The 54,524-nt window shown below is 67.7% G+C and carries 60 protein-coding genes and 2 tRNA genes (2 of these 62 cut by a window edge); 41 read left to right on the top strand and 21 right to left on the bottom strand.

The annotated features are described in order from the left end of the window. The 4 genes from TSH20_RS10005 to TSH20_RS09990 form a co-directional block, all read right to left on the bottom strand. On the bottom strand, positions 1-352 hold the 5' portion of the coding sequence (locus tag TSH20_RS10005; RefSeq protein ID WP_109074573.1) for a GNAT family N-acetyltransferase. 125 nt of this gene lie to the left of the window's left edge; 352 of the gene's 477 nt are visible here — the first part of the coding sequence; its start codon is at positions 350-352; the stop codon falls past the left edge of the window. Positions 353-365: 13 nt separating this feature from the next. Then, a complete protein-coding gene (locus TSH20_RS10000) occupies positions 366-776 on the bottom strand; it encodes a hypothetical protein (RefSeq protein ID WP_109074572.1) in 411 nt (136 codons plus the stop codon). Positions 777-815: 39 nt separating this feature from the next. Further along, complete coding sequence (locus TSH20_RS09995; protein ID WP_109074571.1) at positions 816-1,235, bottom strand: hypothetical protein; 420 nt, start codon at positions 1,233-1,235, stop codon at positions 816-818. 114 nt (positions 1,236-1,349) lie between these two features. Continuing rightward, the gene (locus tag TSH20_RS09990; RefSeq protein WP_109074570.1) at positions 1,350-1,862 is read right to left on the bottom strand and encodes a ferritin-like domain-containing protein; all 513 of its coding nucleotides are present in this window, start codon (positions 1,860-1,862) and stop codon (positions 1,350-1,352) included. A 139-nt stretch (positions 1,863-2,001) separates the two neighbouring features. Between TSH20_RS09990 and TSH20_RS09985 the strand changes: the two genes are divergently transcribed. Further along, positions 2,002-2,256: a hypothetical protein gene (locus TSH20_RS09985; protein ID WP_109074569.1), complete on the top strand. Its 255-nt coding sequence runs from the start codon at positions 2,002-2,004 to the stop codon at positions 2,254-2,256. Positions 2,257-2,660: 404 nt separating this feature from the next. Further along, complete coding sequence (locus tag TSH20_RS09980; protein WP_247871282.1) at positions 2,661-3,143, top strand: hypothetical protein; 483 nt, start codon at positions 2,661-2,663, stop codon at positions 3,141-3,143. A 209-nt stretch (positions 3,144-3,352) separates the two neighbouring features. Here the strand turns inward: TSH20_RS09980 and TSH20_RS09975 are convergent, their stop codons facing one another. Next, positions 3,353-3,796, bottom strand: a complete 444-nt coding sequence (locus TSH20_RS09975; protein WP_042701716.1) for a MucR family transcriptional regulator — start codon at positions 3,794-3,796, stop codon at positions 3,353-3,355. Between the two features lie 569 nt (positions 3,797-4,365). On the opposite strand from TSH20_RS09975, the gene rpiB reads away from it, so the two are divergent. The 3 genes from rpiB to nrdR all read left to right on the top strand — a co-directional run bounded on the left by rpiB (position 4,366) and on the right by nrdR (position 6,742). Next, on the top strand, positions 4,366-4,803 hold the full coding sequence (gene rpiB / locus TSH20_RS09970) for a ribose 5-phosphate isomerase B (RefSeq protein ID WP_109074567.1): 438 nt from the start codon (positions 4,366-4,368) through the stop codon (positions 4,801-4,803). A gap of 149 nt (positions 4,804-4,952) precedes the next feature. After that, the gene (gene glyA / locus TSH20_RS09965) at positions 4,953-6,254 is read left to right on the top strand and encodes a serine hydroxymethyltransferase (RefSeq protein ID WP_109074566.1); all 1,302 of its coding nucleotides are present in this window, start codon (positions 4,953-4,955) and stop codon (positions 6,252-6,254) included. A gap of 20 nt (positions 6,255-6,274) precedes the next feature. After that, a complete protein-coding gene (nrdR, locus tag TSH20_RS09960) occupies positions 6,275-6,742 on the top strand; it encodes a transcriptional regulator NrdR (RefSeq protein WP_014247245.1) in 468 nt (155 codons plus the stop codon). Between the two features lie 46 nt (positions 6,743-6,788). Here nrdR and TSH20_RS09955 read toward each other — a convergent pair whose 3' ends face one another. The 9 genes from TSH20_RS09955 to bamE form a co-directional block, all read right to left on the bottom strand. Beyond that, positions 6,789-8,891 (bottom strand): sodium-translocating pyrophosphatase, encoded by a 2,103-nt coding sequence (locus TSH20_RS09955; protein WP_109074565.1) that lies wholly within the window; start codon positions 8,889-8,891, stop codon positions 6,789-6,791. Between the two features lie 244 nt (positions 8,892-9,135). After that, positions 9,136-9,591 carry a hypothetical protein gene (locus tag TSH20_RS09950; protein ID WP_109074564.1) on the bottom strand — a complete coding sequence of 152 codons (456 nt, stop codon included), beginning with the start codon at positions 9,589-9,591 and terminating at the stop codon, positions 9,136-9,138. A gap of 91 nt (positions 9,592-9,682) precedes the next feature. Beyond that, complete coding sequence (gene thiL / locus TSH20_RS09945; protein WP_109074563.1) at positions 9,683-10,675, bottom strand: thiamine-phosphate kinase; 993 nt, start codon at positions 10,673-10,675, stop codon at positions 9,683-9,685. A 239-nt stretch (positions 10,676-10,914) separates the two neighbouring features. Continuing rightward, positions 10,915-11,505 carry a transcription antitermination factor NusB gene (gene nusB, locus TSH20_RS09940; protein ID WP_085088878.1) on the bottom strand — a complete coding sequence of 197 codons (591 nt, stop codon included), beginning with the start codon at positions 11,503-11,505 and terminating at the stop codon, positions 10,915-10,917. Between the two features lie 35 nt (positions 11,506-11,540). Next, on the bottom strand, positions 11,541-12,005 hold the full coding sequence (ribH, locus tag TSH20_RS09935; protein WP_109074562.1) for a 6,7-dimethyl-8-ribityllumazine synthase: 465 nt from the start codon (positions 12,003-12,005) through the stop codon (positions 11,541-11,543). A gap of 22 nt (positions 12,006-12,027) precedes the next feature. After that, positions 12,028-13,197 (bottom strand): 3,4-dihydroxy-2-butanone-4-phosphate synthase, encoded by a 1,170-nt coding sequence (ribB, locus tag TSH20_RS09930; RefSeq protein WP_109074561.1) that lies wholly within the window; start codon positions 13,195-13,197, stop codon positions 12,028-12,030. Next, positions 13,194-13,781: a riboflavin synthase gene (locus TSH20_RS09925; protein WP_109074560.1), complete on the bottom strand. Its 588-nt coding sequence runs from the start codon at positions 13,779-13,781 to the stop codon at positions 13,194-13,196. The genes ribB and TSH20_RS09925 overlap by 4 nt, the downstream gene beginning before the upstream one ends. 78 nt (positions 13,782-13,859) lie before the next feature. After that, the gene (gene ribD, locus TSH20_RS09920; protein ID WP_348770417.1) at positions 13,860-15,014 is read right to left on the bottom strand and encodes a bifunctional diaminohydroxyphosphoribosylaminopyrimidine deaminase/5-amino-6-(5-phosphoribosylamino)uracil reductase RibD; all 1,155 of its coding nucleotides are present in this window, start codon (positions 15,012-15,014) and stop codon (positions 13,860-13,862) included. Between the two features lie 26 nt (positions 15,015-15,040). Then, positions 15,041-15,535 (bottom strand): outer membrane protein assembly factor BamE, encoded by a 495-nt coding sequence (bamE, locus tag TSH20_RS09915; protein WP_109074558.1) that lies wholly within the window; start codon positions 15,533-15,535, stop codon positions 15,041-15,043. Positions 15,536-15,667: 132 nt separating this feature from the next. Here bamE and TSH20_RS09910 point away from each other — a divergent pair, with 132 nt between their 5' ends. The 8 genes from TSH20_RS09910 (at position 15,668) to TSH20_RS09875 (ending at position 20,738) form a co-directional block, all read left to right on the top strand. Further along, positions 15,668-16,249, top strand: a complete 582-nt coding sequence (locus tag TSH20_RS09910; protein ID WP_247874451.1) for a ubiquinol-cytochrome C chaperone family protein — start codon at positions 15,668-15,670, stop codon at positions 16,247-16,249. A gap of 180 nt (positions 16,250-16,429) precedes the next feature. Further along, entirely contained in the window at positions 16,430-17,017 is a 588-nt protein-coding gene (locus TSH20_RS09905; RefSeq protein ID WP_109074556.1) for a DUF177 domain-containing protein, read from the top strand. A gap of 190 nt (positions 17,018-17,207) precedes the next feature. After that, positions 17,208-17,396 carry a 50S ribosomal protein L32 gene (gene rpmF, locus TSH20_RS09900; protein ID WP_012973646.1) on the top strand — a complete coding sequence of 63 codons (189 nt, stop codon included), beginning with the start codon at positions 17,208-17,210 and terminating at the stop codon, positions 17,394-17,396. Between the two features lie 82 nt (positions 17,397-17,478). Next, on the top strand, positions 17,479-18,531 hold the full coding sequence (gene plsX / locus TSH20_RS09895; RefSeq protein WP_109074555.1) for a phosphate acyltransferase PlsX: 1,053 nt from the start codon (positions 17,479-17,481) through the stop codon (positions 18,529-18,531). Positions 18,532-18,534: 3 nt separating this feature from the next. After that, positions 18,535-19,506 carry a beta-ketoacyl-ACP synthase III gene (locus TSH20_RS09890; protein ID WP_109074554.1) on the top strand — a complete coding sequence of 324 codons (972 nt, stop codon included), beginning with the start codon at positions 18,535-18,537 and terminating at the stop codon, positions 19,504-19,506. Positions 19,507-19,663: 157 nt separating this feature from the next. After that, the gene (locus TSH20_RS09885; RefSeq protein ID WP_014247260.1) at positions 19,664-19,996 is read left to right on the top strand and encodes an integration host factor subunit alpha; all 333 of its coding nucleotides are present in this window, start codon (positions 19,664-19,666) and stop codon (positions 19,994-19,996) included. A 106-nt stretch (positions 19,997-20,102) separates the two neighbouring features. Further along, on the top strand, positions 20,103-20,567 hold the full coding sequence (locus TSH20_RS09880; protein WP_109074553.1) for a MerR family transcriptional regulator: 465 nt from the start codon (positions 20,103-20,105) through the stop codon (positions 20,565-20,567). A gap of 94 nt (positions 20,568-20,661) precedes the next feature. Then, a tRNA-Pro gene (locus tag TSH20_RS09875) sits at positions 20,662-20,738 on the top strand. Between the two features lie 368 nt (positions 20,739-21,106). Here the strand turns inward: TSH20_RS09875 and TSH20_RS09870 are convergent. Both TSH20_RS09870 and TSH20_RS09860 read right to left on the bottom strand, forming a co-directional pair. Further along, positions 21,107-22,543 carry a glycosyltransferase family 87 protein gene (locus TSH20_RS09870; protein WP_247871283.1) on the bottom strand — a complete coding sequence of 479 codons (1,437 nt, stop codon included), beginning with the start codon at positions 22,541-22,543 and terminating at the stop codon, positions 21,107-21,109. Between the two features lie 676 nt (positions 22,544-23,219). After that, positions 23,220-24,851, bottom strand: coding sequence for a copper resistance protein CopC (locus tag TSH20_RS09860; protein ID WP_158281978.1), 1,632 nt, complete (start codon positions 24,849-24,851; stop codon positions 23,220-23,222). A 539-nt stretch (positions 24,852-25,390) separates the two neighbouring features. On the opposite strand from TSH20_RS09860, the gene TSH20_RS09855 reads away from it, so the two are divergent. The 10 genes from TSH20_RS09855 (at position 25,391) to TSH20_RS09810 (ending at position 32,949) form a co-directional block, all read left to right on the top strand. Continuing rightward, a complete protein-coding gene (locus TSH20_RS09855) occupies positions 25,391-25,792 on the top strand; it encodes a DUF2946 family protein (protein WP_158281977.1) in 402 nt (133 codons plus the stop codon). A 62-nt stretch (positions 25,793-25,854) separates the two neighbouring features. Continuing rightward, complete coding sequence (locus tag TSH20_RS09850; protein WP_109074550.1) at positions 25,855-26,391, top strand: DUF1775 domain-containing protein; 537 nt, start codon at positions 25,855-25,857, stop codon at positions 26,389-26,391. A gap of 29 nt (positions 26,392-26,420) precedes the next feature. Then, the gene (locus tag TSH20_RS09845; RefSeq protein WP_109074549.1) at positions 26,421-27,086 is read left to right on the top strand and encodes a MotA/TolQ/ExbB proton channel family protein; all 666 of its coding nucleotides are present in this window, start codon (positions 26,421-26,423) and stop codon (positions 27,084-27,086) included. After that, entirely contained in the window at positions 27,086-27,535 is a 450-nt protein-coding gene (gene tolR / locus TSH20_RS09840; RefSeq protein WP_109074548.1) for a protein TolR, read from the top strand. The genes TSH20_RS09845 and tolR overlap by 1 nt, the downstream gene beginning before the upstream one ends. A gap of 2 nt (positions 27,536-27,537) precedes the next feature. Then, positions 27,538-28,392 (top strand): TonB family protein, encoded by an 855-nt coding sequence (locus tag TSH20_RS36130; protein WP_109074547.1) that lies wholly within the window; start codon positions 27,538-27,540, stop codon positions 28,390-28,392. Between the two features lie 19 nt (positions 28,393-28,411). Then, positions 28,412-28,804 carry a DUF2946 family protein gene (locus tag TSH20_RS09830; RefSeq protein ID WP_146207473.1) on the top strand — a complete coding sequence of 131 codons (393 nt, stop codon included), beginning with the start codon at positions 28,412-28,414 and terminating at the stop codon, positions 28,802-28,804. A gap of 49 nt (positions 28,805-28,853) precedes the next feature. Beyond that, positions 28,854-30,950 carry a TonB-dependent receptor gene (locus tag TSH20_RS09825; protein WP_199231944.1) on the top strand — a complete coding sequence of 699 codons (2,097 nt, stop codon included), beginning with the start codon at positions 28,854-28,856 and terminating at the stop codon, positions 30,948-30,950. 290 nt (positions 30,951-31,240) lie between these two features. Continuing rightward, positions 31,241-31,660, top strand: a complete 420-nt coding sequence (locus TSH20_RS09820) for an organic hydroperoxide resistance protein (protein ID WP_012973667.1) — start codon at positions 31,241-31,243, stop codon at positions 31,658-31,660. 128 nt (positions 31,661-31,788) lie between these two features. Continuing rightward, a complete protein-coding gene (locus TSH20_RS09815; RefSeq protein WP_109074545.1) occupies positions 31,789-32,244 on the top strand; it encodes a MarR family transcriptional regulator in 456 nt (151 codons plus the stop codon). A gap of 114 nt (positions 32,245-32,358) precedes the next feature. Next, positions 32,359-32,949: an N-acetyltransferase gene (locus TSH20_RS09810; RefSeq protein WP_247874450.1), complete on the top strand. Its 591-nt coding sequence runs from the start codon at positions 32,359-32,361 to the stop codon at positions 32,947-32,949. Here the strand turns inward: TSH20_RS09810 and TSH20_RS09805 are convergent. Continuing rightward, positions 32,940-33,920 carry an alpha/beta hydrolase gene (locus TSH20_RS09805; protein ID WP_109074605.1) on the bottom strand — a complete coding sequence of 327 codons (981 nt, stop codon included), beginning with the start codon at positions 33,918-33,920 and terminating at the stop codon, positions 32,940-32,942. The genes TSH20_RS09810 and TSH20_RS09805 overlap by 10 nt on opposite strands. Positions 33,921-34,039: 119 nt before the next feature. Next, on the bottom strand, positions 34,040-35,293 hold the full coding sequence (gene serA, locus TSH20_RS09800) for a phosphoglycerate dehydrogenase (protein WP_199231949.1): 1,254 nt from the start codon (positions 35,291-35,293) through the stop codon (positions 34,040-34,042). A gap of 232 nt (positions 35,294-35,525) precedes the next feature. Between serA and arsC the strand changes: the two genes are divergently transcribed. The 3 genes from arsC to TSH20_RS09785 all read left to right on the top strand — a co-directional run bounded on the left by arsC (position 35,526) and on the right by TSH20_RS09785 (position 37,638). Beyond that, entirely contained in the window at positions 35,526-35,867 is a 342-nt protein-coding gene (gene arsC, locus TSH20_RS09795; protein WP_109074543.1) for an arsenate reductase (glutaredoxin), read from the top strand. Positions 35,868-35,901: 34 nt separating this feature from the next. Beyond that, the gene (gene prmB / locus TSH20_RS09790) at positions 35,902-36,846 is read left to right on the top strand and encodes a 50S ribosomal protein L3 N(5)-glutamine methyltransferase (protein ID WP_109074542.1); all 945 of its coding nucleotides are present in this window, start codon (positions 35,902-35,904) and stop codon (positions 36,844-36,846) included. A gap of 69 nt (positions 36,847-36,915) precedes the next feature. Beyond that, positions 36,916-37,638 (top strand): hypothetical protein, encoded by a 723-nt coding sequence (locus TSH20_RS09785; RefSeq protein ID WP_109074541.1) that lies wholly within the window; start codon positions 36,916-36,918, stop codon positions 37,636-37,638. A gap of 6 nt (positions 37,639-37,644) precedes the next feature. Here TSH20_RS09785 and TSH20_RS09780 read toward each other — a convergent pair whose 3' ends face one another. After that, positions 37,645-37,986 (bottom strand): restriction endonuclease, encoded by a 342-nt coding sequence (locus TSH20_RS09780; protein WP_109074540.1) that lies wholly within the window; start codon positions 37,984-37,986, stop codon positions 37,645-37,647. Between the two features lie 59 nt (positions 37,987-38,045). On the opposite strand from TSH20_RS09780, the gene TSH20_RS09775 reads away from it, so the two are divergent. Then, complete coding sequence (locus TSH20_RS09775; protein WP_109074539.1) at positions 38,046-38,300, top strand: hypothetical protein; 255 nt, start codon at positions 38,046-38,048, stop codon at positions 38,298-38,300. 60 nt (positions 38,301-38,360) lie between these two features. On the opposite strand, the gene carA is transcribed toward TSH20_RS09775, so the two are convergent. Then, entirely contained in the window at positions 38,361-39,533 is a 1,173-nt protein-coding gene (gene carA / locus TSH20_RS09770; protein ID WP_109074538.1) for a glutamine-hydrolyzing carbamoyl-phosphate synthase small subunit, read from the bottom strand. A gap of 377 nt (positions 39,534-39,910) precedes the next feature. Here carA and TSH20_RS09765 point away from each other — a divergent pair, with 377 nt between their 5' ends. The 10 genes from TSH20_RS09765 (at position 39,911) to TSH20_RS09720 (ending at position 50,544) form a co-directional block, all read left to right on the top strand. Beyond that, positions 39,911-40,375, top strand: a complete 465-nt coding sequence (locus TSH20_RS09765; protein WP_109074537.1) for a GatB/YqeY domain-containing protein — start codon at positions 39,911-39,913, stop codon at positions 40,373-40,375. 82 nt (positions 40,376-40,457) lie between these two features. Beyond that, positions 40,458-41,054 (top strand): Uma2 family endonuclease, encoded by a 597-nt coding sequence (locus tag TSH20_RS09760; protein ID WP_109074536.1) that lies wholly within the window; start codon positions 40,458-40,460, stop codon positions 41,052-41,054. A gap of 126 nt (positions 41,055-41,180) precedes the next feature. Continuing rightward, positions 41,181-43,091 carry a DNA primase gene (gene dnaG / locus TSH20_RS09755; RefSeq protein ID WP_109074535.1) on the top strand — a complete coding sequence of 637 codons (1,911 nt, stop codon included), beginning with the start codon at positions 41,181-41,183 and terminating at the stop codon, positions 43,089-43,091. A 198-nt stretch (positions 43,092-43,289) separates the two neighbouring features. Then, positions 43,290-45,302: an RNA polymerase sigma factor RpoD gene (gene rpoD, locus TSH20_RS09750; protein WP_109074534.1), complete on the top strand. Its 2,013-nt coding sequence runs from the start codon at positions 43,290-43,292 to the stop codon at positions 45,300-45,302. A gap of 145 nt (positions 45,303-45,447) precedes the next feature. After that, positions 45,448-45,523, top strand: a tRNA-Ile gene (locus tag TSH20_RS09745). A gap of 216 nt (positions 45,524-45,739) precedes the next feature. Then, positions 45,740-46,894: an efflux RND transporter periplasmic adaptor subunit gene (locus tag TSH20_RS09740; RefSeq protein ID WP_199231945.1), complete on the top strand. Its 1,155-nt coding sequence runs from the start codon at positions 45,740-45,742 to the stop codon at positions 46,892-46,894. Then, positions 46,891-48,024, top strand: coding sequence for an ABC transporter permease (locus TSH20_RS09735; RefSeq protein WP_109074533.1), 1,134 nt, complete (start codon positions 46,891-46,893; stop codon positions 48,022-48,024). The genes TSH20_RS09740 and TSH20_RS09735 overlap by 4 nt, the downstream gene beginning before the upstream one ends. A gap of 4 nt (positions 48,025-48,028) precedes the next feature. Continuing rightward, entirely contained in the window at positions 48,029-48,718 is a 690-nt protein-coding gene (locus tag TSH20_RS09730) for an ABC transporter ATP-binding protein (RefSeq protein ID WP_109074532.1), read from the top strand. Between the two features lie 369 nt (positions 48,719-49,087). Continuing rightward, positions 49,088-49,597 carry a sigma-70 family RNA polymerase sigma factor gene (locus tag TSH20_RS09725; protein WP_085089022.1) on the top strand — a complete coding sequence of 170 codons (510 nt, stop codon included), beginning with the start codon at positions 49,088-49,090 and terminating at the stop codon, positions 49,595-49,597. Then, positions 49,597-50,544, top strand: a complete 948-nt coding sequence (locus TSH20_RS09720) for an anti-sigma factor (RefSeq protein ID WP_109074531.1) — start codon at positions 49,597-49,599, stop codon at positions 50,542-50,544. The genes TSH20_RS09725 and TSH20_RS09720 overlap by 1 nt, the downstream gene beginning before the upstream one ends. A gap of 16 nt (positions 50,545-50,560) precedes the next feature. On the opposite strand, the gene TSH20_RS09715 is transcribed toward TSH20_RS09720, so the two are convergent. Further along, on the bottom strand, positions 50,561-51,211 hold the full coding sequence (locus tag TSH20_RS09715; protein WP_247871284.1) for a dienelactone hydrolase family protein: 651 nt from the start codon (positions 51,209-51,211) through the stop codon (positions 50,561-50,563). A gap of 169 nt (positions 51,212-51,380) precedes the next feature. On the opposite strand from TSH20_RS09715, the gene TSH20_RS09710 reads away from it, so the two are divergent. The 4 genes from TSH20_RS09710 to treZ all read left to right on the top strand — a co-directional run. Then, positions 51,381-52,187, top strand: a complete 807-nt coding sequence (locus TSH20_RS09710) for an SRPBCC family protein (RefSeq protein ID WP_109074530.1) — start codon at positions 51,381-51,383, stop codon at positions 52,185-52,187. Further along, positions 52,184-53,365 (top strand): zinc-dependent alcohol dehydrogenase, encoded by a 1,182-nt coding sequence (locus TSH20_RS09705; protein WP_109074529.1) that lies wholly within the window; start codon positions 52,184-52,186, stop codon positions 53,363-53,365. Before TSH20_RS09710 ends, TSH20_RS09705 begins: the two co-directional genes overlap by 4 nt. A gap of 20 nt (positions 53,366-53,385) precedes the next feature. After that, positions 53,386-53,640 carry a hypothetical protein gene (locus tag TSH20_RS09700; protein ID WP_109074528.1) on the top strand — a complete coding sequence of 85 codons (255 nt, stop codon included), beginning with the start codon at positions 53,386-53,388 and terminating at the stop codon, positions 53,638-53,640. 153 nt (positions 53,641-53,793) lie between these two features. Continuing rightward, positions 53,794-54,524, top strand: partial view of a malto-oligosyltrehalose trehalohydrolase gene (gene treZ / locus TSH20_RS09695; protein ID WP_247871293.1) — the 5' portion only. It continues 1,264 nt past the right edge of the window; 731 of the gene's 1,995 nt are visible here — the first part of the coding sequence; the start codon lies at positions 53,794-53,796; its stop codon lies beyond the right edge, outside the window.

Genomic DNA, 54,524 nt, shown 5'->3' with positions numbered 1-54,524 from the left:
GGTCGGGCCAGCGTTCCGCCAGAACCGCCAACGACTCCGCGATCAACGCCCGCCCCAGCCCGGTGGAGCGTTGCGACCGGTCCACCGCCAGCCGGCCGAAGGAGACCGTCGCATCCGGACCTTCCGAACCGGGGACCTTGCGGTCTGGGCCAAGGCAGCGGGCACAGCCGACGATGGCGCCGCTGCCGTCCGCCGCGATCAGGTGAAGCGCCTCGGGGTCGCGGCCGTCGATGTCGGGATAGGGGGACGACTGCTCGACCACGAACACGCGGCTGCGCAGGGCCAGCATGTCGTGCAGGTCGGTCAGCGACAGGGCGTCGAAGGCGACGCGGCGGATCGGCGGAGCGGACATTCCGGCGGGCCGCTCAGGCGATCGCGTTGCGGATCATGTAGTCGGCGATGTCCTTGGGCTTGACCTTGACCTCGGTCAGCGGCTCGTCGGCGGTCATCGCCTTGGCGACCAGCAGGCTGTTCTGCACATTGGTCAGGGTGATGCGGTAGACGCCGGCCGCCCCCTTCAGGCGCGGGTAATAGGTGGGGTCGATCACCTTCTCGCGCCGGCCGAGCCGGGCCAGCGCGCTGTCCTCGTCCAGATCCTCGACCTGTTGGGACTGGACCAGCTTCCAGTCGGTTTCGCCACCCCAGCCGGCGGCGACGGCGGCCTTCACCGCGGCCTCGTCCTCCGCGACGCCCAGCTTGTAGATGTGCTTACCCTGTCCGACGTCGGACGCCCATTTGGTCAGGGCGGCGCTGCGCGCGACATAGACGACGGGCATGACGACTCGATCCTCCCGGCACAGGCTGTTGGAGTTGCGTTATTGCAGCGACGATTGGCGTGCGATGGGCGTGATCAGGATGCGGCTGACCACGTCCTTGCCGAACATGGCGACGACCGATTCGTCGATCCGGCGGCGCAGGGCTGGGACGTTCGCGATGTTGCCGCGGACGATCCATCCCTCGTCCACGCCCCTGTAGATGGCGGTCAGGATGGCGTCGTGCAGGCGGGGGATGCTCAACTGCACCTCGCCCAGCTTCAGCGCGTCGCCGATTTCCAGATTCACTTCGACCTGGGTGTATTTCTCGATCCGGCCGGCATTCACCACCGGGACCATCAGCGGCTTGATCCGCACGGACGGGGGCAGGGCGCCCGCCGCCCCTTCGTTCGCGGCGGCCGGCAGCGCCGACGGCAAGGTCAGGAACAGGGCAAGGCAGAGGGCAGGCAGAAAGCCGCGCATGACAAACACCGCGAAGGACCGGAAGGCTGGATTCTACCGGTCCGACGCGGCGGTTGCAACCGCCGCCCGGGTCTTTTGCCGACCCAGGGGCGATTGGTCACGGTCTGGCTGGAATCAGGCGGCCTTCTTGCCGCTGGCCGCGATCGCCTTCTTGTTGACGTCGCCGATGGCCAGCTTGTTCAGCAGCGAGTCGGTGTCTTTTTCCTCCTGCAGCGTCTCGTCCAGCAGCTTGGCGACCTTGTCGAGGCCGCAGGCGGTGGCATAGGCGTGGAGCGTGCCGTAGCTGGCGATCTCGTAATGCTCCACCTTCTGGGCGGCGGCGATCAGGGCGGCGTCCTGAACCTCCGGCGCCAGACCCATTTCGAGGATTTCCTGCGCCTCGCTGATCAGCCCTTCCATCGCGTCGCAATGCTTGCCGCGGGGGCGGGTGTCCATTTCCTCGAACACCTGCTGCAGCCGTTCGATCTGGCCGTTGGTCTGTTCCAGATGGGTCTCGAAGGCTTTGCGCAGCTGGTCGGAGCTGGCGGCCCTGGCCATCTTGGGCAGGGCCTTCGCGATCTGCTTCTCGGCGTGGTAGATGTCGCGAAGATCCTCGATCAGCAGGTCCTGCATCGTCTTGGCGGCCATTATGATGGTCCTTCCTCGCTGTGGGTATTGGCGGAGCGGGGCTCCTGCGCGCCGAATGGCAGCGGGAACAACAGCGGCGGTCACCGGGCGTTGCGATCTCGAACGGGGATCGGCCTTCGGATAGGGGAGGGGACGGATCATGACGGCAGCGGGCGGCGACGGCGAGGTGCTGTTCGAATTCCAGCGGGTCGGCAGCTATCTGAGGGTCACCGCCATCGACGCGAAGACGGGCGTCGAGGTAACGGTGGCCGGCCCGGCGACCGGCAGCCAGGAGCTGCTGAAACGGACGGCGATCAACAAGCTGCGCTTCGTCCAGAACAAGAATGCGGACAACGGAGGTTCTCCCGGGGGACCGGGAAAGCCGGCGCCGAAGGGGCGTGGCGGCCTTTACTGATCGGCTGTTGTTGGCCGGCTGCTTTTGGCCGAGCGCTTTTGACCGCCTGCGGGGGCCTGCCAAAGAAAACGCGCCGCCGGACGGGGCCGGGCGGCGCGTATCGAAGTCTGGCTTTTGCTGATGGTGAGCGCCGGCATGCCTCCGCCGGCAACCCCGCATGGGACATGGTCCCAATCCGGATCGCCGGTCGTAGAGCGAACCGCTCGACCCAGACAGTAGACCTATGCCTGCCCGTTGGCACTGGCGCAGGGGGTGTAACGCTTGTAGAACCGCGCATCTCTGAACGAATGGCGCATAGAAAGGGCCCTTCTCCCGTGCCGTCGGGGCGGCTAAGCGAAGAATGGGCCCGGCCGTTGTCCGGCCGGCTTTCGCACAGAGGAACGAAACACCAGAGGATCGAGGCAATGGTTGGTGTGAGGGCGGTTCGTGTGACGGCTTTCCTGCGCGTGTCGGTGATGTCGGCGGTCTTGACGGCAACCGCCCTGGCGGCGGCCCTGCCGGTGCTGAGCACGGCGCGGACGGCAAGCGCCGCGACCTCGCAGAAGCCGGGCCATGGGACGCAGGATCATGGCAGCCGGTCTGCCGCGCCCGCTGCGCCGTCACCGGGCACTCAGGCTGGCGGAGCGGCATCGACGGCGCCCCAGCCCACCACCCCGGCGGCGGGCTGTCTGAAGCCGGGCGTGCCGCTGTGCATGGACGACCAGTCCACCTTCCTCAGCGCCGACAAGATGTCGTCCTGTCAGGGCGAGGTGAAGGAATATGTCGACAAGTCGATGGCCTACCTGACCTGCCTGAACGAAGAGAATGTGGCGACCGGGCGGGAACTGAGCCGCAATGTCGACCGGTTCAACTGCCGCCTGTCGGGCCGGAAGGGCTGCGCCAACTGAGATTGGCAAACCGGGAGGCTGGCGGGGTGCGCCGGGGCGGTTGAGATGCCGGCGGCGATTGGTCCGCCGCAGCTGGCGGGGGTGGCTGGCTCGCGTCTTCAACCAATCCGATGGCTTCGCCGTCAATCCGACCGCTTTGCCATCGTTCTGACATGCACACGGGCCGCATCCCATGGGACCGGCCCGGGTTGCATACGGACTTTACACGATCAACCGGCCTTGCGGCGGGTCTGGCGGCCGGAGCTGCGGCCGAGGCCGATGCGCTTGGCGAATTCCGAACGCTGCGCCGCATAGTTCGGCGCGACCATCGGATAGTCGGGCGGAAGTCCCCAACGGGAGCGATACTCGTCCGGCGACATGTTGTAGGTCGAGCGAAGGTGCCGCTTCAGCATCTTCAGCTTCTTCCCGTCTTCCAGGCAGACGATGTATTCGGGCGTCACCGACTTGCGAATCGGAACGGCAGGCTTCAGCGGTTCCGCCGCGACCTCGCGAGGCTGACCATTCAGGCCAGTCAGCGACGAGTAGACCGTATTGATCACATCGGGGATTTGCTGAGCAGGCAACACGTTCTTGCTGACATACGCCGATACGATGTCGGCGGTCATCCGCAGCAGCGCATTGTCCGGTACATCGGCGCGAAGCTGGTCGCTCATTGCACTGTGTCCTGGTTTTTCATTTGTCCGTACGAACCAAGTTGCATACCGTGATTTGGGTGTCAATATAATTTCGGCAAGCTCCAAATTAGTTGCTCTTGGCTGCCAGAACAAAGGAGCGAGGTGCAAATCAGCCTTCGCTGAATATCGTTGCGCGGTTGTGGCTGTGCCGCAGCTTTAGCGGCGGTCTAGTAAGCGCAGGCTTGCGATTTTCCGCCGAGTCCGCAGCGGCAATTGGGCATCTTCCCGCTCCTATAACGAATCGGCTAACTCCCTTGTTTCGGCTTCTCGGCAACGCAGAGGTGAAAACCGTCTCTACACCTTCGCGGTGACGGGGTGCGATGGTTCGGTGTGGACGGGGAGCCGCGAAAAGCGGCCCGCATCCCGGTGTCTCCGGTCGCGGTCGGGGCCGGCCGGGTTTGGCCCCGAGCTTAGCTATGCATCCACGTCATGGTGTGGCAGTGGCGGTCTGCACCGACATCTGGTAGGGTGCGGGCGTCTTTCGCCGCATTGCCGGCGCTGTCGTCGTTTGTGCATCCGCTACCGCACGCACCGGAGTTTTTGCCGTCATGACCGTCCGCACCGTGGCACTCGCTTCCGATCACGCCGGCTATGAGCTGAAGGCCCAGATCGCCCGGCAGCTCGAGGACGCCGGCTTCACCGTCCTCGACCTCGGTACCGACGGGCCGGCCTCGGTCGACTACCCGGATTTCGCCGCGGCGCTCGCCGCCGCCGTCACCGACGGCCGGGCACAGCGCGGCGTGCTGATCTGCGGCAGCGGCATCGGCATCAGCATCGCCGCCAACCGCCATCCCGGCATCCGCGCCGCCCTGGTCCATGACGTGACCACCGCACGCCTGTCGCGCGAACACAACGACGCCAACGTGATCGCGCTCGGCGCCCGCGTCATCGGCCCGGAGATCGCCAAGGATTGCGTCGACGTCTTCCTGAAGACCGCTTTCGAGGGCGGGGAGCGTCACAGCCGCCGCATCGCCAAGATGGGCTGAGCGCGCCTGTCGCGCCGCCTTTTCCTGGCCCGTTATTTGGCCGCCAAGGCCCGCAACCGGGACGCGACAGAACCCGGAAAGACCCAACGGAAGCCGCCGGACCGGGCGTCCGGCCGGCTTCGCGCCCTTCGATCGAGGAACCTTCCGCCATGACCAGCAGCAACACCGCCGAGATCGGCCGCTTCTTCGCCGCCTCGCTCGCCGAGACCGATCCCGAACTGGCCCGCGCGGTGCGCGACGAGCTGGTCCGCCAGCAGGAGCAGATCGAACTGATCGCGTCCGAGAACATCGTCTCGCAGGCGGTGCTGGAGGCGCAGGGTTCGGTCCTGACCAACAAGTATGCCGAAGGCTATCCGGGCAAGCGTTACTACGGCGGCTGCGAGTTCGTCGACATCGCCGAGAACCTGGCGATCGAGCGCGCGTGCAAGCTGTTCGGCTGCGATTTCGCCAACGTGCAGCCGAACTCCGGCTCCCAGGCCAACCAGGCGGTGATGCTGGCCCTGCTGCAGCCGGGCGACTGCGTTCTCGGCATGTCGCTCGCCGCCGGCGGCCACCTGACCCACGGCGCCGCCCCCAACATGTCGGGCAAGTGGTTCAAGGCCGTGCAGTACGGCGTTCGCAAGGACGACCACCTGATCGACTTCGATCAGGTCGAGGCGCTGGCCCGCGAGCACAAGCCGAAGCTGATCATCGCCGGCGGCTCGGCCTATCCGCGCGTCCTCGACTACCAGCGCTTCCGCGCCATCGCGGACGAGGTCGGCGCCTACCTGATGGTGGACATCGCCCACTATGCCGGCCTGATCGCCGGCGGCGTCTATCCGAACCCGTTCCCCTATGCCGACGTGGCCACCACCACCACCCACAAGACCCTGCGCGGCCCGCGCGGCGGCATGGTGATGACCAACAGCGAAGAGATCGCCAAGAAGATCAACTCGGCGGTCTTCCCCGGCCTGCAGGGCGGCCCGCTGATGCATGTCATCGCCGCCAAGGCGGTGGCCTTCGCCGAGGCGCTGCGTCCGGAGTTCAAGACCTACGCCCAGGCGGTGGTCGACAACGCCCAGGTGCTGGCCAAGACGCTGATCGGCGGCGGGCTGGACATCGTGTCGGGCGGCACCGACAGCCACATCGTGCTGGTCGACCTGCGTCCGAAGAACCTGACCGGCAAGGCGGCGGAAGCCAGCCTGGAGCATGCCGGCATGACCTGCAACAAGAACGGCGTGCCGTTCGACCCGCAGAAGCCGATGATCACCTCCGGCGTCCGTCTGGGCAGCCCGGCGGCGACCACCCGCGGCTTCGGCACCGCCGAATTCAAACAGGTCGGCGAGATGATCGTCGAGACGCTGGACGGGCTGGCCGCCAGCAACTCCGGCGACAACACGGCGGTCGAGGCCGCGATGCGCGAGCGGGTGCGCGGCCTGTGCCGTCAGTTCCCGATTTATCCGACCCTCTGATCCGATAAGGTGATCGACAGATGCGCTGCCCGTTCTGCGGAAACGAGGATACCCAGGTCAAGGACTCGCGCCCGACCGAAGACAACTCGGCAATCCGCCGGCGGCGCTTCTGTCCCAGTTGCAGCGCCCGCTTCACCACCTTCGAACGCGTCCAGCTGCGCGAGCTGACGGTGGTGAAGAGCAACGGCCAGCGCGAGCCCTTCGACCGCGAAAAGCTGCTGCGGTCGATGAAGATCGCGCTGCGCAAGCGCCCGATCGACGCCGACCGCATCGACCGGGTGGTGAACAGCATGGTCCGCCAGCTGGAATCCTCCGGTGAGAGCGAAATCCCGTCGAAGCAGATCGGCGAGAAGATCATGGAGGCGCTGCAGACGATGGATCAGGTGGCGTACATCCGCTACGCCTCGGTCTACAAGGACTTCCGCGAAGCGTCCGACTTCAACGAGTTCGTCGAGCAGTTGGCTCCGGAAGCGTCGCCGGGAATGTGAGTGTTCCGGTGCGGGGCAGGTGGTTGTCCTGCCCCGCACCGACCCTTCAGCTGAACTGCGCCAGGATGGCCAGCAGCAGGATCGCCACGATGTTGGTGATCTTGATCATCGGGTTCACCGCCGGGCCGGCGGTGTCCTTGTAGGGGTCGCCGACGGTATCGCCGGTCACCGCCGCCTTGTGGGCGTCGGAGCCTTTGCCGCCGTGGTTGCCCTCCTCGATGTATTTCTTGGCGTTGTCCCAGGCGCCGCCGCCCGACGTCATCGAAATGGCGACGAAGATGCCGGTGACGATGGTGCCAAGCAGCATGGCGCCCAGCGATGCGAAGCCGGCCGCCTGACCGCCGATGGCGGCGATCACCACATAGAGCACAACCGGGGCCAGCACCGGCAGCAGCGAGGGGATCACCATCTCCTTGATCGCCGCGCGGGTCAGCATGTCGACCGCCCGGCCGTAGTCGGGCTTGGCGGTGCCCTCCATGATGCCGGGGATGTCGCGGAACTGGCGCCGCACCTCCACCACCACCGATCCGGCGGCGCGGCCGACGGCGGTCATGCCCATGGCACCGAACAGGTAGGGCAGCAGGCCGCCCACCAGCAGCCCGACGACGACATAGGGGTCGTTCAGCCGGAACTCGACCGGGATGTTCGGGAAGTAATGGCCGAGGTCCTGGACATAGGCGGCGAACAGAACCAGGGCGGCCAGACCGGCGGAGCCGATGGCGTAGCCCTTGGTCACCGCCTTGGTGGTGTTGCCGACGGCGTCCAGCGCGTCGGTGGTGACGCGGATGTTGGCGGGCATGTCCGACATCTCGGCGATGCCGCCGGCATTGTCGGTGACCGGCCCATAGGCGTCGAGCGCCACCACCATGCCGGCCAGCGCCAGCATCGTCGTCGCGGCGATGCCGATGCCGAAGACGCCGGCCTGTCCGTGGGCGATCAGGATGCCGGCGCAAATGACGATCACCGGCAGGGCGGTCGATTCCATCGAGACGGCAAGGCCCTGGATGACGTTGGTGCCGTGCCCGGTCTCAGACGCCTTGGCGACGCTGCGCACCGGGCGGAAAGCGGTCGAGGTGTAGAACTCGGTGATCCAGACCAGCAAGCCGGTGACGCCCAGCCCGACCAGGGCCGAGACGAACAGGTTGAAGCCGGTGATCACCGTGCCGTCCGTCATCGGGATGGCGCGGGTGAAGCCGAACAGGATCGCGGTGACGATCAGGATCAGCACCAGCGACAGGCCCGCCGCAACGGCCAACCCCTTATAGAGCGCCTTCATGATTGCGTTGTCGGCGCCGAGCTTCACCGCGAAGGTGCCGGCGACCGAGGCCAGGATGCACACGGCGCCGATCAGCAGCGGATAGACCAGCATCAGCCGCAACACGCCGCCGGTAAAGAAAATCGCCGCCAACAGCATGGTGGCGACGATGGTGACGGCGTAGGTTTCGAACAGGTCGGCGGCCATACCGGCACAGTCGCCGACATTGTCGCCGACATTGTCCGCGATGACCGCCGGGTTGCGCGGGTCGTCCTCCGGGATGCCGGCCTCCACCTTGCCGACCAGATCGGCGCCGACGTCGGCGCCCTTGGTGAAGATGCCGCCGCCCAGCCGGGCGAAGATGGAGATCAGCGACGCGCCGAAGCTGAGCGCCACCAGCGCCTCCAGCACGGTGCGGACCTCGACCGGGTCGTTGACGTGGTAGACCAGCGTCAGGATGCCGAAATAGCCGCCGACCCCCAGGATCCCCAGCCCGACCACCAGCATGCCGGTGATCGCCCCCGACTTGAAGGCGATGTCGAGCGCGGGAGCCAGCCCGTTGGTTGCTGCCTCCGCCGTACGGACATTGGCGCGGACCGACACGTTCATGCCGATATAGCCGGCGCTGCCCGACAGGACGGCGCCGATCAGAAAGCCCAGGGCCACCGGAAAGCCCAGCGTGACCCACAGGATCAGCAGCAGGACGACGCCGGCGATGGCGATGGTGGTGTATTGGCGGTTCAGGTAGGCGCGCGCCCCTTCCTGCACCGCGGCGGCGATGGCCTGCATCCGGTCGGACCCCGGCGACGCGGCCATGACTTCTTTTCCGGTACGAAAACCGTAGGCCAGCGCGAGCAGGCCGGCGGCGATGATGACGATGAACGCTAGAGCCATCGCATCCCCCGATTGCTTTTAAGGACGCGCCCCGGAAAGGCTGGTCCCACCACGCATTCAAGTGGGGGAGAAGTCGGGCGCAAGTATTATCGGGAAAAGCATGCGCCCGGTCCCGCCGCTTTGCAACCGCCGCACGGGGCGACGCAACGCGGCGAAATGGCCGAGGGTGATCCTGACCTTTATGGGTAGTGCAGGGATTCTGCACCGCAAAATGGGTGCAAATCGCGGGTGTTGTGCAGTGCGGTCAGAGATTGCGTTGCGTAACCGCCTGAACCAGCACGTCATAGACTGCGTCCTTGCCAACCACTTTGATGGCGGCCTCCTTCAATTTCGCCTTTACGGCAGGAATATTGACCAAAGCACCATTCAGGATCGACTTGTCGGCAACGCCGCCGTAGAGCGCGGTCAGGAATGCATCGGTCAGGCGCGGCTGGTTGGCCTGGACCATGGGCTGCTGTTCCAGAATCACCTCAACCGCGACCACGACGGTGACGAACTGCTCGACTCGGGACGGGCCGATCATCGGCACCACCAGGGGGGGCAAGCGGACGAAGGCGGTGGGAGGCTTCGGCGGCGGCTCCACCTTCTTCGGCTCTTCCGGATGCGGTGTGAAGTATTTCTGATAGACGAACCAGCCGCCGAAGCTGGCGCCGCCCAGCAACACGATGCCGAGCACGAGCACGATCAGGGCCTTGACCACGGCAGCACACCTTACGCAGACGAAAGTTCGCCGAACCCTGCGCCGGGGATGCTTTCGATTGTCTTAAATGCAAGAAATCTGATGCGGCGGGTCAGAAATGGTCCCAGCCCCGCCGGGCCAGCGGCAGGGGCGCGCCGGAGGCATCCAGCACGGCGACCTCGCCCGGCGTGCCGGGGCGGAATTCACCGATTTCGGTGATCGCAACGCCACACTCGGCCGCCAGGGCCGCCAAGGCGTCGCGGGCCGAGGGCGGAGCGGTGAACAGAAGCTCGTAATCGTCGCCGCCGGTGATGGCGAGCGCCAGCCGGACCGGATCGCCGTCGATGGCGCCGCGCGCCGCATCCGACAGCGGCACCGCATCGGCCCGCAGCAGAGCGGCGCAGCCGGATTCTTCGCAGAGATGGCCGAGATCGGCGACCAGACCGTCCGACACGTCCATCGCACCGCCGGCCAGCCCGATCAGCCGTGGCCCGACGCTCATGCGCGGGTCCGGCCGGCGCATCCGGCGCAGCAGATGGGCGCGGGTTTCCTCGTCCGGGACGTCGAGGCGGCCATAGGCGATCTCCAGCCCCAGGGCGGCATCGCCGATGCTGCCGGTGACGAAGACGCGGTCGCCCGGCTGTCCGCCCCAGCGCGGCAGGGCGCGGCCGGTGGGGACCAGCCCGAAAGCGGTCACCGACAGGGTGATCGGACCGCTGGTGGACACCGAATCGCCGCCGGCCAGCGCGATGCCGAACTGCCGCTGGTCCTCGCCCAGGCCGGCGGCGAAGGCCTCCAGCCAGGATTCGTCCAGGCCGCGGGGCAGGGCGGTCACCAGCGTGTAGGCCAGCGGCTCCGCCCCCATGGCGGCGAGGTCGGACAGGTTGCTGCGCATCAGCTTGGCCGCGATGTCGGCCGGCGCGTCGTCGGGGAAGAAATGCACCCCGGCCACCATGGCGTCGGTGGTGACGACCAGTTCCCGCCCCTCCGGCACCCCGAACACGGCGGCATCGTCCCGCAGCCCACGGGCGCCGGAAAACCCGGCGGCCAGCGGTTTGAAGAAGCGGGCGATGCGACCGAACTCGCCGAGGTGGGGATTGGTCATTGTCCGAGACGGTCGAAATCCCCTCTCCCCCCCGGGGAGAGGGTCAGGGTGAGGGGGATGCAAAGCGTGGAGTCATCGGGAGACCACAAGTCGGCAAACGCCCGTTCCCTCACCCGGCTGCTGGCGCAGCCACCCTCTCCCGCAAGCGGGCGAGGGTCCGCCCCCCTCACCCGGACGGCTATCGCCGTCCGACCTCTCCCCGGGGGGGAGAGGCGGAAGTGCGGGGGGAAGGGCATTTTTTACTCCTCGCCCGCGCTACGGCCGGGGTCGGGCTTGGCGAGGTCGTCGGCGCGGAGCGCGCGGGCGACGTGGTCGAGCACGCCGTTCACCATCGCCGGCTCGCGGCCGGAGAAGAAGGCGCGGGCGACGTCGACATACTCGCTGATGAGGATACGCGGGTGGGTGTCCATATGGACCGCGATCTCATAGGCGCCGGCGCGCAGGATGGCGCGCAGCAGCAGTTCCAGCCGGTCGAGCGGGAAGCGCGGGTCGAGCGCGGCGCCCAGCACCCCGTCGACCTCGGCCCGGCGGTGGACGACGCCGCGGACGATGTCGGCGAACAGCTGCGGATCGCCGGCGACGAACTTGTCGCCATCGATCTCCTCGCCCAGCCGGTGGGCGACGAACTCGCCGACGACATTCTCGACCGGGGCCTGGGCCAGATCGATCTGGTACAGCGCCTGGGCCGCGGCCAGACGGGCGGCCTTGCGGCGCGCCTTGGCGGAGCCGCCGCCGGTCTTGTTCTTGCGGGACTTCGATTTGCCCTTGGAGTCGCCGCCCTTGGGGGCGTGATCGGGTGTCACGGGGCTGCCCGCGTCGTCGTTGCTCATGATCTGCAGTCGCTAAAAGAGAGGAGATGTCGGGGTCAGCGCGGATAGAGGCGGAATTTGCGCTTCAGGTCAATCATGTCAAGACAGGCCCGCGCGGCACGGCCGCCCGTATTGACCGATCCGACATTGGCCCGCGCCCAGGCCTGCTCGCGGTTTTCCACCGTCAGGATGCCGTTTCCGACCGCCAGACTGTAACGCAGCGCCAGATCCTGCAAGCCGCGGGCGCTTTCGGTACAGATCGTTTCGTATCGCGTCGTCTCGCCCCGGATGACGCAGCCCAGCGCGACATAGCCGTCGAAGCGCTTGCGGGCGGTGAAGAAATCCATGGAGCGGATGGCGTACATGATCGCCGCCGGAAGCTCGAGACAGCCGGGCACGCCATAGCGGATGTGCGTGGCGCCGGCGCGGTCCAGTTCCGCGACGGCGCCACGCGCCAGTTCATCGGCGATGTCCTCGTGGACGCGGGCGTCCACGACCATGATGTGGGGCGTGTCGGTCATCCGGCGGCGACCAGTCCCTTCCTCAATCGTCGCCCGGGGCGGTGGCGCCCGTTCCATCGGCGCCCATTCCATCGGCGGCGGGGCCGATCGCGCGGTGGCCGACCACGGTCAGGCCATAGCCCTCCAGCCCGATGATCGGCTTCTTGCGGTTGGAGATCAGCACCATCTTGCGCACGCCCAGATCCAGCAGGATCTGCGCGCCGATGCCATAGTCGCGCAGTTCCGGCACGCTGCTGGCCTGACCTTCCAGCCGGGCCTTCAGCGTGACCGAGAGGCCGTTCGGGTTCGGCTCGCGCAGAAGCACGACGACGCCGCGGCCTTCCTTGGCGATCAGCTCCATCGAGGCGTGGAGTTCGTTGTCGCGGCCGGAGTTGCGGTCGCCCAGCACGTCGTCCAGCACCGATTGGGCATGCATGCGGACCAGAACCGGCTCGTCGCCGGAGATGTCGCCACGCACCAGCGCGATGTGCTCCGCATACTGGATCTTGTTGATGTAGACGTAGGACTGGAAGCGGCCGCCATAGCGGCTGTCCAGCGTGCCGGCCAGCACCTGCTCGACGATGGTCTCGGTGCGGCGGCGATAGGCGATCAGGTCGGCGATGGTGCCCACCTTCAGCCCGTGGAATTGGGCGAACTGCACCAGGTCCGGCAGGCGGGCCATGGTGCCGTCGTCGTTCATGATCTCGCAGATCACGGCCGAGTTGGAGTGGCCGGACAGCCGGGCGATGTCGACCGACGCTTCGGTATGGCCGGCGCGGACCAGCACGCCGCCGTCACGCGCCAGCAGCGGGAAGATGTGGCCGGGGGTGGCGAGGTCCTGCGGGCCGGACGCCGGGTCGATGGCGACCGCGATGGTGCGGGCGCGGTCGGCGGCGGAGATGCCGGTGGTCACGCCTTCGCGCGCCTCGATCGAGACGGTGAAGGCGGTCTGGTGGCGCGAGGCGTTCTGCTGCGCCATCAGCGGCAGGCGCAGCCGCTCGATGTTCGGCCGGTCCATGGTGAGGCAGATCAGGCCGCGGCCATGCTTGGCCATGAAGTTCACCGCTTCCGGCGTGGCGCAGGAGGCGGGGATCACCAGATCGCCCTCGTTCTCCCGGTCCTCGTCGTCGACCAGGATGAACATTCTGCCCTGACGCGCCTCTTCGATGATCTCTTCGGCCGTCGACAGGTACTTGTGAAACTCGGACGTCATTCCTGCCCCGCGAGCCGGGCGACATAGCGCGCCAGCATATCGATTTCGAGATTGACCGGATCGCCCTCCTTCAGCCCGCCGAATGTGGTGGCGGTCTGGGTGTGGGGGATGATGTTGACGCCGAAGCGGTTGCCCTCGACCTCGTTGACGGTCAGCGACACGCCGTCGATGGCGACCGAGCCCTTCGGTGCGATGTATTTGGCGAGAGTGGCCGGCGCCTCGAAGGTCAGGCGCAGAGATTCGCCGTCGGGGCGGATCGACAGCAGCCGGCCGACACCGTCGACATGGCCGGACACGATGTGGCCGCCCAGCTCGTCGCCGACCTTCAGCGCGCGCTCCAGGTTGACGCGCGTGCCGGGTTCCCACCCGCCGAGCGTCGTCTTCGACAGGGTTTCCCCCGACGCCTGGATGACGTAGGTCCCCGGTCCCTTTTCGATGACCGTCAGACAGACGCCGTTGTGGGCGATGGACGCCCCGATCGCGATCGTCTCCGTGTCGAAGGCGGTCTCGATGGTGAACCGGGTGTCGCCCTGCCGCTCCACGGCCCGGACGCGCCCGATATCGGTGATGATTCCGGTGAACATGGCGGGGAATTTAGCAGGTTTCGCGGCCAGGGGAAGCGCGCGCGACACCGCGGGCGGCGCAACGGTCTGTTGCGTCGGCTAGGCCGATGCCTTGGTGGGGATTCGGCGGTAGCTTTCGGCCAGATCGGCGCCGGCGTTGCGGACGGCGGTGCGCTCGAAGCGCGCCATGGCGGTCAGTGCCTCGACTCCGAATCCGGCGACCGCCGGCAGCCCGTCGCCGCCGATCAGCGACGCGGCGCGGAACCACTCCAGCCGGTCGACCAAGCCGGCGCCGAGCAGGGCGCCGGCGATGGACGCTCCGCCCTCCACCAGCACGCGGGTGATGCCGCGGGAGGCGAGGGCGGCCATTGCGGCGGCTGGATCGATGCGGTCATCAACACCGGTGGCGACCGGGATCACCTCGACGCCGAGCGCGGTCAGGGCCTCGGCACGGGCGGGGTCGGGGGAGGGGCCGGTGAGGACCCAGGTCGGGATGCGGCCGGCACCGATGGCGAGTTTCGCCGTCGGGGGCAGGCGGAGGCTGCTGTCCACAACCACGCGGACCGGGCTGCGGTCTTCCAGGCCGGGAAGGCGGCAGGTCAATTCGGGATCGTCGGCCAGCGCGGTGCCGATGCCGACCAGGATGGCGTCGTGGCTGGCGCGCAGCCGGTGGCCCCAGGCACGGGCGGTGGGGCCGGTGATCCATTGCGACTCGCCGGTGGCGGTGGCGATGCGGCCGTCGAGCGTGCTGGCGACCTTCAGCGTCACCAGCGGGCGGCCCAGCGTGATGCGGTTGAAGAAGCCCTCGTTCAGGGCCAGAGCCTCGGCCTCGCAGACGCCGGTCGTGACCTCGATGCCGGCATCGCGCAGCCGGGTCAGACCGCCGCCGGCAACGCGCGGGTCGGGGTCCTGGCAGGCGACGACGACGCGCGCCACCTTCGCCTCCACCAGCGCCAAGGCGCAGGGCGGCGTCTTGCCATAATGATTGCAGGGTTCGAGCGTGACGTAGGCGGTGGCGCCGACTGCTCCCTCACGGGCTCCGCCGGAGAGGCTGCGGGCGCGGACCAGTGCCTCCGTCTCGGCGTGCGGCCGGCCGCCGGGCTGGGTCCAGCCGCGGCCGATCACGGCGCCGTCGCGGACCAGAACGCAGCCGACCGCCGGATTCGGCCAGGTCCGCCCCAGCCCGCGCGCGGCGAGCGACAGGGCGGCGCGCATGTGGCGCAGGTCGGTGTCTGTATCGGAATGAACGGGCACGGAGGGTCAGGCTATCGGCCAAGCGATCAGCTGCCGGGGCCCTTGCCCTTGGTGTCCTTGGCGGAGAAGCGGCCGACGTTGCCCATCATCTGCTCCAGGAAGCCCATCTCGCGGCCGGCGGTCGGGGTGGTGCGTTCCACCAGATCGACGTCCTGGCCTGCCGACTTGTCGAGCGTCTTGATCTCGCGCAGGACGCCGCTGTCGTCGAAATGGGCGACGACAACGCGGCGCTCGGTCACTTCCGGCTCGAAGAAGGCGGTCTTCTCGGTCTTCTGGCCGATATAGTACCAGACGTTCGGATCGAAGGTGCCGACCGAGGTCGGCGTGCCCAGCACCGCGGCGACGTCGTCGCGCCGGCTCTGGCCCGGCTGCAGCTCTGCCACCAGCTGTGGGTCCGTCAGGTTGCCGCGGGTGGCGACGACGGGCGAGCAGCCGGTCGCGGCAAGGCCGGCGAGCAGGACGCTGCCCAGCAGGGCGGTGCGATTGACGGTGCGGGGGGCGGAAAAGTTCGATCTGGTCATGGTGCTCGGGCTATGATGGAGCCGGCGGGGCAGAGAGGCCGTCCACGGCTGTGGACAGTCTCCGGGCAGGACAATCGCACCGGCTGCTTCGCCCTGTCAACGAGACTCCGAGTCGGGGAAGGGCTGCCGTTCGTGTCAGGAAGCTTTATCGGCCGTCTGCTGGCCCCTTTGATGTCCGGGATCGGCGGCGGCGCGCGTGCCCGCAACGCCACGGCGGTGGGCGGGCTGTTCACCGCCATCGTCCGCCGCGCCCGCGAGCCGGCCTTCTACAGTGCGCTCGCCGTGCCCGACACGCTCGACGGACGGTTCGAGATGGTGGCGCTGCATCTCCTCCTGGTGATGCGCCGGCTGAAGGGGCAGGGCGCGGAGGCGGGCAAACTGTCGCAGCGCCTCTATGAGACGATGGTCGACGATTTCGAGAAGTCGCTGCTGGAGATGGGGGTCGGCGACAGCGGCATCGCCCGGCGGGTCAAGACGATGGCCCGCGGCATGGCCGGGCGAATCCGCGCCTATGACGAGGCGCTGGCCGACTCCGACGACGGCAGGCTGGAGGTGGCGCTCGACAACAACCTCTACGGCACGGTGGACCCGGTGCCGGACGGGGCGCTGGCGGCCATGGCCGCCTATGTCCGCGCCTGCGCCGCGGCGCTCGACGCCCAGCCGCTGGAGTCGCTGATGCAGGGTGAGGTCCGCTTCGCCCCGGTGCCGGCGTGAGCGTCACACTATATAAGGTGAGCGATGAATCGCCCGTAGCCGGGCGGCCGATGCTCGGGGCGACGCCCGGGGCGATGCTTGAGGGCTTGCCTTTCCGGTCCGGCGGCTGCATGTGACTTGAGTGATGCCGGTCGCCCGTCGCGCCGGCCGTTTCGGTTTTCGATCAGAGAGTCTTTCGCCATGAGCCCTGCCAACGGTGCCCTGCCGGCCCCGGAATTCTCGCGCATCGTCCCTGCCGACGCGGTGCGCCGTGCCGACGTGACCGAAACCATCGAAGCGACGGAGACGGAGCGCAAGGCGCTGGCCGAACGGCTGGAGTTGGAGGCGATCGGCAGCCTGACCGCCACGGTGAAGCTGCGCGCGGTGCGCGGCGGCCAGATGATCCGCGTCTCCGGCCAACTGGAGGCCGACGTGGTGCAGACCTGCGTCGTCACGCTAGAACCGGTGCCCGCCCATGTCAGCGAGAGCTTCGATGCGCTGTTCGCCCCGCCGTCGATGATCGAGGACCAGGGGCTGGAGGTCGATTTCGACCCGTCCCTGTCGGACGAGGACATTCCCGAGCCGATGGAGAACAACCGAATCGACATCGGCGAACTGACGGCGCAGCACCTGTCGCTCGGTCTCGACCCCTATCCTCATGCCGAGGGCGTGGAATTCGAGGACTATCGCGAGCATGAGGGCGAGGAGACGGCGGAGGAAGAGGTGGCGGAAGAGCCTGAAAAGCCCAATCCTTTCGCCGTCCTGCAGCAGTTGAAGTCGCGCAACTGATCAGGCTGTTGCTTTCCCCGCCGTGCCTTGTATAAGGGCCGGCATTTCCACCCCCACCAATGAGCGGCGCGGGGTTGCGAAATAGGGGTTGTTCGGGCTTGCCCTTTGGGGGCATTTGCCTTATTGAATGCCGCTCGCGCTGGGCGGCCCCTGTTCGGGCCGCCCTTTCCAATGAAGAGAGTTTACGGTCATGGCTGTTCCGAAGAAGAAGACCTCCAAGTCGCGGCGCAACATGCGGCGTTCGCACCACGCTCTGCCGACCTCGGCGTACAACGAGTGCCCGAACTGCGGCGAGCTGAAGCGTCCGCACCACGTCTGCGGGTCTTGCGGCCATTACGACCAGCGTGAAGTGGTTCAGAGCGGCACCGCGGCCGCTTGATCCGGATCGCGTTGTCTGAGGTCCCGATGACCGGGGGCGCTGGTCGCCCCTGCCGGGGTCCAAGCCGGGGAGCCTGTTCGCGGTGAGCCAGCGCCTGACCATCGCCCTGGATGCCATGGGTGGCGATCACGGCCCCGACATGGTCATTGCCGGGGCGGACATCGCGCGGGAGCGCCATCCCGACGTGCGCTTTCTGCTGTATGGCGACCAGCAGCGGCTTGAACCGCTGCTGAACCAGCGGCCTGCGTTGAAGGCGGTGGCGGAAATCCGCCACACCGCCGACTTCGTGGCCGGTGACGCCAAGCCGGCAGTGGCGCTGCGCGCCGGTCGCCAGTCCAGCATGCGGCTTGCCATCGACGCCGTTGCGGCGGGCGAGGCTGCCTGCGTGGTGTCGGCCGGCAACACCGGCGCCCTGATGGCGATGGCGAAGTTCGTGTTGAAGACGCTGCCGGGCATCGACCGGCCGGCGATGGCCTCCTTCTTCCCGACGCAACGGGGCGAGAGCGTGATGCTGGACCTCGGCGCCAACGCCGAATGCCAGCCGGAAAATCTCGTCCAGTTCGCCGTGATGGGGGCCGTCTTCGCGCGCGCCATCCTGGGCCTTCCGGAGCCGTCGATCGGTGTGCTGAACATCGGGTCGGAGGACATGAAGGGCAACGAGGTGGTGCGTGCCGCGGCGGCCAGCCTGCGCGACATGCCGCTGCCCGGCCGCTTCCATGGCTTCGTCGAAGGCACGGACATCGGGTTGGGAACGGTCGACGTCATCGTCACCGACGGCTTCACCGGCAATGTCGCGCTGAAGACGGCGGAGGGCACGGCCAAGCTGTTCTCCGAGTTCCTGCGCCGGACCTTCGCGACGTCGTTCCTGGCTCGGATCGGTTATCTGCTGGCACGCGGCGCCTTCAAGCGCTTTCGCGAGCGGATCGACCCGCGCCGCTACAACGGCGCGATGTTCCTGGGTCTGCGCGGCGTCTGCGTGAAGAGCCATGGCGGCACCGACGCGGTCGGCTTCGCCAACGCCGTCGCGGTCGCCGTCAATCTGGCGACGCACGGCTTCAACGAACGCATCAAGGAAGAGATGGGGCGCATAGCCGACGCGAACCCTCTTCCCGACACGAAGGCGGCGGCGGGCTGAACAATGGTCATGCGTTCCCGAGTTCTGGGTTGCGGTATCTTCCTGCCGTCCAACGTCGTCACCAACCAAGATCTGGAACAGCGGGTCGACACGTCGGACGAGTGGATCGTCCAGCGCACCGGCATCAAGTCGCGCCACATCGCCGCGGAGGGGGAGAAGACCTCCGACCTCGCCATCGCCGCGGCGACCCGCGCGCTGGAGCATGCCGGCGTGCCGGCTTCCAGCATCGACTGCATCATCCTGGCCACCACCACGCCCGACAACACCTTCCCGGCAACGGCGACCAAGGTGCAGGCGGCGTTGGGGACCAAGGGCTTCGCCATGGACATCCAGGCGGTGTGCGCCGGATTCGTCTATGCCATGTCGGTGGCCGACAATTTCCTGCGCAACGGTCAGGCGCGCCGCGCCCTGGTGATCGGGGCGGAGACCTTCTCCCGCCTGCTCGACTGGAACGACCGTACCACCTGCGTGCTGTTCGGCGACGGCGCCGGCGCCATCGTTCTGGAAGCCTATGAGGGCAAGGGCGATTCGTCCGACCGCGGCGTGCTGTCCACCCACCTGCATTCCGACGGCAGCCAGTACGACCTGCTCTATGTCGACGGCGGCGCGTCGTCCACCGGCACCATCGGCCATGTCCGCATGCACGGGCAGGAAATCTTCCGCCATGCCGTGTCCAAGCTGTCGGCGGTGGTGGAGGAGGCTCTGGTCGCCAACGGCCTCGAGTCGACCGACATCGACTGGATGGTGCCGCACCAGGCCAACCGCCGCATCATCGACGGGCTGGCCCGCAAGATGAAGCTGTCGCCGGAAAAGGTGGTGCTGACGGTGGACCGCCACGGCAACACCTCGGCCGCGTCGATCCCGCTGGCGCTGGGCGAGGCGGTTGCCGACGGCCGCATCAAGCGCGGCGACCTGATCCTGATGGAAGCCATCGGCGGCGGCCTGACCTGGGGTTCGGCGCTGATCCGCTGGTAAGCCGCCGGCGCTCCTTCCCCATCTCCCCGTCAGCATGCTGCGCTGCAACCCCGGCCGGACTTCGGCCGGGCCGTTTGCGCCTGCCAAGCTTTTGAATTGACGGACCTTCTTCCCCCGGATTACCGTCTTCGCAATGGTTGCGGGGGGAGGTCGAACAATGTCGCAAAACACTGTCACGCGCGCGCAATTGAGCGAAGCCGTCTATCAGGAAGTCGGTCTTTCGCGCAATGAATCGGCTGATCTGGTCGAAACCGTCCTGGACGAGATTTCCGATGCGCTCGCCCGGGGGGAGATGGTGAAGATCTCGTCCTTCGGCAGCTTTCAGGTCCGCCAGAAGGGCGAGCGAATCGGCCGCAACCCCAAGACCGGGGAAGAGGTGCCGATCCTGCCGCGCCGCGTCCTGGTCTTCCGCGCCAGCCATGTGCTGAAGAACCGCATCAACGACGTTCAGGAGGGTGGGGCGCCGACGCCCGCGCGGGCGCTGTCCTGACGCCGGCCGTTTCCGATGATGATCCGGAAGCCCTGCCCATCGCCGTGCCGTGCCGTCCCGCGGACCGCCGCCCTCGATTGTTGTCGGATGGCGGCCTGATCCGGTCATGAAATCCGCCACGGCCTATCGCACCATCAGCGAGGTATCGACCGACCTCAACGTGCCTCAGCATGTGCTGCGGTTCTGGGAGACGAAATTTCCCCAGATCCGCCCGCTGAAGCGCGGCGGCGGCCGACGCTATTACCGGCCGGAGGATGTCGAGCTTCTGCGGCGCATCCAGGCGCTGCTGTACGAGGACCGCTATACCATCAAGGGCGTTCAACGCCTGTTGAAGGAAGGGCGGATGGCCGACCCGACGCCGCCGTTGCCGGAAGATACGGATGAAGGCGGCGACGTAGCGGATGCCGAGGCTTTTTCCGGAGACGAGTCCGATGACGGCGGGGACGGCGGTGCCGATCATCCGCCCCTGTCCGATGCCGTGCGTCACGAGATCACCATGGTGTTGGACGAGCTGAAATCGCTGCGATCGGTGCTGTCCCGCTTGTCCGAAATGGGGAGCAAAAAAAGCTGAAAAATCATCACGGGAGATGTTGCATCGGCAAAAGCCCGCGGCTATAGTCCCGTTCCCTTCCGGAGCCAAGCCGCAAGCACTGCGGTGAAGTTGACGGAGCGTAGCGCAGCCTGGTAGCGCATCAGACTGGGGGTCTGGGGGTCGCAGGTTCGAATCCTGTCGCTCCGACCAGTTCCGGAAGGACCGGAAAAGCCCTGGAACCTAATGGTTCCAGGGCTTTTTCTTTGCCCGCGTCCTGGGGTGTCTTCGATGCAGCCTCGGCATCCGTTTGCGACTCTTGTTTGCGACTTGGCGACGCTGCCGCGTTGGCGAAGGCCTTCATCGGGATCGCCTCCACCGCATTGCGTGCCGCTTCGTCGGCTACCCGCAGATACCGCTTCGTCGTCTCGTAACTCCGGTGCCGCGCCAACTGCTGGGTGACGGCGGCGGTCACATAGCTTGCATTGGTGTCGTGGAAGCAGTCCAACCGGCACGCCTCCGGTGGAAAAGAGGGCGACTAAGCGAGGCTCTGGGCCGGGGGCAGGTCGCTATGACTCTGGTTACCGACTTCTGCATCTCCCAAGGTTGGGGGAGGCGGTACGGCCGGCCAGCAGGATGATCAGGCCCAGCAGCATCAGGGCGGCGAAGAACATATAGGACTGCAGAACGTTCAGCGGCGTGTCGGCCAGCGCGTTGAGCGGCCAGAACAGCATATTGCCGGCCAGGAAATAGGCTGCGGCCAGCAGCGGCACCGCACCGGCGGGCCGCTGCAGACCCGGTTCCAACAGCATCAGGAAGGCCAGCGCGAAGGCCGGCAGCAGGATGCCGTAATGATGCACCCAGGCAACCGGCGAACCGACCGTGAAGCAGATGCCGGCAATGACGAAGGGCAGGAGCCGCTCTGTCGCCCGGTCGCGCCGGCGCCAGAGCAAGCCGAAGCCGACGAAGGCGATACCGGAGATCTGCGTCGCAAGGTGAACGGCCGGATTGTACGGGGCGAAGGCCTCCGCCGACCAGTCGAGGTTGTTGCCGTTGTGCAGCAGGCGGTTGACCAACCCGTTGACGGTTTGATTGGCGTAGTAGCTCTCGCCATGTTGGTCAATGAACACCAGCACCTGCAGATAATCGGCCATCGGCGCGAAGCCGTAGAACAGCGTCGCCAGCGCGACACCCGGCACCACAACCGCCGCCCAGCCTGCCGCCATCCGCCAATCGCCGCGCAGGGCGGCCCAGAGGAGAAACAGCGACATCTGCGGCTTCAACAAGGTCGAGGCACCCAGCAGCGCGCCGCACAAAAACCGGCGGTCCCGCAGCAGGGCGATGCAGGCGAACACGAAGGCGGCATCCAGCCAAAGTTGGATCTGGCCAAGCGAGAAGGCTTCCATCACCGGGTAGAAACACAAGGTGGTCATGTACCCGAAGCCGACCAGTAGCACCTGAGTCGGCCGGTCACTCGACGCGCCCGGTATCCGCAATCGGGCAGCCATCTCCAGCACCAGGATCGCCATCCCGGCTGCAGTCACCAGCACGAACAGCAGGTTGACGCGCGCGAATGCGATGAGATTCAGCACCCCCAGCGCCTTCATCGCCTCCAGGGGCAGAAGCGAGGTCAACGGGTACTGGAACTTGATGTGCTGTTTGAAGAACACCTCGTCATAGACGTTCTCGCCGTGGCGTTCTTGCAGCCAGTTCAGCGCTTTGATCATCGGGTACCAGCTGTCGACCTGGATCAGATCCGGGTTCTGCAGCATGAACAGATTGTGGATATTCGTCAGATTGCTGGCATGACCGCCGCGGTGCAGCGCCAGACCGACCAGTCCGGTCGTCAGCGCCACGAACATCCATGCCAGGATGATGATGAACTTGACCCGGCCAGCGCCGTAGGGACCTGTTCGCAGGAACTGAATCGTTGGTTGCATACTGATTCTGGGGTATCTAGCGGTTGCGTCGACACCTTGCCGTCGCGTCAGCGCGTCGTCGGCAAAGCGATCCGGCACGGCAATCGAAAGCGCAATGCGGCAGTGAGGCTCATCATGTGCGCAGGGAAATGTTGATATCATTGAATATTTCAGAGGATATAGGAAAGGTTGTGGTGCAGACTCGCCAATGCGAAGATTTTGTTTTCTCTCAACCAGTTCGGTTTATTTGAAGATACACAGCATCGTTACGTTGGGGATTTCCGATTTCGTGTATCGATCGCCACAAAATGGACTAGCGACTGGCTTTCTTTTTTGTTTCAGCCGTTATGGCGAGGTAGTCCGGTCGGCGTTGATTGCCATGACTGGCGACTGATCAAGGTGGCGTATTGGCACGTGCGGGTAGGGCAGGCGGCCAACTTTGCCAATAGGTCGGCGTTTGCGACCGACCGTTCGAAATTTTGGAGCGGGCCAGCGCACGGAAAAGCTCGCTGAGATGAAGCGCCCGCCTACGGGGAAGCAGGTGCGCCACTCAACTGGGCTGTCGCAAAAAGCGTGTGCCGAACGTTTCTGTATCCCTCCGCCCAACCTTTAGAAATGGGAACAAGGCCGCCGGGAATCGGAGGTCGCCGGGCAGTTCAATCTACGCGTCATCGAGAAATGTGCGGAGGCAATTGGGGAGAGTCGATGCCCGATGATGACGTTATTGCGGGCTGAGTGCGCGGTGCCGTTTCCAGCCTTGCACGTCAGAATGCCGTCACTTGATCGTCCCGACATCCACCGGCGCCTCACCGATCGACACCTCGGTTTGGAACGTCCGCTTGTCGAAATCGTCGATCAGCACCTCGAGGCGCAACGACCATCGACCAGCAAGCGGCAGAGTCATGTCGTCAACTCCAGAGAAGCCAGGGCCGTAGGTTGTCAGGGTACGCCGCAGCGGGGCCACACCCGCTGCCGACAGCTCCCAGTTCATCGTCACCTCACGGGTGGAAACCGGCTTGCCATCTTCATCCTGAAGATGGAGCCGAACGCCGTTGCTCCCCGGCTTCGCCGGAACAACGTCGATGATGGCGATCAGACCTCCCTTCACCGCAAGGGTGGAAAATCCGGCCGGTGGCTTTTCCTCGGCTGCGCTCAATGCGCGGGGCGGGGGCGTCAGGGCGAAGGCCGCTGTCAGCAGCAGGGCAGCGCCGGCCGCCGCCATCTCCAGGACGATGCTCCGCCGCAGTGCCCTGACGGCGTGGTCGCCACCCCGGTCGCCATCTCGGTCGAGGGCCGGGCTCAGGGACTGCCTGTTCCATGCCGCCAGTCCGAGCAGCAACAGGACCGCCAGCATCTTGCCTGCCCACACCCATCCATAGCTGCTGGACAGGATCGCCTGGAAGGAGCGGAGCTGGATCGCGGACAGAACCATGCCGGCGCCGGCCAGGATGGCCACGGCACCGACGGCCAATCGCGAGAATCGGCGGGTCAGCCTTGCGGCGACAACCGGCGACTCCAGGCGCAATGCCATGGTCAACGGCCAGAACGCCCCGACCCAGTAGGCCGCCATCAGCCCATGCAAACCGACGAGCGGCGCGCTCAGCCATCGGGGAGAGGCCGTGGCCGCATGGCCGGTGACGGCGAGCGAGGCGGCCCCCAGCAGTGCCCCCGTCACCAGCAGCGCCTGCCCGACCGCGGGACGGAACTCCAATGCCAAGCCGCAGGCCGAGCATAGCAGGGCCAATAGTGCGACTCCGGCGCTGAGGCCGACGCTGCTCGCCGCTCCGGTGGTCCAGGGGCTCCCGGTCAGCAGGGTGGCGAGGGGTTGACCTGCCAGCGTCACCCCGGTTACCCCCACCAGCAGCGTCCCCGACAGGCCGGCCGCCAGCAGCATCAGGCACAGAAAAGGCTTCAGACGGTCGTTGAGCGTTGCCCAGCGTCCCGTCACCAGAACCAGGAACAGGCCACCGCCTGTGCCGGCCAGCAGGGTGGCGTAATGCAAGGTCCGCAACAGCAGGCCGGCCAGGGTGGCGGCATGGGACGGGTCGTCCTGCTGAGGCGGGCTGGCCGTCGATGACGGCGCCACGCCGATCCCGAATGTGAAGGAACCGGCGACGGGATGGCCATCCGCCGAGGTGACGCGATAGCTGGCGACATAGAGGCCGTTCGGCAGTCCCGGCGGCAGGGCGAGGCGGATGCTGTCGTTCTCCGTCACCGCGCTTTGCTGCTCGGCCATGTCCCGTCCCTGCTGGTCGAGCAACTGGATACGGACGGGCGTGACGGGTTCATTGAAGCTCAGCGTCAAGCTTGCCGGCGCGGTGTCGAGGCTGGCGCCTTCGGCCGGAACCGACTCCATCAGGACCGCATGGGCCCAGCCGTTCGGCGGGAAGGCTGCGAGGATCAGCACGGCCAAAACCACGATTGGAAGAACGCCGGTCGTACGACGGAGGCCGGGACGCATGAGGATGCCTCGCTCTTGTAGGGGGCATGGTCGAGGGGCTGAATGCGGTGCGGTCATCGCCGCGGCCGGCATGCAGCCCAATCACCCGGCTGGTGCCGGGTGTCAGTGCGGTTGGGGCTCGATCAGCGTGACACCCGCATGCTTCGGACTGTCCGGCGACGAGCCATACGAGGGCAGCCAGCTGTTGCGGAAGGCCGGAACCAACGATCACGCGCGGCATCGTCCAGTCAAGCCGTTCGACAAGGGTGAGACGATTTAGCCATGCTCCCCGAGATAATGGCTCCAGGGCAGGTTTCTACGTCGGATTGACCCTCGCTTGATCTCGGACAAGTCCGGGGGCGACCGATCCTGATACCTCTGCCCGCACAACAGCCAATGCCGAGCAGTCGCGTCGAATGTCCCGCCGCCTCCCTCCAGCCTCTTGCCGACCGACCGCTCTCTGCGGTTGCTCGGGGCATGGCGGTCGGCGGCGGGTTCTGGCGTGGTTGGCGATCCTGGCCATCCTGGTGCAGACCATCGTTCCGGATTTCGCCATGGCGGCCCGCGCCGCCGGCTACCGGATCGGAAACGCGGTCGAGGCCGCGGCGGCACATGACTGCCACCAGGAAAGCGGCGAGCCGGAGCTTGGCGCCGGGTCCGGGATGCAGATGCCGACGGGGGCGGCGCACAGCCCACAGGCTCCCGCCGGGGGCGACGATCACGGGGCTGTTTGTCCGTTCTGCTTGGCGCTCGGCACCCACGGCCTGATCACGGAACCGGGCGGCAAGCTTCCGATCCCAGCCTTTCATTACGCGGTCGCGCAACCGCAGGAGGCCGGCGTCCGTCCGCGCCTGCTTTTCCTGACCTGCCTCCATCCACGGGCACCGCCGGGCACCGCACAGGTCTGATCGCCGTCAACTGGGCGCGCCGCGTGTGCGCCCACCCGATCTCCTGTTCGGAAACTCCCATCATGAACCGTATTCAAGCCCTGGCGCTGGGCGCCGGGTTCCTGTGCCTTGCCGCAACGGCCGGCACCGCGTCCGCGCATGTCACCCTGGAGACCCGCGAGGCCCCGGCCGGCAGCTATTACAAGGCCGTCGTCAAGGTGCCGCACGGCTGCGGCGGCGCCGCCACCACCGCCGTCCGCATCCGGCTGCCGGCCGGCGTCGTCGCCGCCAAGCCGATGCCGAAGCCCGGCTGGACGCTGACCACCAAGGACGGCGAATACGCCCAGCCCTACCAGTCGCACGGCCGCACCATCACCCACGGCGTCACCGAGATCGCCTGGACCGGCGGTTCGCTGCCCGACGCCTGGTATGACGAGTTCGTCTTCCAGGCCGTGCTGCCCAAGCAGCCCGCCGGCACGGTGCTGTATTTCCCGGTGGTGCAGGAATGCGACACCGGCGTGGCCCGCTGGATCGAGATTCCGGAGCCCGGCAAAACGTCCGCCGATCTCCCCGAACCGGCCCCCGGCCTGACCCTGACCGCCCCGCCATCCGGTCACTGACCGCCAAGGCGCATCCAAGGGAGGGGTTCATGCCAGACCATGATTTCTCGATCGTGGGCCTGTTCCTTGCCGCCGATCCGGTGGTGAAGGGCGTGATGATCCTGCTGCTCGCCGCGTCGATGGCGTGCTGGGCGATCATTCTGGAAAAATCCATGGCGCTCGCCCGGGCCAAGGCGCAGGCCCGCGCCTTCGAGGCGGCGGTCGCCGGCGGAGGCGGTCTCGACACCGTCTTCTCCGGGCTGCCCGCCGCCATCGCCGCCGCCGGGCGGCACGAGTGGCACGATTTCGATCCGGGCGAGAGCCGGGCCGAGCAGCGCGAGCGGCTGGAGCGTGCCATGCGCACCGCCATGTCCGAGGAACTGCGCCGTCTCGACGGCCATCTGCCGGTGCTCGCCACCGTCGGCTCCTCCGCCCCCTTCGTCGGGCTGTTCGGGACGGTGTGGGGCATCATGCGCAGCTTCGTCGCGATTGCCGGGGCGAACGACACCAGCCTTGCCGTGGTGGCGCCGGGCATCGCCGAGGCATTGTTCGCCACCGCCATCGGTCTGGTCGCCGCCATTCCGGCGGTGGTCGCCTACAACGCGCTGACCAGCGGCCTCGGCCGGCTGTCGCAGCGCCTGTCGGTCGCCATCGGCCGCCTTGCCGGACAGGCGGTGCGCAGCCGCAGCCTGCCCCATCGCGTGGCGGCCGAGTGATGGGGATGACACCTGCGGAGAACCGGGCGGGGGACGAGTTCTCCTACCGTCCGGTCGCCGAGATCAACGTCACGCCCTTCATCGACGTGATGCTGGTCCTGCTGGTCATCTTCATGGTGGCTGCACCCCTGATGACGGCCGGCGTGCCGGTGCAGTTGCCGAAGATTGCCGCGCAGAAACTCAGCCAGCCGCGCGATCCCGTCCAGGTCAGCATCGACCAGGACGGCCGCGTCTTCCTGGGCCAGGAGGAGATGGCGCCGGCCGATCTGCCGGCGCGGCTGGCGGCCCTGGCGCGGGAGGCCCCCGACACGGTCGTCTATGTGCGGGGGGACCGTGCGCTGAGCTATGGCCGGGTGATGGAGGTCATGGGGCAGGTCAGCCAGGCCGGCTTCGCCCGGGTGTCGCTGATGGCGGAGGGGCTGGCCCCTGCCGCGAAGAAGGCGCCCTGACCATGCGCCCCCCGACCATGCGCCGGGCAGGACGCCATTGGGCGCGGGCCCTCTCGATCGCCCTGCATGTCGGGGTGCTGGCCCTTCTGGCTGCGCGCTATGATCCCGTGCCGCCGGCTCCGGCCGCGGTTCTGGTCGACCTCGACCTCCGGCAGCCCGATCCCGAGCCTCCGGCGGAGGTGACGCCTCCGGCTGATCCATCGCCGCCGGAGCCGGCCGCTGAACAGGAGGCCGAGCAGCAGGCGGAGCAGCGGGCACCGGCGGACCCGCTGCCCGAGCAACCGTCCCCGCAGTTGCCCGACCCGGTCCCCCAACCGGTCGCCGTCGCCGAGCCCACGCCCATCGAGGAGGTTCCACCTCCGCCGGCGGCTGCCCCGGACGTGGCGGCGACACCGCTTCCGGCGGTCAAGCCCCGCCCGCCGGAAGCGGTCAAGCGCCCGGCCGCCCGCCCGGATCCGCGCCCGGTTGCGTCCGCCGCGGCGCCGGTCGCCAACCGTCCTCCGGTGGCCCAGCCTCAACCCCAATCTCAATCCGGGCCGTCGCAACCAGCACCGGTTCGCGCCGCGGGGCCGCCGCCCGATTATCTGGCGCGGCTCCAGGCCCGGCTTGCCCGCTACAAGACCTATCCGCGTGCGGCCCAGCTCGCCCGCGAAGAGGGCACCGTTCTGCTGCGCTTCGTCGTGGCCCGCGATGGTGCCGTGCTGTCCTGGCGCATCGAGCGTGGTTCGGGCTTCGACAGCCTCGACCGACAGGTGGAGGTGATGATCGAGCGGGCGGCTCCCTTGCCGCCGATGCCGGACGACCTTCCCGGCGACCGGCTCGACGTCGTGCTGCCCGTGCAGTTCGCGTTGCGGTGACGGACCCGTCATGACCCCGGTGCCGCGCCCGTTCCGCCTTTTCGCCCTCCTCGCCGCCCTGGCGCTGCTTCTGCTGCAGTGCTGGGCGCCGAGGCAGGCCGTGGCGATGCTGGTGGCCGAAGCGACCGCGGCCGTCGCGGAACAGTCGCTGTGCCAGCACGACGAAGCGCCGGACTATAGCGGCCCGGCGAAGCCGGATGCGGGCCATGGGCACCGCCTGTGCCCCGATTGTCTGACCTGCTGCGCCGTCCCCGCAGCCATTCCCCCCGACGGCGGCGTGCTTCCGTTGCCGCATCGGCACGGCCTGGTGCAGCGCCGCCGCATCGGGTCTCCGCCGCGTCGCCGGTCTTCCATCCACCGCCCCAACGCCCGTGCGCCTCCGGGATCGTCGCATCGCCGATACAGCCGCTGAACGACGAGACCGGCCGGCCCGTGATGCCGGCCCGCAAGGGAGAGCTTTTGTGACCCGTTCCCAATCCATCGGACGCGGTGTCGCCGCGTTGGCCGCACTTCTTCTGACGACCACCGTGCTGACCCCGGTTCCGGCCGCCGCGCAAACGGCAGCCCCGGTGACCCTCGACACCCTCACCATCAACGCGCAAGGCGCCGGCTCCCCGACCGCCCCGTCCGCCGAGCAGGCGCGCGACGACCTGAACCGCACGGCCGGCTCCGTCGGCTTCATCGATGCCGAGGCCTACAAGGGCCAGCATGCCAAGGATCTGCGCGACGTCCTCAAGGACACGCCCGGCGTCTTCGTCGAAAGCCGCTATGGCCAGGAGGTCCGCCTGTCGATGCGCGGCTCCGGCCTTGCCCGCGGCTACCATCTGCGGGGGATCGAGCTGCTGCAGGACGGCATTCCGGTCAACCTCGCCGACGGCAGCGGCGACTTCTACCAGATCGACCCGCTGGCCCTGCGCTATGCCGAGGTCTTCCGCGGCGGGAACGGGCTGGCTTACGGCTCCTCGACCCTCGGCGGCGCCATCAATTTCGTGACGCCGACCGCCCGCACCGCCGTCGCGCCCAACGTCCTGCGGGTGGAGGGGGGCAGCTATGGCGCGGCCACCGCCAGCGGCCAGGTTTCCCGCGTGATCGGCGACGCCGACTATCTGATCAGCGGCACCGTGGCCCATTCCGACGGCTATCGCGACCATTCGGAAGGACAGGGCGAACTGCTGAACGCCAATGTCGGCTACCGCTTCAACCCGACTGTCGAGACCCGCTTCTACGCCGGCGCCTATCTCGTCGACCAGAAGCTGCCCGGCGCGCTGAGCCTGGGCGATGCCTTGAACCGGCCGCGCTCCGCCGCGGCGGCGGCGCTGTCGGGCGACCAGTCGCGCATGACCTGGACCGAACGGCTGGCCAACCGCACCACCATCCATCTCGACGGTGGACAGCTGGACATCGACAGCTGGGGGATCCACAAGAAGCTGTTCCATCCGATCTTCCAAGTCATCGACCAGGACGGCTGGACCTACGGCATCGGCACCCGCTACACGACGTCCTTCACCGTGGGCGGGCTGCGCGACGAGCTGACCGTCGGCTTGCGGGCCTATGCCGGCACCAACAAGGCGCTGCAGTTCGTCAATGTGAAGGGCAGCCGCGGCGCGCAGACCGCCGACACCCGCCAGGAAGCCCGGAATTACGAGGGTTACCTCGAAAACCGGCTCTATGTCATGCCCACCCTGGCGGTGATGACCGGGGCCAAGATGCTGCGCAACGAGCGCAGCTTCACCGACCATTGGAACCCGCGGCGTACCTCCGACCGGACCTATGACGGGTTCAACCCCAAGCTCGGCCTGTTGTGGGAGCCGCTGCCGGACGTGCAGGTCTTTGCCGACGTCACCCGCAGCATGGACGTGCCGGACTTCAGCGACCTCACCCAGACCCAGGCGAACGGCAATCCCGCCTTCGTGCCGCTGCAGGCGCAACGCGCCTGGACGGCGGAGGTGGGGACGCGCGGGCAGAAGGGGCGTTTCGCCTGGGACGCCACGCTGTACCGCTCCCAGGTGAAGGGGGAGATGCTGCAGTTCACCACCAATCCCAGCATCCCGGCCGCCACCTTCAACGCCGACCGCACCGTGCACCAGGGCCTGGAACTGGGCGTCAAGGTCGAGGTCGCCAGCGACATCACCGGCCCCACGGCCGGCGACAAGCTCATCGTCGGACAGGTGTGGAACCACAACGACTTCCACTTCCGCAATGACCGGCAATACGGCAACAACAGCATCGCCGGCGTGCCGAAGAACGTGCTGCGGACATCCCTGTCCTACACGCGGCCGGACGGCTTCTATGTGACGCCGACCGTGGACTGGGTGCCGCAGGGCGCATGGGCCGATCAGGCGAACACGCTGCGGGCGCCGGGCTACACGCTGTTGGGCGTCCAGACCGGAATGGAGGTGAAGGACGGGGTCCTGCTGTTCGTCGACGCGCGCAATCTGACGGACAAGCGCTACGTCAGCGACATCGGCACCATCACGGACGCCCGCCGCGCCGGCACCCAGATCTTCTATCCGGGTGAGGGGCGTACCGTCTACGCCGGCCTCCGCGCCGCCTTCTGAGCGGGAGCGCGCCTCCACGGTCCACCGGGTCAAAGCGTCGCTGCCGCTGAACCGCACCGTCACCCGCTCGATCAGCGGGTGCAGCCGGTCACACGCTTCGATCCGGTGCTCCTGCTACGGCGGGACTCGAAAGACGGGCCATGCGTCAGACGCATTGCGCACAATTAGATTACGCACTGCCAAATTCATTGCGCGCAATCGAATTGTGCGCGATAGTCAGTCCCACGAGATCGACGGGCGCCGGTCAAGGCCGCCGCCCCGGAAACAAACTCAATGAAGGAGCACACGCCATGAAGACCCTCTATTCGACCAAGGTGACCGCAACCGGTGGCCGTGACGGCAAGGCCGTCAGCGAGGATGGACTGCTGTCGGTCGCACTGGCCGCGCCGAAGGAACTGGGCGGCCAGGGCGGCGCCACCAACCCGGAACAGCTGTTCGCCGCCGGCTATTCGGCCTGCTTCATCGGTGCCATCAAGTTCGTCGGCAACCGTGACAAGATCGCCGTTCCGGCCGATCTGACGGTGAACGCCACGGTCGGCATCGGCGCCCGCGACGACGGCGAGGGCTTCGGCCTGACGGTCGATTTCGTGGTCTCGCTGCCGGGCATGGACAAGGCCGCGGCCGAGGATCTGCTGGCCCGCGCCCACAAGGTCTGCCCTTACAGCCACGCCACCAAGGGCAACATCCCGGTCACCACGACGGTCGCCTAAGGGCATCGTCAGAGGCGAGAAGCCTTCGGCATTGCGCCGCCGGGCTGTTGCGCGCGATTGTGCAGGTTGCACGATCGACCGACGCGCGGCATCCCGGCGGCGCGCCGCATTTGCAAGGTTCACCCATCATGGCAGCCGACAAGGACGACCCGCTTCTGCTTTCCAACCAGGCGTGCTTCGCGCTCTATTCGGCCAATCTGGCGATGAGCCGCGTCTACCGCCCGATGCTGGAGCAGCTTGGCCTGACTTATCCGCAGTATCTCATCATGCTGCTGCTGTGGGAGCAGGACGGACAGTCGATGAAGCTGCTGGGCGAGCGGCTGGGGCTGGACAGCGGCACGCTGACCCCCCTGCTGAAGCGGATGGAAGGGCAGGGGCTTCTCACCCGCGCCCGCGATCCGCAGGATGAACGGCTGGTCCGCGTCGGCCTGACCGCCGAGGGGGCGGCTCTGCGCGGCAAGGCCGAATGCCTGCCGACGCGCATCGCCGCCGCCGCCGGCAGTTCGGCCGGGGAACTGATGTCGCTCCGTGATGCGCTGCTGCGGCTGCGCGACGACCTGAACCGCGCCGCCGATCAGGGCTGAACGGATTGGGGCTGAGCGGGCCGGCTCGCACGAAAGGGGCTGGAAATCGGCGGCGGGAGGGCCTCTTCTATTCGGCCGCTCTCCTGATCGAAGGTTCCCGCCGTGAGCCCTGCATTGACTGAAGACCGTCTCCGCATTCGCCCGGCCGATGCCGACGACGCCCCGGAGCTGGCGCGGCTGATCGACATTGCCGGGGGCGGAGTCTACGAATTTCTGCTCGACGGGCTGATGCCGGGAATGACCGCGGCGGAGATGCTGGTGCCGGGATTGGCCGGGCGCAGCGGGTCGCTGTCGCACCGGCAGAGCGGCGTCGCGGAACTGGACGGGCAGGTGGTCGGCGTCGCCCACGGCTATCCCACCGACTGGATCCGAACGGAGGATTACAGCGGCCTGCCTCCAGACCGGGTCGCCCATATGGCCGAATTTTCGGAAACCCTGGATTGGGGCAGCTATTTCCTGTCGGCGCTGGCGGTCGATCCGGACTTGCGGCGGCAGGGCATCGCCGGGCGGCTGCTCGGCTGGTTCTACGAGCGGGCGCGGACCGGCGGCTTCGACCGCGTCACCCTGCATGTCTGGGCCGACAACGAGCCGGCCCGCCACCTGTACGCCGGCGAAGGATTCGAGGAGATCGGCCGCGCCGGCATCCCCTGGCACCCCCGCCTGCCGCACCAGGGCGGCAGCATCCTGATGCGGCGCTATTTGTGAGCGGCGACCTGCGGCACCGCCTTTTCGGCTGACAGATCGTCGATCCGGCGCACCACCAGCTCCGGGTCGGCGTAATGCACCATGTGGCCGGAGTCCGGCACCCAATGAATGGTGCTGTCGGGCAGGACATGGTGAAGCCGTCCGCTCTGTTCCTCCTGCGATACGACCCGGTCATGATGCCCGGCGAAGATCGCCACCGGGACCGTCACCCCGGCATAGCGGTGCTGCAGCCGCTCGGCGGCGGGCACCATGGTGACGCCGTCCTGGGCGTTGGCGCGCAACTGGCCCGGCCGGATCGTCAGGGCGGCAGGGAAGCTCTCCGTCAGGTGGTCCGGCACCGGCCGCGGCGAGAACAGCGTCTTCAGCAGGCCCGGCATCATTGCCTTGGAGACCGGCGGCGACAGGGTGTGGCGCAGCAGGCCGCCCAGCACCGGCATCGCCAATGGCGCCACCAGAACCGTGTCGACCCGCGTCGTCGGGAAATAATAGCCGGCCAACAGCACCAGCCCCTTCACCGTCCGCGGATGGTCCAGCGCCAGCGCCAGGGCGACGAGGGTGGCGTAGGAATGCCCGACCACCACGGCGTTCTCGATCTCCAGGGCGGCGAAGGCCTGGGCCAGCAGGTCGGCCTGATCCTCCGGTGTCCAGTCGCGGTCATGGGGGCGATCGCTGTGGCCCATGCCCGGGCGGTCAAAGGCGATCACCCGGTGATTCGGCGCCAGCCGCTGGAACAGGCCGCTCGCCAGCGAGTCGCCGAGGGCGGAGACGTTGCCGTGCAGCAGCACGACCGGCGGACCTTCGCCGGCCTCCATGTAATGCAGGCGGACGCCGTCGACGGTCAGGAAGCGGCCTTCCGGCGGATAGCGGCGCTCGGCCGCGCGTGCCGCCAGGGTATTGGCGACGGCCAGTCCGCCCAGCGCCAGCGCGGTGAGGCCCAGGGTCTTGAGCATGGTGGAATGGCTGTCGGTCATGGCGGTCGTCCTCTCAAGGCTGGTGCTGCGGCGCAGCATCATGAGGGGACAACCGGGCGGCGGGGGAAGGGTTCCCGGGGGGAGGCAGTCGCGTCCCCCGGAACCCTTCCCCTATCCGATCAGCGCTGAGACGGGAACAGGAAGCGCGCCTTCAGGGTGCCTTCGATGGCGCGCAGGTCGTTGACGACCTCCAGCTCGTCGACGTCGCCGTTGACGTCCACCACCACATAGCCCAGCTCCGGATCGGTCTGGAGATACTGGGCGGCGATGTTCAGGTCGCGGCCGGAGAACACCTCGTTCACCTTGCGCAGGATGCCCGGACGGTTCTCGTGCACATGCAGGAAGCGGGTGCAGCCGGCCTGCACCGGCAGCGCCACCTGCGGGAAGTTGACCGCGCCGACGGTGGAGCCGTTGTCCGAATACTCGAGCAGCTTCTGCGCCACCTCGGTGCCGATGTTGGCCTGGGCCTCCATGGTCGAACCGCCGATGTGCGGGGTCAGGATGGCGGTCTTGATGCCGCGCAGCGCGCTCTGGAACTCGTCCTTGTCCGAACCGGGCTCGACCGGGAAGACGTCGATGGCGGCGCCCAGGACGTGGCCGGAGTTCATCGCGGCGGCCAGCGCCTCGATGTCCACCACCTGCCCGCGGGCGGCGTTGATCAGGTGGCTGCCCTTCTTCATGGCGGCCAGTTCACGCTCGCCGATCATGTTGCGGGTCTGCGGGGTGTCCGGCACATGCAGGGTCACCACGTCGGACACCGACAGCAGTTCCTCCAGCGAGTCGCAGGCGCGCGCATTGCCGAGAGCCAGCTTGCGCACGACGTCGTAGAAGCGGACCTGCATGCCCATGGCTTCCGCCAGGATCGACACCTGGGTGCCGATATGGCCGTAGCCGACGATGCCCAGCGTCTTGCCGCGGATCTCGTAGGAATCCTTGGCCGACTTCATCCAGCCGCCGCCATGGACCAGCTGCGACTTCTCGAAGATGCCGCGCATCAGCATGATGATCTCGCCGATCACCAGCTCCGCCACCGACCGGGTGTTGGAATAGGGGGCGTTGAACACCGGCACGCCCTGGCGGCGCGCAGCCTTCAGGTCGACCTGGTTGGTGCCGATGCAGAAGCAGCCGACGGTGATCAGCTTGTTCGCCGCCTCCAGCACCTTGGCGGTCAGGTGGGTGCGCGAGCGGATGCCCAGGATGTGGACCGAACCGATGCGCTCCAGCAGCTCGGACTCGTCCAGCGCGCGCGGCAGCCGCTCGACGGAGGCATAGCCGCCGCGGGCCAGCTCATCGATGGCGTTGTCGTGGACACCTTCCAGAAGGAGGATGTTGATCTTGTCCTTGGAGAGCGAGAGCTTGGTCACGGCCGGCATCCGTATCTGGGCATCGGATCTGTTCCGCATGGCCCGCCCACCGGGATTAGGGGCGCACGGGCCTTCGGAAAAGCGAGCGCGCAAAGTAATACCAAAGCCATCCCTTGTCACCTGAGGGATGTTGCGCCGCGGCGTCCGTTTCCGCATGCCGGATTGGCGCGGCACGCGGGTTGGGTGTATCAGTCTGACCGCTCTTCAAACCGAGAAAGCAACCAAGGTCTGGAAGTCTGGCATGAGCGACGTGACGATCTATCACAATCCCCGCTGCAGCAAATCGCGCGAGACGCTGGAGCTTCTGCGGTCCCGCGGTGTCGAGCCGACGGTGATCGAGTATCTGAAGACCCCGCCCGGCCCGGCGGAGCTGTCGGCCATCCTCGCCAAGCTGGGCAAGGGGCCGCGCGACATCACCCGCGCCAAGGAAGCGGCGGAGGCCGGCTTGCCCAAGGATCTGGACGGAGAGGCGCTGATCGCCGCCCTGTCCGCCAATCCGGCCGCCATCGAGCGCCCGATCGTGGTGAAGGGCGACCGCGCCCGCGTCGGCCGTCCGCCGGAGTCGGTGCTGGACATCCTCTGACCCCTTTCCCGTTCCTGACCGGAGCCAGCGCCCCATGACCAGCAAGCCGACCAGCAAGCACACCGCCGCCGCAGCCGCCGCCGAGCTGTCGACCATCCGCGATTTCCTGCGCTACGGCGTCAGCCGCTTCAACGAGGCCGATCTGGATTACGGCCACGGCACCACCACGGCCTTCGACGAGGCGGTGTTCCTGGTGCTGGAGACGCTGCACCTGCCGGTCGACCAGCTCGACCCCTATCTGGACTCCCGGCTGACCGCGGCGGAGCGCGAGGCGGTGGCCGGCATCCTCCATGCCCGCATCGACACCCGCAAGCCGGCGCCCTACCTGCTGAACAAGGCCTATATCCAGGGCATCCCCTTCTATGTGGACGAGCGGGTGATCGTCCCGCGCTCCTACATCGGCGAGCTGCTGTTCTCCGACCTGTTCGGCGGCGACGACTTCACGCTGGTGGAGGATCCGACCTCGGTGGAGCGGGTGCTGGACCTGTGCACCGGTTCCGGCTGCCTCGCCATCCTGGCCGCCCGCATCTTCCCCGAGGCCCAGGTGGACGCCGTCGACCTGTCGCCCGACGCGCTGGAGGTGGCGAAGCGCAACGTCGCCGACAGCGGCTTCGAGGACCGCATCACCCTGCATCAGGGCGACCTGTTCGCTCCGCTGAAGACGCGCAAGTACGACGTCATCATCACCAACCCGCCCTATGTCGATGCCGAGTCGATGGACGCTTTGCCGCCGGAATTCCGGGCCGAGCCGGAAATGGCGCTGGCCGGTGGCGACGACGGGCTGGACATCGTCCGCCGCATCCTGAAGGAAGCACCCAAGCACCTGACCCCCGAAGGCGGTCTGCTGTGTGAGTTCGGCACCGGCCGCGAGATCCTGGAGGCGGAGTATCCGCACCTTGATTTCCTGTGGCTGCAGACCGCCAACAGCTTCGGCGAGGTGTTCTGGCTGACGCGGGAGCAGCTGAAGGCCGGGAAGTAAGGGGTATGGGGTGACTTCCACCCTTCCATATCTCTTGTCGGCGAACGGTTTCCCGGTAACAGTGCTGGGATGACCGTTCGCCTCCTGTTCCTTTCCCTGCTGGGTCTCCTTCTCGCGGCGATGCCGGCCGCGGCGCAGTCCAATGGCTGCGGCGGCTTTCCACCGACCAAGCTGACGCTCGACACCGTGCTGGCGCCGATCAAGCGCGACGACAGCCTGTCGATCGCCCAGCTCACCCGGCTTCCGGGGCGGACGCCGGGGCCGGTCAGCACCACCGACAGCCATGTGCTGGGGCTGACCCAGGCGCGTTACGGCGAGCAGTCGCAGGTGCAGGCGCTGTTCAAGTCGATGGGCGACGGCACCTATTGCGCGTCGGCCAGCGCGCTGACCATCAGCTTCGGCTTCCAGCAGCGCATCGTCCATGTCGCCGGCGAGATCCCGGCCAATTCCTGCCTGCATGGCGAGGTTCTGGCCCATGAGATGCGTCATGTCGCGGTGGACGAGGCGCTGCTGAACGAGATGATGCCGCAGATCCGCAGCCGTCTGGAGCAGGTGATCGACGGGATGGCGCCGGTGCGCTCGCGCAGCCAGACCCAGGCGATGGCGGCGATCCGCCGTCCGCTCGAATCGGCGATGCGGCGGATCATGCAGGAGTTCGGCCGCGAGCGCGACCGCCGGCAGGCCAAGGTCGATACGGTCGAGGAGTACGAGCGGGTCAGCCGCGTCTGCAACGGCGAGGCCCGCGAGTATCTGCCGAAGCCGGCCGTGCGGCGGGCGATGCGCCAGGGCTGAGGTCGGTCAGCGCTTGCGCCGCCGGTCGGTGGCATGGCCGTCGACGAACTCCGGCGGCTTGCGGCGGACCCAGCGGATGAAGGCGGCGATGTCGGGATGGCCGCGCAGCGCGTCGATCTCGTGATAGTGGTCGCGCAGCTGCTGTTCGGTCAGCACCGCGTGAATTTTCGCATGGCAGATGCGGTGCATCGTCACCGTTTCCCGGCCGCCGTAGGTGCGCGGGATCAGGTGGTGCTCGTTCAGGCTGGCGCCCGGCACCATCGGCCGGCCGCAGAGCGGGCAGGCGGGGCCGTCGGGCTGGGCGGCCGGCGCGGACTTATGGGAAAACGGATAATCCGGAAGGCGCATATCTGTTGGAACCGCTGATCACTGCCCATGTTGGCAATCTAGGAGAGGCCATAATCGATATGGTCCGCAACCTCCAGGAGGCCACTGTGAACAATTCCAAATCACAGCCTCGTGACCAGACGCATGGCGGCGACAAGGCGGCCGTTACCCAGACCGCCGCCGGCCAGACAGCCGATTGCACACAGTACGGCCAGGCCGCCGGATCGCCCGGCGGGCGTGGCGGCACCAGCTGCTACGGCGGCATCCAGCGGGTCCAGCCGCGCACGGCGACCGCCGTGACGCCGTCCCCTGACAAGGACCGTTACGCCAAATAGAAAAGGGGGAGCCGCGCGAACGGCTCCCCCTTTTTTCCATAACTTGCTGCCTGTCGAGCGTCAGGCCGCCTTCTTCTCGGCGATCAGCTGGACGAAGCGGTCGAACAGATAGTGGCTGTCCTGCGGGCCGGGCGAGGCTTCCGGGTGGTACTGCACCGAGAAGACCGGCTTGCCCTTCAGGCGGATGCCCTCGTTGGTGCCGTCGAACAGGCTGACATGGGTGACCTCGGCATCGGCCGGCAGGGTCTCCGGAACGACGACGAAGCCGTGGTTCTGGCTGGTGATCTCCACCCGGCCGGAGGCGAGGTCCTTCACCGGATGGTTGGCGCCACGATGGCCCAGCGCCATCTTGGTGGTCTTGGCGCCCAGCGCCAGCGACAGCATCTGGTGGCCGAGGCAGATGCCGAACATCGGCACGCCGGTGTCGAGCAGGCCCTTGATCGTCGGCACGGCATATTCGCCGGTGGCGGCGGGGTCGCCGGGGCCGTTGGACAGGAAGACGCCGTCCGGCTGGTGGCGCATCACGTCCTCGACCGTGGCGGTCGACGGAACCACCGTCACCTTGCAGCCGGCGGCGGCGAGGCAGCGCAGGATGTTGCGCTTGGCACCGTAATCGATGGCGACGACATGGTACTGCGGCTTGTCCTGGGTCGCGTAGCCGCCGCCGATGGTCCAGCCGGCTTCGGTCCAGTCATAGGTCTGGCGGCAGGACACGTCCTTGGCCAGATCCATGCCTTCCAGACCCGGCCAGCCCTTGGCCTTGGCGATCAGCGCCTCGATGTCGAACTTGCCGTCCGGCGCATGGGCGACGACGCCGTTGGGCGCGCCCAGGTCGCGGATGCGGCGGGTCAGGCGGCGGGTGTCGACGCCGGCCAGACCGATAAGGCCGTAGCTCTTCAGCCAGTCGTCCAGGTGGCGGGTGGCGCGCCAGTTCGACGGGTCGGTGATGTCGGCGCGCAGGATCAGGCCGCGGGCGGCCGGCGTGACCGTCTCGATGTCTTCGGCGTTGGCGCCGGTGTTGCCGATGTGCGGGAAGGTGAAGGTGATGATCTGGCCGGCATAGCTGGGATCGGTCAGGATCTCCTGATAGCCGGTCATGGAGGTGTTGAAGCACACCTCGCCCACCGAATCCCCCGTGGCGCCGATGCCTCGGCCGCGGAACACCGTGCCGTCGGCCAGGACCAGGACGCCGGTGTGAACCGCATTGTCGGAGGGGGGAGTGGCGAGAGTCATTCCTGTGAACCTTCCCAAAAACCGCGGCCGGCGACGGATCGGGTGATCGGCGGAACGGCGACGGCCTAGCGTCCCGCCGGGCGCGCACACGCAACCGCTCGCACCCCATATCCGCCTTGGCGGGCGATGACGTGGGATCGAGTGGGCTGATCGGGTGGGCCGGACATCCTATATGACGATTGGCGGCCCGATTTCCAGCAATAGCTTTGCAAGGCGGCCCTGATCCGCCGACAAGGTCGGAGGGTTCCGGGGCGTCCATACGCCGGAAGGGGCTTTTGCCATGGAAATCGGCGGCCATTTTCGGAATAGTCGGCTGTCCGGCCGGAGCCTTTCGATCCCGGCCCGCTCCCGGCCCGACGAACCAAGGAAGACAGGACATGACGCTGCGCACGCAGTTCAACGACGGCCTCAAGGATGCGATGCGCGCGAAGGACCAGCGCGCGGTGTCCACCATCCGCATGATCCTCGCCGGCCTGAAGGACCGCGACATCGAAGCCCGGGGGCGCGGCGTGACCGACGGCATCGACGACGCCGGCATCCTGTCGATGCTGCAGGGCATGGTGAAGCAGCGCAACGAATCGGCGGGGATGTACGAGCAGGGCGGGCGTCCCGAACTGGCTCAGCAGGAGCGCGAGGAGATCGCGGTCATCGAGCGCTATCTGCCCAAGCAGATGAGCGAGGAAGAGGTCGCCGCCGCCATCGACGCCATCGTGACCGAACTGGGCGCCTCCAGCATCAAGGACATGGGCAAGGTGATGGCCGAGCTGAAGGCCCGCCATGCCGGCCAGATGGACTTTGCCAAGGCCGGCGGTCTGGTGAAGGCCCGGTTGTCCGGGAAATAAGGGGCGCTGGCCGCCGCGGGGCGACTCAGGCTAGGCTTGAGGTCTGATGCGCCCTGCGGCAGACGGGCAGGAGGACGGTGGAATGGTCGCGGTCCGCAAATCCAGCTTCTCAGGCATGACCGTCGCGGAGTTCCTGGACTGGAACGGCGACGGCACCGACACGCGCTATGAGCTGGTGAACGGCGAACCGCGCGCCATGGCGCCGGCGAGCATCACCCACGGCATTCTGCAGAGCACCGTCGCCCGCCTGATCGGCAACCATCTGGCCGACCGCGCGCCCGGCTGCCATGTCGTGACCGCGCCGGGCGTGCAGCCCCGCGTCCGGTCCAGCCACAACATGCGCATCCCCGACCTGGGCGTGACCTGCGCCCCGGATGAACGGGGCCTGCGCACGCTGCCCGATCCGGTCCTGCTGATCGAGATCCTTTCGCCAAGCAACGAGGCCGAGACGTGGGAGAATGTCTGGACCTACACAACGCTGCCGTCGGTCCGCGAGATCCTGGTGCTGTGGACGGCCGGGGTCGGTGCGGAGCTTCTGCGGCGACAGGCGGATGGCAGCTGGCCGGAAAGTCCGCAGGTGATCGTCGGGGACGAGGCGCTGACTCTGGACAGCATCGGCTATCAGGCCCCCTTGCATGCACTCTATGCCGGGACGCATCTCGTCAGGCAGCCGGACTGACGCATTGCCCCTGCGCCATCTGCGCCCTTGGGGCCGGCGGTGCTGGTTCCCATACTATGCCTCTGCTATAGCCTAGCGCCCATTGGCTCCGCCCATCGTCCTTCGTACCCCGGTGACCGTTCGACCATGGCTTTCCCGCCCCAATTCCTGGAAGAACTGCGCACCCGGCTGACTTTGTCGGAGGTGATTTCCAAGCGGCTGCGGCTGATCCGCGCCGGCCGCGAGTACAAGGCTCCCTGTCCCTTCCACAATGAGAAGTCGCCGTCCTTCTACGTCAACGACCAGAAGGGCTTCTTCCATTGCTTCGGCTGCGGCGCCCATGGCGACATCATCGGTTTCGTCATGCGCCACGACAACCTCGGCTTTCCCGATGCGGTCGAGCATTTGGCCGGCGAGGCCGGCTTGCCGGTTCCGCGCCCGACGGAGGAGGACCGGCAGCGCTACGAGCGGCGCAAGACCCTGCACGACCTCGTCGAGCAGGCGGCGCGCTGGTTCGAGCAGCAGTTGCACACGCCCGCCGGGCGGCCGGGGCTGGACTATTTCATGCGGCGCGGACTGGACGGCGAGACCATCGCCCGCTTCCGGCTGGGCTATGCCCCCGGCGATTCGAACGCGCTGCGCACTTATCTTGGGAAGCAGGGTTTTTCCGACGAGGACATGGTCAATGCCGGGCTGCTGAAGCGGCCGGACGACGGCCGGGCGCCCTACAGCTTCTTCCGCAACCGGGTGATGTTCCCGGTCACCGACCGGCGCGGGCAGGTGGTCGCCTTCGGCGGGCGCATCCTGGAGGGCGACGGGCCGAAATACGTCAACACCGCCGACACCCCGCTCTTCCACAAGGGCACGCTGCTCTACGGCCTGTCGCGGGCACGGCAGGCGGCGGCGGACGGCAAGCCGGTGATCGTCGCCGAAGGCTATATGGATGTGATCGCGCTGGTCCGCGCCGGCTTCGAGGGCGCCGTGGCGCCGCTCGGCACCGCGCTGACCGAGACGCAGGTGCAGGAGCTGTGGAAGCTGATCCCGGCGGCGGAAAAGGTGCCCTTCCTGTGTTTCGACGGCGACAATGCCGGCCGGCGCGCGGCATGGCGGGCGGTGGAGCGCATTTTGCCGCACCTTGCTCCCGGCCAGTCGGCCCGCGTCGCCTTCCTGCCGGAGGGCGAGGACCCCGACAGCCTGATCCGCGCCAGCGGCGCCAAGGCGATGGGGGCGGTGCTGGAGGCGGCCATCCCGCTGTCCGACGCCCTGTGGCGGATGGAGAGCGAGGGCCGGCCGACCGACACGCCGGAGGCCAAGGCCGCGGTGAAGGCGGCGCTGGAGGCCCGCGTCGCCACCATCGCCGACCGCGACGTCCAGAGCTTCTACCGCACCGAGATGCGCCGCCGCGTCGACGAGGCCTTCGCCCCGGTGCGCCAGGGCTACAATCGTGCCCCATGGGTGCCGGGGCAGGGGCGGGGCCGCTTCGGCGAGGCGCCGCGCCGCCATGTGCCGGGCACGCCGGGCCGCCTGACGTCGAAGCCGGTGGGGGAGGGGCGCGGCCGCGCCTCCCGCCTTGCCTCGATGCGCGAACGGATCCTGCTGGCGACGCTCATCAATCATCCGGAATTGTTCGGCGAACTGGCCGAGCCGCTGGGGCTGTTGCCGTTCGGTGACCCGGAGCTGGAAAAACTGCGCTGGGCGGTCATGGAATGCCTTTCCGACGACCGCAATCACGACTCGACACTTGACGCCGCTGCGCTTTGTCGCCACTTGTCATCCGCCGGCCATGAGACCATGGTCGGTGCTTTGCTAGGCGAGTCGACCTATGTCCATGCCGGCTTCGCCCGTCCTGATGCCTCCACGGAGGATGCCAGGAAGGGATGGTGGCCTGCGTGGCGGCATCTGCATCACGAGCGGGTGCTCGACGATCTTAGGGAAGCGAAGGCGGCTCTGACCCGTGACAACAGCGAGGCCAACTTCGCGAGGGTCGTGGCTCTTCAGCAGGAGGTCATAAGGTCCGGTCTGGGTAGTGCGGACGACAGTGACTTTGACGATGTCTGACGGTTGATGATCAATATCGTCGCCAATCGGGCATCGGTTGACGGGACACAGGGCAACAGGACGGGGCCGCATGACAGTTTCTGTGATGGCGGGTTCTGGGTAGATACATGGTTGGGGGTGGGGCGGACGGGCCGGGTAACCGGGACCGGACGCTCCTTTCGTCTTTATTCACTGGGGTAATGCGGGGGCACCGATCGCATGGCCACGAAAGCTGCGAACAGCGTGGAAGTTTCCGAAACGCGGGAGGAATCCGCAGACGGTCCTCTGATGGACGGCATGGGTTTGGCCGTCAAGAAGATGATCGCCCGCGGCAAGGAGCGCGGGTATGTCACCTATGACGAGCTGAACGCAGCGCTGCCGCAGGATTCGTCCTCGTCCGAGCAGATCGAAGACACGATGGCGATGCTGTCCGAAATGGGCATCAACATCGTCGAATCGGAAGAGCAGGATTCGGAGAACAGCGGCGAGGGGGCAGGCGAGGGCGAAGGCCGTTCGTCGGGCAATCTCGACGACGACGACATCGGCCGCACCGACGACCCCGTGCGCATGTATCTGCGCGAGATGGGTTCGGTGGAGCTGCTGTCGCGCGAAGGCGAAATCGCCATCGCCAAGCGGATCGAGGCCGGCCGCGAGATGATGATTGGCGCGATCTGCGAATCGCCCCTGACCATCCGCGCCATCCTGGAGTGGCATGATTCCCTGATGGAAGGGAAGATGCTGCTGCGCGACATCATCGATCTGGATGCCACCTATGGCGGCGGCCCGGACGGTGAGGAGATTCCGGAGGGGTTGGCCGAGGTGGTCGAAGCCGGCGGCGCCCCTGGTGCCGCCCCGGCCCCCGCCGCCGAAGCGCCGGCGGCCGAGGAGGACGGCGACGAGCCGCGTCCGCCGCGCGCCGAAGGCGAGGGCGAGGAGGGCGATGAAGGCGACGAGGGCGAGAACAGCCTGTCGCTGTCCGCGATGGAAGCCGCGCTGAAGCCGCAGGTCATCGAGACCTTCGAGAACATCAAGGCGACCTACGACAAGCTGCACAAGCTGCATGAGTCCCGCATGGCGGCGATGCAGCGTGGCGAGGACGTCGGCAAGCAGACGGACAAGAAGTACGACAAGCTGAAGCTCGAAATGGTCGAGCTGATGAACACCGTCCGCCTGAACAACCAGCGCATCGAACAACTGGTCGAGCAGCTCTATGGCCTGAACCGCAAGCTGACCGGCTTCGAAGGCCGCCTGCTGCGCATGGCGACCGAGTGCCGGGTGAAGCGCGAGGACTTCCTGAACCAGTATTTCGGCCACGAGCTGGATCCGAACTGGCTGGAGCGCATCCGCGGCCTGAACCCGAAGACCTGGGGCAAGTTCGCGGAGAAGTACGACGGCGACATCCGCAAGACGCGCGAGGCGATCTCCAACGTCGCCGAGGAAGCGCGCCTGCCGATCAACGAGTTCCGCCGCATCGTCTCCACCGTCCAGAAGGGCGAGAAGGAAGCGAGCCGGGCCAAGAAGGAGATGGTCGAGGCCAACCTGCGTCTCGTCATCTCGATCGCCAAGAAGTACACGAACCGCGGCCTGCAGTTCCTGGACCTGATCCAGGAGGGCAACATCGGCCTGATGAAGGCGGTGGACAAGTTCGAGTACCGGCGCGGCTACAAGTTTTCGACCTACGCCACCTGGTGGATTCGCCAGGCCATCACCCGCTCCATCGCGGACCAGGCACGGACCATCCGCATCCCGGTCCACATGATCGAGACGATCAACAAGCTGGTCCGCACCAGCCGCCAGATGCTGCACGAGATCGGCCGTGAGCCGACCCCGGAAGAGCTGGCCGAGCGTCTGATGATGCCGCTGGAGAAGGTCCGCAAGGTCCTGAAGATCGCCAAGGAGCCGATCTCCCTCGAAACGCCGATCGGCGACGAGGAGGATTCGCATCTCGGCGATTTCATCGAGGACAAGAACGCGGTCCTGCCGCTCGATGCCGCCATCCAGGCGAACCTGCGCGAGACGACCACCCGTGTCCTGGCCTCGCTGACGCCGCGCGAGGAGCGTGTGCTGCGCATGCGCTTCGGCATCGGCATGAACACCGACCACACGCTGGAAGAGGTCGGCCAGCAGTTCAACGTGACCCGCGAGCGTATCCGGCAGATCGAGGCGAAGGCGCTGCGCAAGCTGAAGCACCCGTCGCGGTCGCGCAAGCTGCGCAGCTTCCTCGATACCTGATTGGGATACCTGATCCGGGAGCGTATCGTTCGAGACGAAGCGGGGGCCGATCGGCCCCCGTTTTCGTTTTCGGACCTCCGTGTCGGACCGACGAACGAGGGGTTGCATTTCCCCGAAGCTTTGTCGCAAAGTGCGCCCCGCGGTAGGGCCTGTAGTTCAGCGGTTAGAACGCGCCGCTCATAACGGTGTTGTCGTCGGTTCGAATCCGGCCGGGCCCACCACGCATTCCAGACGATTCCGACAGGCCGTCGGCCCTTCGTCCCCGTCGCGCATCGCGTCGGATAAGATACACCAACTCCTCGGACATGATCGGGCAGCCTTTCGGTTGGCCTGCGGCGGTTCGCCCCGCCCGCGTCGGTGACAATCTCACCGACGCGGGCGCGTGGCGGGGTGTATCGTTTCCGCAATGATGGGGAACGGGCGAAGGGAATCCGGACATGCGTCGGCTGCGGCTCGGTCTCGCACTGCTCCTGATTCTCGGCGTCCTGGCCGGCGGATCCTGGGCGTTGTGGCTGCGCCCGCTGGCGGTGCCGGTCGCGGCGGCGGAGGGCGACGTGCCTTTGGAGGTCTACGGCATCGGCACGGTTGAGGCGCGGGTGCGCTCGGCGGTCGGGCTGGAGGTCGCCGGCACGCTGACGGAGCTGTTCGCCGACCACGCCGACCGCGTGCCGCAGGGCGCTGTGCTCGCCCGTCTCGACACCCGCCAGCAGGACGCCCGCGTCGCCGAGGCCCAGGCCGCCGTCGGGCAGGCGCGGGCGGCGCGCGCCAGGGCGGAGGCCACCATCCTCAAGGCGCATTCACTGCTCGACAAGCGCCGGCAGGCCGCCGGACGACGGCAGCAACTGCTGGCCAAGGGCAGCGTGTCGGTGGAGGTGGCGGAGGAGAGCGCTGCCGACCTGCGCGTCGCCGAAGCGGAACTGACGGTGGCGCAGTCCGACCTCGCGGTGGCGGAAGCCGCCGTTGCCGATTCCGAGGCGCGGCTGCGTTACGAATCCGCGCGGCTCGACCGCTACACGCTGACCGCTCCGTTCGACGCGTTGGTGATCGCCCGCCACAAGGAGCTGGGCGCCGCCGTCAACCCCGGCGAACCGCTGTTCACCCTCATCGCCCCGGACAGCGTCTGGGCGCTGGTTCACATCGACGAGGCCTCGGCCGGCGGCCTCGTGGAAGGGCAGGTTGCGACGGTGCGGTTGCGTTCGCATCCCGGCGAGACCTTTCGGGCGCGCGTGACGCGCATCGAACTGGAAAGCGACCGCGTCACCGAGGAGCGGAAAGTCTATCTGAAATGCGAGGTCTGCCCGCCGCGCGTCTACCTCGCCGAACAGGTCGAGGCGACCATCGCGGTGGGCCGCCTGCCGCGCGCCGTGCTGGTGCCGCAGACGGCGATCGATCGCTTCGACGGAGCGAGCGGCACGGTGTGGACTGTCGAGGACGACCGCCTCGCCCGCCGCGCGCTGAGTTTCGGCCGGCGGACCCTGGACGGCCGGTTGGAGGTGACCGGAGGCCTGCCCGATGGCGCGCGGCCGGTGGTCGCCGCCGTGCCCGGCCTGCGCGAGGGCCGGCGTGCCGATCCGCTGGGGACGCCGCCATGAACCTCGCCCTGCGCGATGTCCGCCACAACCTCGGCCGCTTTCTGCTGACCTGTCTGGGGCTGAGCCTGCTGCTGGGCGTCGTGCTGTCGATGATCGGCATCTACCGTGGGCTGGTGGACGAGGCGCTGACCCTGGTGCGCGCGCCCGGCGCCGACATGTGGATCGTCGAATCCGGCACCCGCGGCCCGTTTGCCGAGGCCTCGCGCATTCCCGGCGACACGCGCGACGCGGTGGCGCGGTTGGCCGGGGTGGCGGCGGCGGGATCGCTCACCTTCCAGTCGGTGGAAACCGTACACCGGGGGCGGACGTTGCGCCTGTACGTGGTCGGCTACGAGCCGGGCCGGCCGGGCGAACCGAATCGCCTCGCCGCCGGGCGGCCGATCACCCGCAGCCACTACGAAATGCTCGCCGACCGCCGCGCCGGGCTGGAGATCGGCGAGCGGGTGCGGCTGGGGCGGGACTCCTACGAGGTGGTGGGGCTGACCGAGGGCATCGTCGCGTCGGGCGGCGATCCGGTGGTCCATCTGACGCTGAAGGACAGCCAGCGCCTGCAGTTCGAACTGGACCCGCCCGCCGCCCGGCGCGAATTGGCGCGCGGCGCCCGCCCGGCCGGTCTCGACACCGTGAACGCGGTGGTGGCGCGGCTGCTGCCCGGCGTGCCGGCGGCCGGCGTCGCGGCCGAGGCGGCACGCTGGAAACATCTCGGGGCGCTGACGCAGGAGGACCAGGAAGGGCTGCTGCTGAGATCGGTGGTCGAAAAGGCGCGGCGGCAGATCGGTCTGTTCACGGCGATCCTGCTGGCGGTTTCGGCCGTGGTGATCGCGCTGATCCTCTACACGCTGACCATGGACAAGGTGAAGGCCATCGCCACGCTCAAGCTCATCGGCGCGCCCGACCGCACCATCGTCGCCCTGATCGTGCAGCAGGCGCTCGCCATGGGGCTCATCGGCTGGGGCGCCGGCACGCTGCTCATTCTGCTCGCCAAGGATCACTTTCCGCGCCGCCTGCTGCTGCTGCCGGAGGACGCGCTGATGCTGGGGGCGGCGGTGCTGGTCCTGTGCGTGGCGGCGAGCGGGCTTGGCGTGCGCCTGGCGCTCAAGGTCGATCCGGCCACGGCGCTGGGAGGGTAGGGCGATGGCCGCGCCGCTCGTCGAGCTTCGGGGAATCGCCAAGACCTATGGCCGCGGCGAGACCGCCGTGCATGCGCTGAAGGACACCGACCTGCGGGTCTATCCGGGGCAGGTGGTCGGGCTGCTCGGCCCCAGCGGATCGGGCAAGACGACGCTGCTGAACCTGATCGGTTGCATCGTGGAGCCGACGCGGGGCCGCCTGGACCTCGACGGCGAGACGGTCTACGACGGCCGCTGGCTGCGATCCGACCTGCGCCGGCTGCGGCTGGAGAAGATCGGCTTCATCTTCCAGTTCCACAACCTGCTGCCGTTCCTCACCGCCGAGGAGAACGTCGCCGTCGCGCTGGACCTTGCCGGCGTTCCCGGCGCCGAGGCGCGGCGCCGTGCGCGGGCCTTGCTGGACTATCTGGAGGTGGGACACCGCGGCGCGACGCTGCCGTCGCGGCTGTCGGGCGGCGAGGCGCAGCGCGTCGCCATCGCCCGCGCGCTCGCCAATCGCCCGCGCATCATCCTGGCCGACGAGCCGACGGCGGCCCTGGACTCCGGGCGCGCCGCCATGGTGATGGACCTGCTGCGCCGGCTCGCCATCGAGCAGCAGGCGGCGATCCTGGTCGTCACGCATGACGAGACGATCTTCGGCCGTTTCGACGTCACGGTGACCTTGCGCGACGGACAGGTCGTCTCCAAAGGGTGAAAGATGCGGCAGGGGCCACATCCGCATGATTGCCGCCATAGCCGAATGCCGAGGGCTCTCCGCTTTTCCAGGGCAACTCCAGGGTGGGCATATCCCATCCGATCATCGACGCGGCCGGCCCTGAAGCCTTTTCGGCACAAGCGTGGCCGTACCGCATAAATTTTGCTGCAAGCCCGACAAAGTCTGGAATAAAGGATGCGCGGCGCGCGTTCGCACCCATATGCATCGGGTCCCCATTTCGGCCGCAGGGTCGAGTGAGCCGGCCCGGCCCTGGAGTTGCGGCGCCCTCGTCGTCCCGTCCGGCCTCTCGCTGGAAGGGGGAGTCCATGGCGTGAGCCTTGGCGTTACCGGTAAGGAACGGGTGCGCGGTTGAGCAAATTCGGGGTCGATCTGGAAGTCCACATCGCGTCCTTGCGGCGCTACGCGCGTGCGTTGCTGCGCAACGGTGCGGATGCGGAGGATCTGGTGCAGGAGGCGCTGACGCGCGCGGTGGCGCGCGCCGACAGCTTCCAGGCGGGGACGAACCTGCGGGCATGGCTTTTCACCATCCTGCACAACGTCCACGTCAATCAGGTCCGTTCCAAGGCCGCCCGGCCGCAGGAGGTCGACGTCGCCGACGTCGAATCGAAGCTGGTCAGCCCGGCCCGGCAGGAAGAGCGTGTCGAACTGCGCGAAATGATGCGCGCGGTCGACGAGTTGCCGGAGGAACAGCGCAAGGTGCTGCTTCTGGTGGCGCTGGAGGGCCTGAAATATGACGAGGTCGCCGACATGCTCGGCGTACCGATCGGGACCGTCATGTCGCGCCTGTCGAGGGCGCGCGAGGCGGTGCGGGCGAAACTGGCGAACGAGGGTGGCGTCACCCTCCGGCGGGTGAAGTGATGAACGCGCATCAAGCGACTGGACGGATCACGGAGGACGAACTCCACGCCTATGTGGATGGCCAGCTGGACGGCAACCGCCGTCTGGCGGTGGAGCGATGGCTTGCCGAGGATCCGGAGGCGGCGCGCCGGGCGGAGGATTACCGCGCCCAGGGGCTGCTGCTGCATGAGATGTTCGACACCGTCCTGCGCGAGCCGCCGAGCGACACGGTTCAGGAGCTGTCCGACCGGCTGAAGGGCCGCATCGCCTTCAACGACAACCGTCCGGCCTGGCATGCCCGCCCGCTGGTGCGATTCGCCGCCGCGGTGATGCTGGTGGTCGCCGGTGCGGCCGGCGGCTGGATGGGCCGCGGCGCCGACCAGCAGGCCGCGGCGCCGGTCGCCCAGCAGCGCCAGACGCTCGCCACCTTCGCCCAGGAGGCGACGCAGGCGCACCGCTTCTATACGTCGGACGAACGGTTCCAGGTGGAGCTTGGCGCCGACAATCAGGATGAGCTGAACGGCTGGCTGTCCAAGCGGATGGGCCGCGACGTGTTCGGTCCGGACCTGGGCCGCGTCGGCTACCGGCTGATCGGCGGCCGGTCGCTGCCGACCGATCTCGGCGCCGGCGCCCAGTACATGTACGCCAACGACGGCAACAAGCGGATCACCCTGTTCGTCGGCGCACCGCAGAGCGGCAACCAGTCCAACTTCAGCTTCACCCAGAACGGCGACGTCGCCACCTTCTATTGGGTCGAGGGTCCGTTGGCCTATGCGCTGGCCGGCCGCCTGTCGAAGGAGGAACTGCTGGAGATCGCCAAGGCGGTCTATCAGGACGTGAAGGCCGGCCCGCCGCGCCGCGAACCGCCGCCGGAACAACAGCCCCAGCAGCAACAGCCGCAACCGCAGCAGGAACACCCGCCGGGCGTGCAGCCGATCAGCGACACCCAGAAGGCGAAGGAAAGCTGAGGGGGGCGTCAGCCCCCTACCTCTTCAGCAGATTATCCTTCAGCCAGTCGCGCACCTCGCGGCAGACCGCCTCCGACGCCTCCTCCAGGGCGTGGCCGGTGCCGGGGACCAGGACCAGCTTCTTCGGCTCGCGCGCCTTGCGGTGGACGTGGATGGAGCAGCTGGGCGGCAGGATCTCGTCCGCCTCGCCGTGGATCAGCAGGATGGGGCAGGACAAATCGCCGACCGGGTCGGTGCCGTAGCCCTGGGTCGCCAGCGCCACCACGGTGCAGACCGCACCCCGGTTCGACGCCGCCGCCTGGATGACCACGGCGCCGCCGAAGGAATGGCCGACCAGGGCCACATGGTGGATGCCCTGGCGGCCAAGGAAGCTGAGCCCGCACAGCAGGTCGTACACCGCCTCTTCCAGGTCGCGCGGATCGCGGAAGCGCAGGCGCAGCGAGGCGATGCCGTCCGCGGTCAGGTCGGCGCCCAGACGGGGGTAGAGCCCGCGCGCCGGCGTGTCGAACCCGCCGCCGACCCCGCCGACCCACAGCACCGCCAACTCCCCGCCCGGCACCGGGTAATAGCGGGCTTCGACCGGGCCACGGTCGGTTTCCAGCGTCACCGGCTGAAAGCCCTCGGCGTCGGCGATGCCCATGGTGGAGTCCAGAAGCGGCACGGCCATTCTCCCTTCCGATCTTGGCTGCTGAAGATGGTAACAGCGGGAACGCCCCGCGGTTGCCGTTTGCCGAGGCTAGCGAGGCAACGAAGCCGCAACCCGGCTGTTCTCTGTCCAAAGGCTTTGGCCCAAAGGCTTTGGCCGAAGAATTTGCACAGACGGGAAAGGAGCGGCGATGGCGTCGAACAGTTTGACCGGGCGGGGCCGCTGGCCGCAGCCGGACTCTTTTCTTTCGGGCTTGGGCGCGAACTTTGGCTCGGGCGAGGCCGCGACCGGCGGCCGCTGGCTCGCCATGATGGGCGGCACCGCGCTGGGCGTGATCGGGTTGCGGCGGTCGGGTTGGGGTGGGGCGATACTGGCGCTGGGCGGTGCCGGCCTGTTCGCCGTCGGCGCGCTGGGGTTGCGGCCCCTGGGTGAGCGGTCCCTGAGTGCCGTGCCGAACCCCGGCGCCTGGCGCAGCGTCCCGGCCTCCCGCCGCCGGTCGCTGACGCCGGAGCGCACGCAGGCGGTCGTCACCATCGCCTCGGAACCGGGGGCGGTCTTCCGCTTCTGGCGCAACTTCGCCAACCTGCCGAAGCTGATGCCGCAGCTGGAGCGGGTCGACGTGCTGTCGGCCACCGAAAGCCGCTGGCTCGCCAAGGCGGCTTCGGGCGGTGAGGGACCGAGCTGGCGCTGCGTGCTCGACCGCGTCGACGAGGACCGGCTGCTGACCTGGCACACGGTGGGCGAGACGGCTCTGCCGCACCGCGCCTCGCTGATGCTGAGCCCGGCGCCGGGCGACCGCGGGACGGAGGTGCGGCTGACGCTGGTCTACCGCGTTCCGGCCACCGAGGTGGCGGCGCTTCTGGGCGTGACGCCGGAAGGGCAGGCGGAAGAGGCGCTGCGCCGGCTGAAACAGCGGGTGGAGACCGGCGAGCTGTCGACCATCGAACGGCAGCCGCGTGGGAATGGGTCCGGCTCTTTCCGGGAGGCGACGGAATGAAGGCGCTCTGCTGGAACGGAACCAACGACCTGCGGGTGGAGCGGGTGCCCGACCCCGTGCTGGTCAATCCGCATGACGTGATCGTCAAGGTGGCGCTGTCGTCGGTCTGCGGGTCGGACCTGCATCTGATCGACGGCTATGTCCCGACCATGCGGCCTGGCGACATCATCGGCCACGAATTCCTGGGCGAGATCGTGGAGAAGGGACCGGAGGTCCGCTATCTCAACCGCGGCGACCGGGTCATCACCGTGTCGATCATCGGGTGCGGCCATTGCGGGCATTGCCAACACGGCGAAAGCTCGCTGTGCGACAACTCCAACCCGAACCCGGACTATGCCCGCACCGCCTACGGCCATTGCGGCGCCGGCATCTTCGGCTACAGCCACGCCTTCGGCGGCTATGCCGGCAGCCATGCCGAATATATCCGCGTGCCCTATGCCGACTTCAACGCCTTCCGCGTGCCGGAGGGGGTGAGCGACGAGAAGGCGGTCTTCGTGTCGGACGCGGTGCCGACCGGCTACATGGCCGCCGACATGGCCGGCATCAAGCCGGGCGACGTGGTGGCGGTGTGGGGCTGCGGCGGCGTTGGCCAGATGGCGATCCGCAGCGCCACTCTGCTGGGGGCGGAGCGGGTGATCGGCATCGACCGCTTTCCCGACCGGCTGCGCGCCGCCCAGATGAAGGTGGGGGCCGAGACGCTGGACTACAGCCGCGTCGACATCTTCGATGCGCTGCAGGCGATGACCGGCGGGCGCGGTCCCGACGTCTGCATCGACGCCGTCGGCATGGAGGCCGACAGCGCGTCGAACGCGGTCGAGGACCTGTATGACCGTGCCAAGCAGGCGGTTGGGCTGCAGACCGACCGGCCGGCGGTGCTGCGCCAGATGATCGAGAGCTGCCGCAAGGGCGGCACCCTGTCGATCGTCGGCGTCTATGGCGGGCTGATCGACAAGTTCCCGATGGGGGCGGCGATGAACAAGGGCCTGACCTTCCGCATGGGTCAGCAGAACGGCCAGCGCTATGCCGACCGGCTGTTCGAGCACATCCGCAACGGCGACCTCGACCCATCCTATCTGATGACGCACCGGCTGCCGCTGGACGACGGCCCGCAGGCCTACCGCATGTTCAAGGAGAAGGCCGACGACTGCCTGCGCGTCGTCTTCGCCCCGCAAGGCTAGAGCGAAAAGGGAGAGCCGCCATGGAACTGGTCTATGCCTATCCCGCCGAACGCGGCCGGGGTGTGGAGGCCGAAATCGTCGGCAGCCTGCGCGACCGCTTCGGCGATGTCGTGCAGCTTGGGCGGGAGGAGCGCGACGCCGAGCGCGGCGACCGCTCGGACGTGCTGGTGACGTTGGAGGTCACCGACGACAAGGTGGAAGCGGCGCTGACTGCGCTGCGCGCCCACCCGCTGGTGATCGACGCGGCGGCGCGGAGTTTTGGGGAGAGGGTGTGAGGGGTTGGGGTGGGGGCACCGCCAGCCGGAACTCCCCCAAACCCTTAGCCCCTGAAACAATTTTCAGCCCACCCGTGACCACGCCGCCCCACCCCTGTTGACCATCCCCGCAAGACAAGTCCGCATCACTCATCGGGGGCAACTGCCGTGAAGATGTCCGCCGCCGTACCGCCTGTCGAACAGGCGCAGGCCACCGTCAAACGCCGCTGGCCCATCGGTGTGGAGTTGCTGCCCGGCGGCGCCCATGCGCGGGTCTGGGCGCCGAAGGCCGGACGGGTGGAGCTTGTGGCCGAACCGGACGGGCGGGCGACGGCGCTGGAGCGCGAGGGGAACGGCTATTTCTCCGGTGCCGTGCCGGGGCTGGAGGCCGGTGGGCTCTACCGCTTCCGGCTGGACGGCGGCGACATGCTCTATCCCGACCCGATGTCGCGCTTCCAGCCTGACGGGCCGCATGGGGCCTCGCAACTGGTCGATCCGCACCGCTTCGCCTGGACTGATCAGGACTGGCAAGGGCGCGCCATCCGGGGCCAGGTGATCTACGAGATGCACATCGGCACCTTCACGCAGGAAGGGACCTGGGACGCCGCGCTGCGGGAGCTGCCGGCGCTGGCCGATCTTGGCGTCACGGTGCTGGAGGTGATGCCGGTGTCGGAGTTTCCCGGCCGCTTCGGCTGGGGCTATGACGGGGTGAACCTGTTTGCGCCGACGCGGCTCTATGGCGATGCCGACGCCATGCGGCGCTTCGTCGACGGGGCACACCGGCTGGGGCTCGCCGTCATCCTGGACGTCGTCTACAACCACTTCGGTCCGGACGGCAATTACCTAAAATGCTTTTCCGACGACTATTTCACCGACCGCTATAAGAACGAGTGGGGCGAGCCGAT

The organism is Azospirillum sp. TSH20, assembly GCF_003115935.1.
Classification (GTDB): Bacteria; Pseudomonadota; Alphaproteobacteria; order Azospirillales; family Azospirillaceae; genus Azospirillum.
The sequence above is the reverse complement of the archived record's forward strand: the minus strand, read 5'-3'. Positions and strand labels throughout refer to the sequence as shown.

What these genes read in the sequence shown, in the direction of transcription:
- tolR (WP_109074548.1), top strand. Translation starts at nt 27,086, where the DNA reads ATGGGGATGACACCTGCGGAGAACCGGGCGGGGGACGAGTTCTCCTAC.
- TSH20_RS09705 (WP_109074529.1), top strand. Translation starts at nt 52,184, where the DNA reads ATGAAGGCGCTCTGCTGGAACGGAACCAACGACCTGCGGGTGGAGCGG.
- thiL (WP_109074563.1), bottom strand. Translation starts at nt 10,675, where the DNA reads ATGACCAATCCCCACCTCGGCGAGTTCGGTCGCATCGCCCGCTTCTTC.
- TSH20_RS09890 (WP_109074554.1), top strand. Translation starts at nt 18,535, where the DNA reads ATGGTCATGCGTTCCCGAGTTCTGGGTTGCGGTATCTTCCTGCCGTCC.
- ribH (WP_109074562.1), bottom strand. Translation starts at nt 12,005, where the DNA reads ATGACCGACACGCCCCACATCATGGTCGTGGACGCCCGCGTCCACGAG.
- TSH20_RS09735 (WP_109074533.1), top strand. Translation starts at nt 46,891, where the DNA reads ATGAACCTCGCCCTGCGCGATGTCCGCCACAACCTCGGCCGCTTTCTG.
- rpmF (WP_012973646.1), top strand. Translation starts at nt 17,208, where the DNA reads ATGGCTGTTCCGAAGAAGAAGACCTCCAAGTCGCGGCGCAACATGCGG.
- TSH20_RS09990 (WP_109074570.1), bottom strand. Translation starts at nt 1,862, where the DNA reads ATGGCCGCCAAGACGATGCAGGACCTGCTGATCGAGGATCTTCGCGAC.
- TSH20_RS09845 (WP_109074549.1), top strand. Translation starts at nt 26,421, where the DNA reads ATGCCAGACCATGATTTCTCGATCGTGGGCCTGTTCCTTGCCGCCGAT.
- TSH20_RS09880 (WP_109074553.1), top strand. Translation starts at nt 20,103, where the DNA reads ATGAAATCCGCCACGGCCTATCGCACCATCAGCGAGGTATCGACCGAC.
- carA (WP_109074538.1), bottom strand. Translation starts at nt 39,533, where the DNA reads ATGACTCTCGCCACTCCCCCCTCCGACAATGCGGTTCACACCGGCGTC.
- TSH20_RS09905 (WP_109074556.1), top strand. Translation starts at nt 16,430, where the DNA reads ATGAGCCCTGCCAACGGTGCCCTGCCGGCCCCGGAATTCTCGCGCATC.
- TSH20_RS09700 (WP_109074528.1), top strand. Translation starts at nt 53,386, where the DNA reads ATGGAACTGGTCTATGCCTATCCCGCCGAACGCGGCCGGGGTGTGGAG.
- TSH20_RS09780 (WP_109074540.1), bottom strand. Translation starts at nt 37,986, where the DNA reads ATGCGCCTTCCGGATTATCCGTTTTCCCATAAGTCCGCGCCGGCCGCC.
- TSH20_RS09850 (WP_109074550.1), top strand. Translation starts at nt 25,855, where the DNA reads ATGAACCGTATTCAAGCCCTGGCGCTGGGCGCCGGGTTCCTGTGCCTT.
- TSH20_RS09995 (WP_109074571.1), bottom strand. Translation starts at nt 1,235, where the DNA reads ATGCGCGGCTTTCTGCCTGCCCTCTGCCTTGCCCTGTTCCTGACCTTG.
- TSH20_RS09715 (WP_247871284.1), bottom strand. Translation starts at nt 51,211, where the DNA reads ATGGCCGTGCCGCTTCTGGACTCCACCATGGGCATCGCCGACGCCGAG.
- dnaG (WP_109074535.1), top strand. Translation starts at nt 41,181, where the DNA reads ATGGCTTTCCCGCCCCAATTCCTGGAAGAACTGCGCACCCGGCTGACT.
- TSH20_RS09805 (WP_109074605.1), bottom strand. Translation starts at nt 33,920, where the DNA reads ATGACCGACAGCCATTCCACCATGCTCAAGACCCTGGGCCTCACCGCG.
- TSH20_RS09760 (WP_109074536.1), top strand. Translation starts at nt 40,458, where the DNA reads ATGGTCGCGGTCCGCAAATCCAGCTTCTCAGGCATGACCGTCGCGGAG.
- TSH20_RS09975 (WP_042701716.1), bottom strand. Translation starts at nt 3,796, where the DNA reads ATGAGCGACCAGCTTCGCGCCGATGTACCGGACAATGCGCTGCTGCGG.
- nusB (WP_085088878.1), bottom strand. Translation starts at nt 11,505, where the DNA reads ATGAGCAACGACGACGCGGGCAGCCCCGTGACACCCGATCACGCCCCC.
- TSH20_RS09815 (WP_109074545.1), top strand. Translation starts at nt 31,789, where the DNA reads ATGGCAGCCGACAAGGACGACCCGCTTCTGCTTTCCAACCAGGCGTGC.
- TSH20_RS09955 (WP_109074565.1), bottom strand. Translation starts at nt 8,891, where the DNA reads ATGGCTCTAGCGTTCATCGTCATCATCGCCGCCGGCCTGCTCGCGCTG.
- TSH20_RS09785 (WP_109074541.1), top strand. Translation starts at nt 36,916, where the DNA reads ATGACCGTTCGCCTCCTGTTCCTTTCCCTGCTGGGTCTCCTTCTCGCG.
- bamE (WP_109074558.1), bottom strand. Translation starts at nt 15,535, where the DNA reads ATGACCAGATCGAACTTTTCCGCCCCCCGCACCGTCAATCGCACCGCC.
- TSH20_RS36130 (WP_109074547.1), top strand. Translation starts at nt 27,538, where the DNA reads ATGCGCCCCCCGACCATGCGCCGGGCAGGACGCCATTGGGCGCGGGCC.
- nrdR (WP_014247245.1), top strand. Translation starts at nt 6,275, where the DNA reads ATGCGCTGCCCGTTCTGCGGAAACGAGGATACCCAGGTCAAGGACTCG.
- ribB (WP_109074561.1), bottom strand. Translation starts at nt 13,197, where the DNA reads ATGACGTCCGAGTTTCACAAGTACCTGTCGACGGCCGAAGAGATCATC.
- glyA (WP_109074566.1), top strand. Translation starts at nt 4,953, where the DNA reads ATGACCAGCAGCAACACCGCCGAGATCGGCCGCTTCTTCGCCGCCTCG.
- prmB (WP_109074542.1), top strand. Translation starts at nt 35,902, where the DNA reads ATGACCAGCAAGCCGACCAGCAAGCACACCGCCGCCGCAGCCGCCGCC.
- TSH20_RS09720 (WP_109074531.1), top strand. Translation starts at nt 49,597, where the DNA reads ATGAACGCGCATCAAGCGACTGGACGGATCACGGAGGACGAACTCCAC.
- TSH20_RS09775 (WP_109074539.1), top strand. Translation starts at nt 38,046, where the DNA reads ATGGTCCGCAACCTCCAGGAGGCCACTGTGAACAATTCCAAATCACAG.
- arsC (WP_109074543.1), top strand. Translation starts at nt 35,526, where the DNA reads ATGAGCGACGTGACGATCTATCACAATCCCCGCTGCAGCAAATCGCGC.
- TSH20_RS10000 (WP_109074572.1), bottom strand. Translation starts at nt 776, where the DNA reads ATGCCCGTCGTCTATGTCGCGCGCAGCGCCGCCCTGACCAAATGGGCG.
- TSH20_RS09730 (WP_109074532.1), top strand. Translation starts at nt 48,029, where the DNA reads ATGGCCGCGCCGCTCGTCGAGCTTCGGGGAATCGCCAAGACCTATGGC.
- TSH20_RS09820 (WP_012973667.1), top strand. Translation starts at nt 31,241, where the DNA reads ATGAAGACCCTCTATTCGACCAAGGTGACCGCAACCGGTGGCCGTGAC.
- TSH20_RS09980 (WP_247871282.1), top strand. Translation starts at nt 2,661, where the DNA reads ATGGTTGGTGTGAGGGCGGTTCGTGTGACGGCTTTCCTGCGCGTGTCG.
- TSH20_RS09740 (WP_199231945.1), top strand. Translation starts at nt 45,740, where the DNA reads ATGCGTCGGCTGCGGCTCGGTCTCGCACTGCTCCTGATTCTCGGCGTC.
- TSH20_RS09925 (WP_109074560.1), bottom strand. Translation starts at nt 13,781, where the DNA reads ATGTTCACCGGAATCATCACCGATATCGGGCGCGTCCGGGCCGTGGAG.
- TSH20_RS09985 (WP_109074569.1), top strand. Translation starts at nt 2,002, where the DNA reads ATGACGGCAGCGGGCGGCGACGGCGAGGTGCTGTTCGAATTCCAGCGG.
- rpoD (WP_109074534.1), top strand. Translation starts at nt 43,290, where the DNA reads ATGGCCACGAAAGCTGCGAACAGCGTGGAAGTTTCCGAAACGCGGGAG.
- TSH20_RS09765 (WP_109074537.1), top strand. Translation starts at nt 39,911, where the DNA reads ATGACGCTGCGCACGCAGTTCAACGACGGCCTCAAGGATGCGATGCGC.
- TSH20_RS09885 (WP_014247260.1), top strand. Translation starts at nt 19,664, where the DNA reads ATGTCGCAAAACACTGTCACGCGCGCGCAATTGAGCGAAGCCGTCTAT.
- rpiB (WP_109074567.1), top strand. Translation starts at nt 4,366, where the DNA reads ATGACCGTCCGCACCGTGGCACTCGCTTCCGATCACGCCGGCTATGAG.
- serA (WP_199231949.1), bottom strand. Translation starts at nt 35,293, where the DNA reads ATGCCGGCCGTGACCAAGCTCTCGCTCTCCAAGGACAAGATCAACATC.
- TSH20_RS09710 (WP_109074530.1), top strand. Translation starts at nt 51,381, where the DNA reads ATGGCGTCGAACAGTTTGACCGGGCGGGGCCGCTGGCCGCAGCCGGAC.